Origin of the sequence: Methylobacterium sp. J-078 (assembly GCF_022829285.1) — a bacterium.
Lineage (GTDB): Bacteria > Pseudomonadota > Alphaproteobacteria > Rhizobiales > Beijerinckiaceae > Methylobacterium.
In genome coordinates, this window is record NZ_JAKSYI010000121.1 from 1 (window position 1) to 55,883 (window position 55,883).

At 69.3% G+C, this 55,883-nt stretch carries 54 protein-coding genes (1 of these 54 running past the window's edge); 19 read left to right on the forward strand and 35 right to left on the reverse strand.

Going from position 1 to position 55,883, the window contains the following annotated elements; translation table 11 throughout:
- The 5 genes from MKK58_RS22045 to MKK58_RS22065 all read right to left on the reverse strand — a co-directional run.
- The coding region (locus tag MKK58_RS22045) for a DNA translocase FtsK (RefSeq protein WP_243914846.1) at positions 1-2,085 on the reverse strand (2,085 nt) is incomplete at its 3' end.
- 210 nt (positions 2,086-2,295) lie between these two features.
- Positions 2,296-3,801 (reverse strand): ammonium transporter, encoded by a 1,506-nt coding sequence (locus tag MKK58_RS22050; protein WP_243914849.1) that lies wholly within the window; start codon positions 3,799-3,801, stop codon positions 2,296-2,298.
- 103 nt (positions 3,802-3,904) lie between these two features.
- Positions 3,905-4,243, reverse strand: a complete 339-nt coding sequence (locus MKK58_RS22055; protein ID WP_018044676.1) for a P-II family nitrogen regulator — start codon at positions 4,241-4,243, stop codon at positions 3,905-3,907.
- A gap of 338 nt (positions 4,244-4,581) precedes the next feature.
- Positions 4,582-5,460: an acyl-CoA thioesterase II gene (gene tesB, locus MKK58_RS22060; protein ID WP_243914851.1), complete on the reverse strand. Its 879-nt coding sequence runs from the start codon at positions 5,458-5,460 to the stop codon at positions 4,582-4,584.
- A gap of 195 nt (positions 5,461-5,655) precedes the next feature.
- Positions 5,656-6,255, reverse strand: a complete 600-nt coding sequence (locus MKK58_RS22065; protein ID WP_409565290.1) for a pyridoxamine 5'-phosphate oxidase family protein — start codon at positions 6,253-6,255, stop codon at positions 5,656-5,658.
- A gap of 169 nt (positions 6,256-6,424) precedes the next feature.
- Between MKK58_RS22065 and MKK58_RS22070 the strand changes: the two genes are divergently transcribed.
- On the forward strand, positions 6,425-7,687 hold the full coding sequence (locus MKK58_RS22070) for an FAD-dependent monooxygenase (RefSeq protein WP_243914855.1): 1,263 nt from the start codon (positions 6,425-6,427) through the stop codon (positions 7,685-7,687).
- Positions 7,688-7,773: 86 nt separating this feature from the next.
- Here MKK58_RS22070 and ppa read toward each other — a convergent pair whose 3' ends face one another.
- From ppa to MKK58_RS22085, 3 genes are all read right to left on the reverse strand, one after another.
- Positions 7,774-8,322 (reverse strand): inorganic diphosphatase, encoded by a 549-nt coding sequence (ppa, locus tag MKK58_RS22075; protein ID WP_238282239.1) that lies wholly within the window; start codon positions 8,320-8,322, stop codon positions 7,774-7,776.
- Positions 8,323-8,458: 136 nt separating this feature from the next.
- Positions 8,459-8,806 (reverse strand): hypothetical protein, encoded by a 348-nt coding sequence (locus MKK58_RS22080; protein ID WP_243914857.1) that lies wholly within the window; start codon positions 8,804-8,806, stop codon positions 8,459-8,461.
- Positions 8,807-8,887: 81 nt separating this feature from the next.
- Positions 8,888-9,394, reverse strand: coding sequence for a GNAT family N-acetyltransferase (locus tag MKK58_RS22085; RefSeq protein ID WP_243914859.1), 507 nt, complete (start codon positions 9,392-9,394; stop codon positions 8,888-8,890).
- A gap of 217 nt (positions 9,395-9,611) precedes the next feature.
- Here MKK58_RS22085 and MKK58_RS22090 point away from each other — a divergent pair, with 217 nt between their 5' ends.
- A complete protein-coding gene (locus MKK58_RS22090) occupies positions 9,612-10,337 on the forward strand; it encodes a fused DSP-PTPase phosphatase/NAD kinase-like protein (protein ID WP_243914861.1) in 726 nt (241 codons plus the stop codon).
- A gap of 72 nt (positions 10,338-10,409) precedes the next feature.
- On the opposite strand, the gene MKK58_RS22095 is transcribed toward MKK58_RS22090, so the two are convergent.
- The 5 genes from MKK58_RS22095 to MKK58_RS22115 all read right to left on the reverse strand — a co-directional run bounded on the left by MKK58_RS22095 (position 10,410) and on the right by MKK58_RS22115 (position 14,322).
- Positions 10,410-10,568 carry a hypothetical protein gene (locus MKK58_RS22095; protein WP_238282243.1) on the reverse strand — a complete coding sequence of 53 codons (159 nt, stop codon included), beginning with the start codon at positions 10,566-10,568 and terminating at the stop codon, positions 10,410-10,412.
- A 214-nt stretch (positions 10,569-10,782) separates the two neighbouring features.
- Complete coding sequence (locus MKK58_RS22100) at positions 10,783-10,983, reverse strand: hypothetical protein (protein WP_243914862.1); 201 nt, start codon at positions 10,981-10,983, stop codon at positions 10,783-10,785.
- A gap of 156 nt (positions 10,984-11,139) precedes the next feature.
- Positions 11,140-12,426: an oxalate/formate MFS antiporter gene (gene oxlT / locus MKK58_RS22105; protein WP_243914864.1), complete on the reverse strand. Its 1,287-nt coding sequence runs from the start codon at positions 12,424-12,426 to the stop codon at positions 11,140-11,142.
- A 270-nt stretch (positions 12,427-12,696) separates the two neighbouring features.
- The gene (locus MKK58_RS22110; protein WP_243914872.1) at positions 12,697-13,554 is read right to left on the reverse strand and encodes a prephenate dehydratase; all 858 of its coding nucleotides are present in this window, start codon (positions 13,552-13,554) and stop codon (positions 12,697-12,699) included.
- A gap of 24 nt (positions 13,555-13,578) precedes the next feature.
- Positions 13,579-14,322 (reverse strand): 3-deoxy-manno-octulosonate cytidylyltransferase, encoded by a 744-nt coding sequence (locus MKK58_RS22115; protein ID WP_243914874.1) that lies wholly within the window; start codon positions 14,320-14,322, stop codon positions 13,579-13,581.
- A 334-nt stretch (positions 14,323-14,656) separates the two neighbouring features.
- On the opposite strand from MKK58_RS22115, the gene MKK58_RS22120 reads away from it, so the two are divergent.
- The gene (locus MKK58_RS22120) at positions 14,657-15,550 is read left to right on the forward strand and encodes a c-type cytochrome (RefSeq protein ID WP_243914875.1); all 894 of its coding nucleotides are present in this window, start codon (positions 14,657-14,659) and stop codon (positions 15,548-15,550) included.
- 94 nt (positions 15,551-15,644) lie between these two features.
- Here MKK58_RS22120 and MKK58_RS22125 read toward each other — a convergent pair whose 3' ends face one another.
- Positions 15,645-15,992, reverse strand: coding sequence for a type II toxin-antitoxin system PemK/MazF family toxin (locus MKK58_RS22125; RefSeq protein WP_243914876.1), 348 nt, complete (start codon positions 15,990-15,992; stop codon positions 15,645-15,647).
- Positions 15,977-16,231 (reverse strand): hypothetical protein, encoded by a 255-nt coding sequence (locus tag MKK58_RS22130; RefSeq protein ID WP_243914877.1) that lies wholly within the window; start codon positions 16,229-16,231, stop codon positions 15,977-15,979. Before MKK58_RS22130 ends, MKK58_RS22125 begins: the two co-directional genes overlap by 16 nt.
- Positions 16,232-16,453: 222 nt before the next feature.
- Here MKK58_RS22130 and MKK58_RS22135 point away from each other — a divergent pair, with 222 nt between their 5' ends.
- The 5 genes from MKK58_RS22135 to MKK58_RS22155 are packed head-to-tail and all read left to right on the forward strand — an operon-like array spanning position 16,454 to position 22,742.
- Positions 16,454-18,337 (forward strand): extracellular solute-binding protein, encoded by a 1,884-nt coding sequence (locus MKK58_RS22135; protein ID WP_243915024.1) that lies wholly within the window; start codon positions 16,454-16,456, stop codon positions 18,335-18,337.
- Positions 18,334-20,193 carry an extracellular solute-binding protein gene (locus MKK58_RS22140; protein WP_243914878.1) on the forward strand — a complete coding sequence of 620 codons (1,860 nt, stop codon included), beginning with the start codon at positions 18,334-18,336 and terminating at the stop codon, positions 20,191-20,193. The genes MKK58_RS22135 and MKK58_RS22140 overlap by 4 nt, the downstream gene beginning before the upstream one ends.
- 9 nt (positions 20,194-20,202) lie before the next feature.
- Positions 20,203-21,306, forward strand: coding sequence for a microcin C ABC transporter permease YejB (locus MKK58_RS22145; RefSeq protein ID WP_243914879.1), 1,104 nt, complete (start codon positions 20,203-20,205; stop codon positions 21,304-21,306).
- Positions 21,303-21,806: a GNAT family N-acetyltransferase gene (locus MKK58_RS22150; RefSeq protein WP_243914880.1), complete on the forward strand. Its 504-nt coding sequence runs from the start codon at positions 21,303-21,305 to the stop codon at positions 21,804-21,806. The genes MKK58_RS22145 and MKK58_RS22150 overlap by 4 nt, the downstream gene beginning before the upstream one ends.
- Positions 21,807-21,851: 45 nt before the next feature.
- Positions 21,852-22,742 carry an alpha/beta fold hydrolase gene (locus MKK58_RS22155; RefSeq protein ID WP_243914881.1) on the forward strand — a complete coding sequence of 297 codons (891 nt, stop codon included), beginning with the start codon at positions 21,852-21,854 and terminating at the stop codon, positions 22,740-22,742.
- Positions 22,743-22,745: 3 nt separating this feature from the next.
- On the opposite strand, the gene MKK58_RS22160 is transcribed toward MKK58_RS22155, so the two are convergent.
- Genes MKK58_RS22160 through MKK58_RS22175 form a run of 4 tightly spaced genes read right to left on the reverse strand, consistent with a single transcriptional unit; the run spans position 22,746 to position 29,647 of the window.
- Positions 22,746-24,830 carry a hypothetical protein gene (locus MKK58_RS22160; RefSeq protein WP_243914884.1) on the reverse strand — a complete coding sequence of 695 codons (2,085 nt, stop codon included), beginning with the start codon at positions 24,828-24,830 and terminating at the stop codon, positions 22,746-22,748.
- Positions 24,831-24,858: 28 nt separating this feature from the next.
- On the reverse strand, positions 24,859-27,678 hold the full coding sequence (locus MKK58_RS22165; RefSeq protein WP_243914885.1) for a DUF4159 domain-containing protein: 2,820 nt from the start codon (positions 27,676-27,678) through the stop codon (positions 24,859-24,861).
- Between the two features lie 10 nt (positions 27,679-27,688).
- On the reverse strand, positions 27,689-28,624 hold the full coding sequence (locus MKK58_RS22170; protein ID WP_243914887.1) for a DUF58 domain-containing protein: 936 nt from the start codon (positions 28,622-28,624) through the stop codon (positions 27,689-27,691).
- Positions 28,625-28,642: 18 nt separating this feature from the next.
- Positions 28,643-29,647 (reverse strand): AAA family ATPase, encoded by a 1,005-nt coding sequence (locus tag MKK58_RS22175; protein ID WP_243914888.1) that lies wholly within the window; start codon positions 29,645-29,647, stop codon positions 28,643-28,645.
- A gap of 237 nt (positions 29,648-29,884) precedes the next feature.
- Here MKK58_RS22175 and MKK58_RS22180 point away from each other — a divergent pair, with 237 nt between their 5' ends.
- The 4 genes from MKK58_RS22180 to MKK58_RS22195 are packed head-to-tail and all read left to right on the forward strand — an operon-like array spanning position 29,885 to position 32,628.
- A complete protein-coding gene (locus MKK58_RS22180; RefSeq protein WP_243914889.1) occupies positions 29,885-30,463 on the forward strand; it encodes a DUF1285 domain-containing protein in 579 nt (192 codons plus the stop codon).
- A complete protein-coding gene (locus tag MKK58_RS22185; protein WP_243914891.1) occupies positions 30,460-31,101 on the forward strand; it encodes a CoA pyrophosphatase in 642 nt (213 codons plus the stop codon). The genes MKK58_RS22180 and MKK58_RS22185 overlap by 4 nt, the downstream gene beginning before the upstream one ends.
- Positions 31,102-31,135: 34 nt before the next feature.
- Positions 31,136-31,393, forward strand: a complete 258-nt coding sequence (locus tag MKK58_RS22190) for a DUF6111 family protein (RefSeq protein ID WP_243914892.1) — start codon at positions 31,136-31,138, stop codon at positions 31,391-31,393.
- Positions 31,394-31,446: 53 nt separating this feature from the next.
- Positions 31,447-32,628: a CCA tRNA nucleotidyltransferase gene (locus MKK58_RS22195; protein ID WP_243914893.1), complete on the forward strand. Its 1,182-nt coding sequence runs from the start codon at positions 31,447-31,449 to the stop codon at positions 32,626-32,628.
- A gap of 19 nt (positions 32,629-32,647) precedes the next feature.
- Here the strand turns inward: MKK58_RS22195 and atpC are convergent, their stop codons facing one another.
- From atpC to MKK58_RS22235, 8 genes are all read right to left on the reverse strand, one after another.
- Positions 32,648-33,049 carry an ATP synthase F1 subunit epsilon gene (gene atpC / locus MKK58_RS22200; RefSeq protein WP_243914894.1) on the reverse strand — a complete coding sequence of 134 codons (402 nt, stop codon included), beginning with the start codon at positions 33,047-33,049 and terminating at the stop codon, positions 32,648-32,650.
- Between the two features lie 82 nt (positions 33,050-33,131).
- A complete protein-coding gene (locus tag MKK58_RS22205) occupies positions 33,132-33,380 on the reverse strand; it encodes a hypothetical protein (RefSeq protein ID WP_243914895.1) in 249 nt (82 codons plus the stop codon).
- A 4-nt stretch (positions 33,381-33,384) separates the two neighbouring features.
- A complete protein-coding gene (atpD, locus tag MKK58_RS22210; protein ID WP_243914896.1) occupies positions 33,385-34,845 on the reverse strand; it encodes a F0F1 ATP synthase subunit beta in 1,461 nt (486 codons plus the stop codon).
- A gap of 46 nt (positions 34,846-34,891) precedes the next feature.
- Entirely contained in the window at positions 34,892-35,767 is an 876-nt protein-coding gene (locus tag MKK58_RS22215; RefSeq protein ID WP_243914897.1) for a F0F1 ATP synthase subunit gamma, read from the reverse strand.
- A gap of 115 nt (positions 35,768-35,882) precedes the next feature.
- Positions 35,883-37,412, reverse strand: a complete 1,530-nt coding sequence (gene atpA / locus MKK58_RS22220) for a F0F1 ATP synthase subunit alpha (RefSeq protein WP_243914898.1) — start codon at positions 37,410-37,412, stop codon at positions 35,883-35,885.
- Positions 37,413-37,481: 69 nt separating this feature from the next.
- Positions 37,482-38,054 carry a F0F1 ATP synthase subunit delta gene (locus MKK58_RS22225; protein WP_243914900.1) on the reverse strand — a complete coding sequence of 191 codons (573 nt, stop codon included), beginning with the start codon at positions 38,052-38,054 and terminating at the stop codon, positions 37,482-37,484.
- A 259-nt stretch (positions 38,055-38,313) separates the two neighbouring features.
- A complete protein-coding gene (locus MKK58_RS22230; protein WP_243914902.1) occupies positions 38,314-39,015 on the reverse strand; it encodes a DsbA family protein in 702 nt (233 codons plus the stop codon).
- A gap of 70 nt (positions 39,016-39,085) precedes the next feature.
- Complete coding sequence (locus tag MKK58_RS22235) at positions 39,086-39,712, reverse strand: 2-hydroxychromene-2-carboxylate isomerase (protein ID WP_243914903.1); 627 nt, start codon at positions 39,710-39,712, stop codon at positions 39,086-39,088.
- A gap of 177 nt (positions 39,713-39,889) precedes the next feature.
- Here MKK58_RS22235 and MKK58_RS22240 point away from each other — a divergent pair, with 177 nt between their 5' ends.
- The gene (locus MKK58_RS22240) at positions 39,890-41,131 is read left to right on the forward strand and encodes an argininosuccinate synthase (RefSeq protein WP_243914904.1); all 1,242 of its coding nucleotides are present in this window, start codon (positions 39,890-39,892) and stop codon (positions 41,129-41,131) included.
- 43 nt (positions 41,132-41,174) lie between these two features.
- Here MKK58_RS22240 and MKK58_RS22245 read toward each other — a convergent pair whose 3' ends face one another.
- From MKK58_RS22245 to mtgA, 5 genes are all read right to left on the reverse strand, one after another.
- A complete protein-coding gene (locus tag MKK58_RS22245; RefSeq protein WP_243914905.1) occupies positions 41,175-42,071 on the reverse strand; it encodes an NAD(P)H-hydrate dehydratase in 897 nt (298 codons plus the stop codon).
- Positions 42,068-42,832 carry a histidine phosphatase family protein gene (locus tag MKK58_RS22250; RefSeq protein WP_243914906.1) on the reverse strand — a complete coding sequence of 255 codons (765 nt, stop codon included), beginning with the start codon at positions 42,830-42,832 and terminating at the stop codon, positions 42,068-42,070. The genes MKK58_RS22245 and MKK58_RS22250 overlap by 4 nt, the downstream gene beginning before the upstream one ends.
- Positions 42,833-42,992: 160 nt before the next feature.
- Positions 42,993-44,735, reverse strand: a complete 1,743-nt coding sequence (locus MKK58_RS22255) for an outer membrane beta-barrel protein (protein ID WP_243914907.1) — start codon at positions 44,733-44,735, stop codon at positions 42,993-42,995.
- Between the two features lie 229 nt (positions 44,736-44,964).
- Entirely contained in the window at positions 44,965-45,531 is a 567-nt protein-coding gene (locus MKK58_RS22260; protein WP_243914908.1) for a hypothetical protein, read from the reverse strand.
- A gap of 105 nt (positions 45,532-45,636) precedes the next feature.
- On the reverse strand, positions 45,637-46,335 hold the full coding sequence (mtgA, locus tag MKK58_RS22265) for a monofunctional biosynthetic peptidoglycan transglycosylase (protein ID WP_243914909.1): 699 nt from the start codon (positions 46,333-46,335) through the stop codon (positions 45,637-45,639).
- Positions 46,336-46,452: 117 nt separating this feature from the next.
- Between mtgA and MKK58_RS22270 the strand changes: the two genes are divergently transcribed.
- Together MKK58_RS22270 and leuB are read left to right on the forward strand one after the other, a co-directional pair.
- Positions 46,453-47,415 (forward strand): polyprenyl synthetase family protein, encoded by a 963-nt coding sequence (locus MKK58_RS22270; protein ID WP_243914910.1) that lies wholly within the window; start codon positions 46,453-46,455, stop codon positions 47,413-47,415.
- 53 nt (positions 47,416-47,468) lie between these two features.
- Entirely contained in the window at positions 47,469-48,572 is a 1,104-nt protein-coding gene (gene leuB, locus MKK58_RS22275) for a 3-isopropylmalate dehydrogenase (RefSeq protein WP_243914912.1), read from the forward strand.
- Between the two features lie 73 nt (positions 48,573-48,645).
- Here the strand turns inward: leuB and MKK58_RS22280 are convergent, their stop codons facing one another.
- Positions 48,646-49,053 carry a hypothetical protein gene (locus MKK58_RS22280; protein ID WP_238280820.1) on the reverse strand — a complete coding sequence of 136 codons (408 nt, stop codon included), beginning with the start codon at positions 49,051-49,053 and terminating at the stop codon, positions 48,646-48,648.
- Between the two features lie 103 nt (positions 49,054-49,156).
- A complete protein-coding gene (locus MKK58_RS22285; RefSeq protein WP_243914913.1) occupies positions 49,157-50,041 on the reverse strand; it encodes a hypothetical protein in 885 nt (294 codons plus the stop codon).
- A gap of 262 nt (positions 50,042-50,303) precedes the next feature.
- Between MKK58_RS22285 and MKK58_RS22290 the strand changes: the two genes are divergently transcribed.
- On the forward strand, positions 50,304-51,317 hold the full coding sequence (locus MKK58_RS22290; protein ID WP_243914914.1) for an LLM class flavin-dependent oxidoreductase: 1,014 nt from the start codon (positions 50,304-50,306) through the stop codon (positions 51,315-51,317).
- A 267-nt stretch (positions 51,318-51,584) separates the two neighbouring features.
- Positions 51,585-52,616, forward strand: a complete 1,032-nt coding sequence (locus tag MKK58_RS22295) for an aspartate-semialdehyde dehydrogenase (RefSeq protein ID WP_243914915.1) — start codon at positions 51,585-51,587, stop codon at positions 52,614-52,616.
- A 621-nt stretch (positions 52,617-53,237) separates the two neighbouring features.
- On the opposite strand, the gene MKK58_RS22300 is transcribed toward MKK58_RS22295, so the two are convergent.
- On the reverse strand, positions 53,238-53,891 hold the full coding sequence (locus MKK58_RS22300) for a CatB-related O-acetyltransferase (protein ID WP_243914916.1): 654 nt from the start codon (positions 53,889-53,891) through the stop codon (positions 53,238-53,240).
- A 221-nt stretch (positions 53,892-54,112) separates the two neighbouring features.
- Here MKK58_RS22300 and rimP point away from each other — a divergent pair, with 221 nt between their 5' ends.
- The gene (gene rimP, locus MKK58_RS22305) at positions 54,113-54,916 is read left to right on the forward strand and encodes a ribosome maturation factor RimP (protein WP_243914922.1); all 804 of its coding nucleotides are present in this window, start codon (positions 54,113-54,115) and stop codon (positions 54,914-54,916) included.
- Between the two features lie 77 nt (positions 54,917-54,993).
- A protein-coding gene (gene nusA, locus MKK58_RS22310; protein ID WP_243914938.1) for a transcription termination factor NusA crosses the window boundary here: on the forward strand, positions 54,994-55,883 show its 5' portion. It continues 715 nt past the right edge of the window; the window shows 890 of its 1,605 coding nt (coding positions 1-890); the start codon lies at positions 54,994-54,996; its stop codon lies beyond the right edge, outside the window.

The window sequence follows — 55,883 nt, forward strand, 5'->3', positions numbered from 1 at the left end:
CGCGCGCGCCATCTGCGCCAGCCGCTGGATCGCGCCCTCGATGTCCTTGCCCGCCACCATCATCAGGTCGGCCATCTCGTCGACCACGATCACGATGTAGGGCAGCGCCGAGAGGTCCATCTCCTCCGTCTCGTAGACGGCTTCGCCGGTCTCGCGATCGAAGCCCGTCTGCACGGTCCGGGTCAGGATCTCGCCGCGCCCCCGCGCCTCGGCGAGGCGCGCGTTGAAGCCGTCGATATTGCGCACACCGACCTTGGACATCTTCTTGTAGCGCTCCTCCATCTCGCGCACGGCCCATTTGAGGGCGATGACCGCCTTCTTCGGATCCGTGACGACGGGAGAGAGCAGGTGCGGGATGCCGTCGTAGACGGAGAGTTCCAGCATCTTGGGGTCGACCATGATCAGGCGGCACTCTTCCGGCTTCATCCGGTAGAGGAGCGACAGGATCATGGTGTTGATCGCCACCGACTTGCCCGAGCCGGTGGTGCCGGCCACCAAGAGGTGGGGCATCTTGGCTAGGTCCGCGATGATGGGCTCGCCGCCGATGTTCTTGCCCAGACACAGGGCAAGGCTCTGCTTCGTCTCGGCGAAATCGGCCGAGGCGAGGAGTTCGCGAAGATACACGGTTTCGCGCCGGGTGTTGGGCAGTTCGATGCCGATGGCGTTGCGGCCGGGCACGACCGCGACGCGGGCCGAGACCGCCGACATCGAGCGGGCGATGTCGTCGGCGAGCGAGATCACGCGGCTCGACTTGGTGCCGGGCGCCGGCTCGAGTTCGTAGAGGGTCACGACGGGGCCGGGGCGCACCGCCAGGATGTCGCCGCGCACGCCGAAATCGCCGAGGGTCGCCTCGAGCAGGGTCGCGTTCTGCTCCAGGGCCTCGGACGAGATCTGGCTCGTGGCCGGCAGGCGCGGCGGCTCGGCCAGCAATTCGAGGGCGGGGTGGCGGTAATTCTCCGCCTCCTGATGGACGGGCGGCGGAGCCCGGCGCGGCACGGCTTGAGCGGGCGGCGGCGGAGGCGGCGCGACCCGCGAGCGGGCGGGCGCCACAGCATCATTCGGGACGGGCGCGTAGCCCGCCGAATCGTCGTCCGCATCCTCGTCGTGGAGGACGGGCGCCGGCCGGCGGGACGGGGCGTGCTGGACCGGAGCCGCGGGCTCAAAGACCGGCTCGCGGCGGCCATCGGCCGGAGCCAGTCGCGCCGCGGGCGGATCGGTCGCCCAAGGGGCGTCCTCCGGCGCCGCGAAGGCGCGTTGTGCGGCCAGGGCCGGCGACGCGCCCGAATAGGCGAGCGCGGTGGCGGCGGCAGCGCGCTCGGCCTTCCAGTCGTCGATGCGGGCGGCGAGTGCCGCGCGCCCGCCCATGACCGCCTGGGCCATGGCGCCCAGCGAGACGATGCCGAGGCTCGGCTCGTCGTCCTCGTAGCGTCCGTCCTGGCTGGTATCGGCGCGGGTGCGGGTCGCAGGGCGCGCAGGCGCAATCGGGAGGTCGTAGGCCTCGTCCTCCTCGGCATCGGCCTCGCCGACACGGCAGGCACCCGTGAGGCACAGGATGGCGACGGCCGCGAACAGGAAGCCCGCGAAAGTGAGGAGCGGCGTGGCGACGATGCCCAGCATGGTGCGCGCCGCATGCATGAGCGCGTCGCCCGCGACCCCGCCGAGGCCGGTGGGCAGGGGCCAGCGCGCCGTGGAGGGCAGCGCGCTCGCCACGGCGCTCGCGGCGAAGAAACCGATGATCCACAGGGTGAGGCGCAGGCCGCCGCGCGGCAACGCACGGGTCCGCATGAGCTGGATGCCCCAGAGCGCCGGGGGCAGCACGAAGGCGAGCGAGCCGAGCCCGAGCAGCTGCATGGCGAGGTCCGAGACCACGGCGCCGCCGGTGCCGAGGACGTTGTGGGCCGGATGGTCCGTGGCGTGGTTGAGGCTCGGATCGTCGATCGACCAGGTCGCCAGGGCGACCGTCAGCGCGGTGGCGCCGGCAAACAGCACGAGACCGCCCAACTCCGTCATCCGCTTGGCCAGGAACGGGCGAAAGCTGTCGACAAACGTATCGTAGGGCGATGCGGAACGGCGAAGCGAGCGCATGCGGTACCAGACACAACGGGGAACTGTCCGGTAACGCTAACGTCGGTGAAGTTAACGGCTGGCTAAGGTTGAGACTTCGCTGCCAGCCATGCCCCGGTATCGCTTCGGCTCGGATCGCCGGGCGGCGGAAACGCGAAAGGCCCCGGTCGCGCGGACCGGGGCCTTCATGGCGGATGCGCGAGGGATCGCGCATCCGGGTCGAAGCGAATTTTAGTAGTTGTAGGCGCGCTCGCCGTGATCGGCGATGTCGAGGCCCTCGCGCTCCTCGTCCTGGGTCACGCGCAGACCGATGGTCAGGTCGACGAGCTTGTACAGGATGGCGGAGCCGATGCCGGACCACAGGATGGTGAAGCCGACGGCCTTGAGCTGGCTCATGAGCGCGGCGGAAGTCTCGTAGGCGCCGACGGCGAGTTCGCCGGGCTTCGAGGTGTAGTCGGGCAGGCCGACGCCGCCGAGATCCGGGTTCACGAGGAGACCGGTCGCGACCGCACCGATGATGCCGCCGATGCAGTGGACGCCGAAGACGTCGAGGGAGTCGTCGTAGCCCAGCGCGTTCTTCACCGTGGAGCACATGATGAAGCAGACCGCGCCGGCGACGAGGCCGAGGACGATGGAGCCCATCGGGCCCGCGAAACCGGCGGCCGGGGTGACGGCCACGAGGCCCGCGATGGCGCCCGAGAGCATACCCAGCAGCGAGGGCTTGCCCTTCAGCATCCACTCCACGAACAGCCAGGAGAGGGCCGCGGCGGCGGTGGCGACGAAGGTGTTGAGCATGGCCATGGCGGCGGTGCCGTTGGACTCCAGGTTCGAGCCGGCGTTGAAGCCGAACCAACCCACCCAGAGGAGCGAGGCGCCGATGGCGGTCATGGTCAGGGAGTGCGGGGCGAGCAGGTCACGGCCGTAACCGATGCGCTTGCCGAGCATGAGGCAGCCGACGAAGCCCGCGATGCCCGCGTTGATGTGCACCACGGTGCCGCCGGCGAAGTCGAGGGCGCCCCACTTGAAGAGCAGGCCGGCATCGGCGTTCACCGCGTCGAGGGCCGCCTGGGCGGTCGCCTTCGAGGCGTCGTCCGTGGCGGCGGCGAGCGCCTTGGCGGCGTTGCCGACCGCGTCCGGGCCGCCCCAGTACCAGACCATGTGGGCCATCGGGAAGTAGATCAGCGTGGTCCAGAGGATCATGAACACGACCAGCGCCGAGAACTTCATCCGCTCCGCGAAGGCGCCGACGATGAGGGCCGGGGTGATCATCGCGAACGTCATCTGGAAGCAGATGTAGACGTATTCAGGGATCACGACGCCGTTGGAGAAGGTGGCGACGGTGGAGTTCGGGTCGATGCCCTTCAGGAAGGCCTTCGAGAAGCCACCGACGAAGTCGTTGAGGCCGCCGCCGTTGGTGAAGGCGAGGCTGTAGCCGAAGATCACGAACAGCAGCGCGGAGATGCAGCCGATGGCGAAGACCTGCGTGAGGACCGAGAGCATGTTCTTGGTGCGGACGAGGCCGCCGTAGAACAGGGCGAGGCCGGGCACGACCATCAGCAGCACCAGGGCGCTGGAGATCAGCATCCAGGCGGTGTCGCCCTTGTTCGGGACGGGTGCCGCCGCCGCGGCGGCCGGAGCGGCCTCCGTCGTCGGCGTCTGTGCGAGGGATGGCTCGATGAGCAGGAGCGCCAGCGCGGCGCCTCCCAGCCCGAGCGCCAGGGCATTGCGAAGCTTCATGGAAACGAGACTCCCGATCGGGGTGCAGTGCTGGTTGGAAAGGGGTGCTGAAGCGGGGGCGGGTACCGAGGGACGCCGGACGGGTCCGCCGGGGGGCGCCGCCTTAGAGGGCGTCGACGTCGGTCTCGCCCGTGCGAATGCGAACGGCCTTTTCCAGGGGGACGACGAAGATCTTGCCGTCGCCGATCTGGCCGGTGCGGGCAGCTGCCGCGATGGCGTCGATGACGCTGCTGGTCAGGTCGGAGGCCACCGCCACCTCGATCTTCAGCTTGGGCAGGAAGCTGACCGCGTACTCGGCGCCGCGATAGATCTCGGTGTGGCCCTTCTGCCGGCCGTAGCCCTTGACCTCGGTGACGGTGAGGCCGTGTACGCCGATACCGGTCAGAGCGTCGCGGACCTCCTCCAGCTTGAACGGCTTGATGATGGCCATCACGATTTTCATGGGCGACGCCCCCTTGCTTACGAGTGAACTTGGCTACGAGCGAACTTGGCTCTTTGAAACGAGCGTGCGTGAGGGCCACCGTCCGGTGCGCCAAGCGTCGCGACACGATCGGTCTGCCCAGTGCGCCGAACCGTGACCGACCCGAGCGCTCGCCCCCATATTCAAGGACTATGCCAGAGGAACTTTTTTGCCTCGCACCATTCTGCCCAAGAAGTGGCCGAGGGCTGCCGCACGAGACGGCGAATTTCCGGCCAAGTTTGCGCATTTATGCGACAGAATGATTATGAAGTGGGCATCTGCAACGTTGCCGAAGCGTTTCTGTGCCGGAACGTGACCGGCTAAGCCTCGGCGCGACGCGGGCGGATCATGCCTTCCTGAGCCACGGACGCGACGAGAATCCCGTCGCGCGTGAAGATCTGGCCGCGCGCGAAGCCGCGGGCGCCGTCCGCGCTCGGGCTGTCCTGCGCGTAGAGAAGCCAGTCGTCGGCTCGGAAGGGCCGGTGGAACCAGAAGGCGTGGTCGAGGCTGGCGGACTGGATTTCGGGGTCGAACACGGTTTGCCCGTGCGGGATCAAGGTCGCGTCCAGGAGCGTCATGTCGGACGCGTAGGCGAGCACGGCGCGATGAATCGCCGGGTCGTCGGGCAAGCGGTCGACGGCCCGCATCCAGACGTGGAAGCGCGGCTCGCGCGGTGCGCGGCGCAGGTAGCGCTCGATCTCGACGGGACGCAGTTCGATCGGGCGGCGCCGGCCGAAATAGGACAGGACCGGGGCTGGGATGGCGAGACCGCTGCGCGCCGCCTCGGCGGTGGCGGCCGGCGCCTCCGGCACCTCTTCGGGAGGTGCCACATCCGGCATGGCGGCCTGGTGCGACGCGCCCGTCTCGGCATCGTGGTAGGACACCGACATGGCGAAGATCGCGCGGCCGTGCTGATGGGCCACCACACGGCGGGTGGCGAAGCTGCGCCCGTCGCGGATGCGCTCGACCGCGTAGTCGATGGGCGCCTTGGGGTCGCCCCCCAACAGGAAATACGCGTGCAGCGAGTGCGGCGGCCGGGTCTCCGGTACCGTCCGGGAGGCCGCGACCAGGGCTTGCGCCACCACCTGCCCGCCGAAGACTCGGAACCAGCCCGTCTGCAGGCTTTCGCCCCGGTAGAGATCCGGCGCGATGGGCTCGAGATCGAGGATGTCGAGAAGTTCGGTAACGATGCCTGCCATGCGGCCTTCCTGCGCGATCGCCGCGACCTTCGTCGGAGAGTCCGGTGGTCGGGCGGAGGAATCCTTCACATGTGAACCATCGTGAAGGCAAGGCAGCGCAGTCCGTACCCGACGGGGACCGGAGGTCGGATCATCGTCGACGGCTGCCGGACAGGATGACGGTGATCCCAGACCGAAGACGCCCGGGCGCGGCCGTCAGTACAGGGAATCCTTGATCCGCGCGGGCTGCTCGCGATCGTAGGCCGCCCCGTCGAACGTCCCGTCGCTCAGGTGCTGGTGCATGGTGCCTGCGCTGGGCAGGGCCGTCTCGTCCACATGCCGGGCGGAATCCCAGAGGTTCGCCCGGACAATGGCGCGCGCGCAATGGAAATACACGGAGGTGATCGCCACGATCACGACGGTTCTGGGTTTCCGGCCGTCGACCGCGAAGGACGTGAGCAGGTCGGCGTCGATGGCGATCGACGCCTGGCCGTTGACCCGCAAGGTCTCGCCGCTGCCCGGCACGAGAAACAGGAGCGACACGCGGCCGTCCGCGACGATGTTCCTGAGACTGTCGATGCGGTTGTTCCCGGGCCGGTCCGGGATCGCGAGTGTCGTGCGGTCGATGACCCGGACGAAGCCGGGGCGATCCCCCCGGGGCGAGCAATCCGTACCGCTCGGCCCCACGGAGGACAGCACCACGAAGGGCGAGGCCTCGACGAAGGCGCGATAATCGTCGCTCAGGAACGCGAGTTCCTTTCTGAGGGCGCGGGCGTGGGGTTGCCCGTAGAGTTCTTCGAGCATTTCGACCGTCATCGACATCCGCACACCCGCAATTCCGGCCCGCGACGGTAGGCATTCGACCCGCCGCTTGTAAATCAGCGGTCGGCTCGCGGGACCGCGACGACGCCCGGACGCGTTGCTCCCGGTCTCCGGGGATGGCACTTCGGCGGCGAGGGCACGAGACGGCGGGATAGGTGACGCGATGACCGAAGCGGAGAGGCATTCACACCGGCGCAGCGTGGTCGTGGCCGGGGCCGGCATTCCCGGGCTGACCCTGGCGCTCGCGCTGGCCCAGGCGAACGGCCCTGCCCTCTCGGTGACCGTGTGCGACCCGGGCCTCGCGGCGGGGGCGGCGCGCCATGCCGGGCGGGCCTACGCGGTGGCGGCCGGCGGACGCCGGATGTTCGAGCGCCTCGGCGTCTGGGAGGCGGCCTCGCCGGCGGCCCAGCCGATCCGCGACATGGTGGTGAGCGACAGTCGGCTTGCGGACCCGATCCGGCCGGTCTTCCTCACCTTCGCGCAGGACAGATCGGAGCCGGACGGCGCCCCGTTCGCCCATATGGTGGAGGCCGAGCCCCTGGCGACGGCCCTGCTGGAAGCGGCCGCGGCCGCCGGCGTCGCGTTCGAGGCTCACGGGATCACGGAAGCGACCGCGACGGCGCGGGGCATCCGCATCGTGCGGAACGACGGACAGGCGCGCGACGCCTCCCTCCTCGTCGCCGCCGACGGTGGCCGCTCCCGACTGCGCGAGGCCGCCAAGATCGGCTGGGTCGGCTGGTCGTACCCGCAGATGGGCCTCGTCGCGACGATCGGGCACGAGCGCGACCACGAGGGGCGGGCCTACGAGCACTTCCTGCCGAGCGGACCCTTCGCGATCCTGCCCCTAGTGGATGGCGGCCCCCTCGGCCATCGCTCCTCCATCGTCTGGACGGAGCGGGCGGCCGACGTGCCCGCCCTGACGGGCGGCGGCCCGGAGGAGACGCTGGCCGAGATCGAGCGCCGCTTCGGACTCAATCTGGGGCGGCTCGCCCTGGAGCGCGGCCCGAGCGCGCATCCCCTCGCCTTCGGACTGGCGCGCAGCTTCCGCGCCGAGCGCTTCGCGCTCCTCGGCGATGCCGCGCACGTGATCCATCCCATCGCCGGCCAGGGCCTGAATCTGGGGCTGGCCGGCGCGGCGTCGCTGGCGGAGGCGATCACAGACGCGCTTCGCCTCGGACTCGATCCCGGCAGCCCCGAAATCCTCGCGCGGTACGAGCGCGCCCGCCGCTTCGACACCCTGGCGATGGGGGCGATGACGGACGGCCTCAACCGCCTGTTCTCGAACGATGTGCTGCCGCTGCGTCTCGCCCGCGACCTCGGTCTCGGCCTCGTCGACCGCCTGCCCGCCCTCAAGCGCCTGTTCATCGGCGAGGCGGCGGCGTCGCGCGGGTCCCTACCCCGCCTCCTGAAGGGCGAGGCGCTCTGACGCGAAACGGCGATCCTTCCCCTCGGGAAGGATCGCCGCGAGGCCTTCGTGCCCCCCAAGGGGGCACGCGTGTCCTTGGCGTCGGCTTACTTGCCTTTGCTGGCCTTGTGGGCCTTCTCGCGCTCGATGCCTTCGAGGATCAGCCGATGGGCCTCTTCCTTGCCGCCCCAGCGCTTGATCTTCACCCACTTACCGGGCTCAAGATCCTTGTAGTGCTCGAAGAAGTGCTGGATCTGGTGGATCGTGATGTCGGGCAGGTCGGTGTAGTCCTCGATGCGGTCGTAGCGCATCGTGAGGTGGCGCGACGGGACGGCGATGATCTTCTCGTCCTCGCCGGAATTGTCCTCCATCACCAGGACGCCGATCGGGCGGGCGCTGATGATCGCACCCGGCGCGATGGCCCGCGTGTTGGCCACCAGCACGTCGCACGGGTCGCCGTCACCCGACAGGGTGTGCGGAATGAAGCCGTAATTGCCCGGGTAGTGCATCGCCGTGTAGAGAAAGCGATCGACCACGAGCGCGCCGGCTTCCTTGTCCATCTCGTACTTGATCGGATCGCCGCCGATCGGCACTTCGATGATGACGTTGACGTCCTCAGGCGGATTCTTGCCGATCGAGACCGCGTCGATGATCATGCCTGTGCTCCCGGGTCTACGGGCGTAACAGCCCCGTTGCCGGGTCTCTTAAGGCGCTTCGACCGCAAAGGAAATCATCCCTTCGGCCGGGTGGCGACGTTTGCGTGAAAATGTCGACGTGCCCTCGGGGGCTGTGTCACGGACGCTTCGACGACCCGAAGCGCCGGTGCCACGCGGCGGCCAGCCGCGCCCAGACCCGTTCGAGCCAGCGGGCCGCATGCTCCAGCGGGACCTTGAGGGCGGGTACGTCCTGGCTCAGGAGCGCCAAGCCGACGGGGAGCATCCAGAGGCCGAGCACTGGCAGGATCGCGAAGATGCCCCCGAGGATGAAGAGGATCGCGGCGAGCAGGCGGATCCAGAACCGCGACGGTTCACGCAGCCAGTCCACGGCGCGGCGCAGGCGCTCCGGCAGCTTGCCGGTGAGCGCCGAGACGCGGGCGTCCCAGTCCTGCGGCGTGACCTGCTTCTCCGGCGTGACCTGCATCCGGCTTTCCCCTGCTCCCGCGTGGCTCGGTTACGAGCCTCCACAGGGCAACATGGTGCCGCGCGGCGCGATCCGGGAGGCTCAGCCGAAGCGGAAGCCCACTTTCGGCAGCACCGCCCCGGCCATCCGGTCGACGGAGCGGGCCGTCTCGATGCCTCCGAGGCCGGTATAGAACGACCGGGCCCGGTCGTTCTCCTCCAGCGCCCAGACGCCGGCCTGCACCAGGCCGTGATCGGCCAGATCGTTGCGGATCGCCCGGAACAGGCGCCGTCCGAGGCCGAGGCCCTGGTGGTCCGGGCGGATGTAGAGCTCGTCGATCTCCCCCGGTGCCTGGAGCAGGCGGCCGCGGGCCGGTCCGTAGACCGCGTAGCCCACCACCGCCTCGCCGGTATCCACCACTACGAGGGGGCGATTGCGCTGCGTCGCGCCGAGCCACCATTGCGAACTGCGCTGCCCGATCATCCGCTCCAGGGATACGCCCGGGATGATGCCCCGGTAGGCTTCGCGCCAGGTCTCGTCGAACAGCTCCGCGAGGCGGTCCGCATCGGCGGGGCGGGCGCGGCGGATGCTGATGGTGCTCGTACGCATGACGGATCCCCGCGTTCGAAGAAACGAATGACGGTTCGCATCGGTGTCGGTCACCGTATCGAAGGCGACGATCCGGGCGAAGACAAGGCAGCGTTCGGGAACGCAAGGTCGATGCCGAAGGCTCCCCGCGCGTTTGCCGCCACGTCCCCGCGCTGTTAGAGCCGGCGCAGACACCCGACCCGCCATTCCTCTGCCAGCCCCAGGTTCCGCCCGCCTCGTGTTCAAGCGCTTCCTCACCACCGAGATCCGCGATGCGCGCCGCATGGCCCGGATCGCCCGGTTCGAGCGCCCGATCGCCGGTCCGGTCTCCCGGGCCAAGGCCTGGGCGAACATGCTGCTGGTGGATCACGGGGTGTTCCGCCTCGCCTACCTGAACCGCCACCGGATCGGCCAGGGGAAGCTCTGGCGGTCGGCCCAGCCGACGCCGCATCAGCTCGCCTGGTTCAAGCGCCAGGGCGTGCGCACGGTGATCTCCCTGCGGGGCGGGCGCGAGCACGGCTCCTGGCCTCTCCAGCGCGAGGCCTGCGAGCGCCAGGGCCTGACGCTGGTCGAGTTCGTCCTGCGCTCGCGGGAGGCGCCCTCCCGGGAGACCATCCTGGCCGCGAAGGCGTTCTTCGACAGCGTCGAGTACCCGGCGATGATGCATTGCAAGTCGGGGGCTGACCGGGCCGGCCTCGCCGCGGCACTCTACCTCATCCTGCACGAGAACCTGCCGGTGGCGGAGGCGATGGGCCAACTCTCGGCGCGGTACGGCCATTTCCGCTTCGCCAAGACCGGAATCCTGGACGCGTTCTTCACGCTCTACCGGCGCGAGGGCGAGGCCCGTGGCCTCGATTTCCTGACCTGGGTGGAGACCGAGTACGACCCGGAGGCCTTGAAGCGCAGTTTCCGCGCCGGCTTCTGGTCGGACCTCGTGGTCGACCGGATCATCAAGCGCGAGTAGCGAACGAAGAGAAGCCCGCCACGGCAGGACCGGGCGGGCTTCTCGTCGTTCAGGCCGTGCAGCCCTGAATGGTCAGGCGGCGAGACGGATCGCGGCGGGCGCGTTCTCGTTGCTGGCGATGAACCGGCCGGAGGTCGAGAGCGGTCCGCTCTTCGGGGTCAGCGCGTTGGCGGCCAGGAAGACCAGCGAGACGTTGAGGGCTGCGGCGGCGGCGACGAAGAGTGCGATCATCGGAAGATGTCCCGGTGCGAATGCGATGAGCCGTATATGGCACCGCACCATGATCTCTGGTATACCAAATACGGCGGACCAGTCATGCCGGAGACGCGGAGCTCGCTCCCCTTGTCCGGTTATATGGGCAAACCCTCCCGCTTGGCGCCTGACCGTTGGCCGGTGGACGCATTGCTGTGCATCCGGCCGAAATGGGCATGCTGCGGCGCACGCGTCAGTCTGTGGTCAGCGCTTCGGTGATCTTCACGAGATCGGCGGCGCCGACGATGCCGTCCCCGAAGATCGCACTCAGCGTCAGGACGACGCCGAGGGCACTGAGATAGAGGACGGCGAAGAGATCGCGGTTCTCCCCGCCGGCGAAGACGTAGCCCGCGAATGGGACACTCTGGAGGGCCAGGACCGCGGCGATTTTCATGAACAACCTCGATCGATGTCCGGCCGCCGGGGTGAAGTGTCAGCCCGCCGGGTGTCCAGTCTTCGGCAAGCGCCGTGCCGTTCGGGACGAACGGGCGATGGCCAGCCATCGCCCGTAAATGAGCCGATTCGCGACGCAGGCGCGCGGGGCACCCGGTCAGGCGAGCTGAACCGGACGAACCGCTGCGGGTGCGGCGACCTCGTCCTCGGCGAGGAAGCGCGTGCGCAGGGGCTTGAGAACGAACATCGCCAGGATGGCCGCCACCACGTTCAGGCCGATGATGATGGAGAACACGGCGGACCAGCCGTAGGTCGCCGAGATCACGCTGGCGATCGGCACCAGGAACGAAGCGGTGCCCTTCGCGGTGTAGAGCAGGCCCGCATTCGTGGTGGCGAACTTCGAGCCGAAGGTGTCGCCACAGGTCGCCGGGAACAGGGAGTAGATCTCCCCGAAGACCCCGAAATAGACCGCCGTCGCGAAGACGAAGACCAGCGGATGCGTGCCGTAGGTCAGCAGGGTGATGATCGCCAGGGCGGCGATCGAGAAGGCGATGAACATCGTGTTCTCGCGCCCGAGATTGTCGGAAACGAAGCCGAAGAACGGGCGCCCGAACCCGTCGAAGATGCGGTCGAGGGAGATCGCGAAGGTGAGCGCCGCCATCTGCATTCCGAACAGGCTCACGGGCACGTCCGCAACCTTGAAGTCGTGGGCGATCGGGGCGATCTGCGCCGCCGCCATCAGGCCCCCGGAGGCCACCATCACGAAGATGGCGTACATCAGCCAGAACACGGGGGTGCGCACCACCTCGCGCGGGGTGCGGTCGACCTTGGCCTGGGGCAGGCGCAGGGTCTTGCGCTGCACCGGCACCGCCTGGGAGGGCTTGCGCAGGAAGAACGACAGCAGGACCACTATGGCGCCCTGCCCGATGCCGAAGAACAGGAAGGCGTCCTGGTAGCCGCTGGTGGCGATCATCCGGGCGATCGGGATGACGGTGACGGCCGCGCCCGCCCCGAAACCGGCGGCCGTTGCGCCGGCGGCGAGGCCGCGCCGGTGGGGGAACCACTTCAGCGCGTTGCCCACGCAGGTCCCGTAGACCGAACCGGCTCCAATGCCGCCGACGACTGCCGCCGCGTAGAGCAGGAAAAGCGAATCCGCGTGCGCGTTGATGAACCAGGCCAGCGCGATCATCACGCCGCCGAAGCAGACCACGATGCGCGGGCCGTAGCGGTCGACGAACCAGGCCTCGATCGGGACCAGCCAGGTCTCGGTGGCCACGAAGACCGTGAAGGCGAACTGGATCGCCGCGCGGCCCCAGTGGAACTTGGCGTCGATCGGGTCGACGAAGAGCGTCCACCCGTATTGGAGGTTGGCGATCATCGCCATGCAGAGCACGCCGAAGGCGAGTTGCCACCACTTGGCGGACGGTGGGTCCTGACGTTCCATCCCGGATTCCTTCTTGATCGGAGTTTGCGCACCGACCCGGACAGGATGCACCAAATTTCTTTGTATGCAATATACCAGGGAATGAATTGTGCCCGGAAACGTGCAGAACGCTCGTCACAAGGCGCACGATGATGCGTCATGCATCATCGTGCCAAGCGTCCGTGAATCGCCTGATGTGACTGACGGCGGTTCGCGCGAACGAATCGACAGCCCAGCGCGGCCGTTTTCCCGCTCAGGTCGGATCAGACACGGTGGCGGATCGTCGGGACGCTATTCGGCCGCGACGCGGCTCGCCTCGCGGTAGGGATGCGCCGGATAGATTCCGATGATCCGCACTTCCCGCGAGAAGAACGCGAGTTCGGCCAAGGCGCGCGCGAGGCCCGCATCCTCCGGATGCCCGTCCACCTCGGCGTAGAACTGTGTCGCGGAGAACTGGCCCTCGACCATGTAGCTCTCGAGCTTCGACATGTTCACGCCGTTCGTGGCGAATCCGCCGAGCGCCTTGTAGAGGGCGGCCGGGATGTTGCGCACCCGGAACACGAAGCTCGTGACGATCGCGCCGGATTCGGCAGACGCCGGCTCGGGCTCGGGCGAGAACACCACGAAGCGGGTGGTGTTGTGGCTCTCGTCCTCGACGTCGCGGGCGAGGATATCGAGGCCGTAGACCTCCGCCGCCAGGGCGGGGGCCAGGGCGCCCCGGCTCGGATCGGCGGCCTCCGCCACCTCGCGCGCCGCACCGGCGGTGTCGCCCGCCACCACGGCGCGGACGCCGAGGCGCCGGATGATCTTGCGGCACTGGCCCAGCGCATGGACGTGGCTGTGCACGGTCCGGATCGCCTCGACGGGGGTGCCAGGCAGGGCCATCAGCTGAAAATGGATCGGCAGGAAGTGCTCTGCGACGATGTGGAGGCCCGAGGTCGGGATCAGGTGGTGGATGTCAGCGACCCGGCCCGCGATGGAGTTCTCGATCGGGATCATCGCGCGCGCGGCACGGCCCTCCTTCACGGCCGCGAAGGCGTCCTCGAAGGTCGGGCAGGGCAGCGGCGTCCAGTCCGGATAGGCCTGGGCGCAGATGATATGGGAGTTCGCGCCGGGCTCGCCCTGGTAGGAGATGGTGCGATGGGGCATGGCGGGCAGGACTTTCCGAGGCACTCAGTTCAGGCGGCGCGCGGCCAGGATGGCGCGGGCCCGCTCCAGGTCGGCGGGGGTGTCGACGCCCAGCGGCAGATCGTCGACCACGATGGCGTCGATGCGCATGCCGGCCTCCAGGGCCCGGAGCTGCTCCAGCTTCTCGCGCGTCTCCAGTTCGCCGGGCGGCAGGGCCATGAAGCGCGCCAGCGCCTTCCGGCGATACGCGTAGAGGCCGATGTGATGGTAGAGCGGCCCCTCCCCCCAGGGCGCCTCGGCGCGGGTGAAGTAGAGGGCGCGCAGACGCCGGGTGCCCACCGTGTGGCCGACGAGCTTGACCACGTTGGGGTCGCGCCGCTCGGATTCCTCCGTGATGATGGCACAGAGGGTGGCGATATCGACGGACCGGTCGGCGAGCGGCAGGATCGCGGCGCCGATGATTCCGGGATCGATGGTGGGCAGATCGCCCTGTAGGTTGACCACGACGTCGTGGTTGCCCTGCGGATCGATGATCTCGAGGGCCTCGGCGAGGCGGTCGGAGCCGGACTGGTGGTCGGCCCGCGTCAGCACGGCGAGACCGCCCACGGCCTCGACGGCCTCGACGATGGCGGGCGTGTCGGTGGCGACCACCACGGGGCCGATGCCGGACTCCACCGCGCGCCGCCAGACATGGACGATCATCGGCTCCCCGACGAGGTCGGCCATCGGCTTGTTCGGCAGGCGGGTCGCGGCCATGCGCGCGGGAATGAGGACGAGGGGATCGGACATCGCTCTTTCGGCCCTGTTCCGGCTTGGCCGGGTGCTTAACAGCGGTGATCCCGGTTGTCATGCGCCGGCGCGGCGCGGCAGGTCGCGACGATCCCAAGGCACCCGTCCGGGAACCTGACGCGCCCGCGAACGTCAGGACACCTGAGAGGGGCGGGTGAGGAAACTCGGCGACACTCCGGCAATGCGACTACGCGGACCACCACTCCGCCATTGTCAAGGTCGGGTTCCAGCGGCTAAGCACCCTCGATCGTTTCCAAAGTCCGGGGCACCCAGGCACTGGGCTTCACCCTGAACCCTACCCTCCCTCAGGCCGGCCGCACCGGAGTTGTCGAGAATGGACTCTTTCGAGCTGAACAAGGTCGCGGGTGCCGCCCTGGGGGCGCTGCTGTTCGCCGTAGGGTCCGGCTTCGTCGCAGAGCTGATCTATCATCCCAAGCCGCCGGGCAATGCCGGCTACGCCCTGCCGGAGCCGCAGGCGAAGGCCGCGGGCGGCGCCGCGCCGGAGGCCAAGGCTGAGCCGCTGCCGATCCGCCTCGCCAGCGCGACCGTGGACAAGGGCCAGTCGGCCGCCAAGAAATGCGCCTCCTGCCACAGCTTCGAGAAGGGCGGACCGAACAAGGTCGGCCCGCACCTCTGGGGCGTCGTGGATCGCCAGCGCGCCCACGAATCCGGCTTCGAGTACTCGGCGGCCCTGAAGGAGAAGGGCGGCACCTGGACCTACGACGAACTCGACCACTTCCTGGCTAACCCGAAGGGCTACGTCCCGGGCACCAAGATGGCGTTCGCCGGCATCACCTCGCCCACCGAGCGCGCCGACGTGATCGTCTATCTGCGCAGCCTCGCCGATACCCCGGCCCCCCTGCCGGCCGTGGAGAAGAAAGCGGAGGGCGACAAGCCCGCCGAGGCCCAGCCCGCGGCGGCGAAGAGCGGCGATGCCAAGCCTGCGGAGGCCAAGCCGGCAGACGCCAAGCCCGCGCCCGGCGCGAAGCCGGCGGCCGAAGTGCGGCGCGAAGAGACGCAGAAGCCTGCGGATACTTCGAAGCCGGCCGAGGACCAGAAGCCCGAGGTCGCCAATCCGGCATCGGCCGCCAAGCCCACCGTCGCGGGCGAGGAGGCGAACAAGCCGGCCGACGTGAAGCCCGCCGACGACACCCCGGTTCAGGCGGCCCCCGCCGCTCCGCCCGCCCCGGCCGCAACCGTGCCGGCCGAGAAGCCTGCCCAGCCGTAAGCCGGGCTCGGGCGCGGGCAGAATCTTTGCACGAACGGATGAGGCCGGGCACCGCCCGGCCTTTTCGTTTCCAGGAGATTCTCGAGAGAGGCGTTCAGCGGTCGAGATCGAGGAAAACCCGCACAGCCTCGTCGATGCGACGCATGTAAGCGTCCTCAAGACGGCCGACCGCCTCGCCGATCTTCGACCGCGGCACCGTCACGATCTTGTCGATCTGGATCTGACTGGCCTCCCGGAGACCGTTGGCTGGGCTGGGATCCACATCGATGCGGAGCATCGGTGCCCCGAGCACACGCGCGCTGGTCATCAGGCACAACGTGACGCTGTCCGTATGTTGAAAGTCATCGGCCTGGATGACGACGCACGGGCGTGGCTTGCTCGTGTAGCTTCCCTTTGCCGCGAGAATCACGATCGCCTGACGTTGGATCACGGCCGACGCCACTCGGTGTCCAGATCCTGTACTTCGGCGATGAGGGCCTGCGTCTCCGCCGTATCGGACGCGGCGGCGACCAGCCGGCTCTGCCGCTGCGCCTCCTTCCGCCGACTTTCCCGCACATACGTTTCGACGAGTGTGCGCAACGCCTCGGACGGCGTCGTACTGTCCCGCTTCGCCGCATCAGCGAAGGCATGCTTGAGCCGTTCGTCGATGCGAACCTGAAGCACCGTGCTGTCGCGCCCCACGGCCCACTCCCTACATGACATTCGTGTCGTACATATTGATATAACACCCGACGGGGGCGTTCTAAAGCACCCAGAGGATCTGACCTGTCAGATCCGCGCTACCACCCATGCGCGCACGCGTCCGGTTGGCGTTCGCCGCCGGTCCGTCTTAAAACACCCGCCTGCCGTCGCGGGTGCGACGGCGGAACCGCGCCCCCGGAATCCGGAGACCGCCTGCCCGTGATGCGAATTGCCCTGATCGGACGCCTCGTCGCCGCCCTCGCCTTCCTGGCCTGCGGCCTGCCCGCCCGGGCCGCCTCCGATCCGGATTCCCACGCGCCGAACGGCGCCTGGATGCCCGCGATCACGCTGATGGGAGCGCCGAAATACGGTCCCGACTTCAAGCACTTCGACTATGCGGACCCGAAGGCGCCGAAGGGGGGCCTCGTGCGCCTCGGCGCGCAAGGGGGCTTCGACAACTTCAACTACGTGGTCTCGGGCCTGAAGGGCGACCTCGAGGGCGGGATCGTTCAGATCTACGATACCCTGATGACGGAATCGGCCGACGAGCCGTTCACCTCCTACGGGCTCCTGGCCGAGGGCGTGCGCCTCGCCGATGACCTCTCGGCGGTCTCCTACCGCCTGCGCGAGGGCGCACGCTGGCACGACGGCAAGCCGGTGACACCTGAGGACGTGGTCTGGTCCTTCGAGGTTCTGAAGGCGAACAGCCCGTTCTACGCGGCCTATTACCAGACCGTGACCAAGGCCACCGTCACCGGCCTGCGGGAAGTGACCTTCACGTTCTCGGAAGCCGGCAACCGCGAGTTGCCGCAGGTGCTCGGCCAACTGCGCGTGCTGCCCAAGCACTGGTGGACCGGCACCGACGCGCAGGGGCGCCCCCGCGACGTGACCCAGACCACCCTGGAGATCCCCCTGGGGTCCGGCCCCTACCGGCTGTCGAAGTTCGAGGCCGGGCGCAGCGCCACCTACGAGCGGGTGGCGGATTACTGGGGCAAGGACATGCCGGTAAATGTCGGCCGCAACAATTTCGGCACCATGCGCAACGAGTATTTTCGCGATGCGACGGTGCTGATCGAGGCGCTGAAGGGCGACCTGTTCGACTTCCGGGCCGAGAACGTGGCCCGCAACTGGGCCACGGCCTACGACAGTTTCCCCGCCGTGAAGGAGGGCCGCCTGATCAAGGAGGAGTTCCCCGATCGCGGCAACGGCAACATGCAGGCCTTCGTGCTCAACACCCGCCGGGCGAAGTTCGCCGATCCGCGGGTGCGCCGGGCCTTCAACCTCGCAATGAACTTCGAGGAGATGAACCGGTCGCTGTTCTTCGGCCTCTACAAGCGCATCGACTCCTACTACTTCGGCTCGGAACTCGCCTCCTCCGGTCTGCCCAAGGGCGACGAGTTGGCGATCCTCGAATCCGTGAAGGACAAGGTTCCCCCGTCCGTCTTCACCGCGCCCTACGCCAACCCCGTCAACGGCACGCCGGACGCCGTGCGGGCGAACCTGCGCGAGGCCGTCGGCCTCCTGAAGCAGGCCGGCTACGAGTTGCGCAACGGCCAGATGACCGACGTGAAGAGCGGCGAGCCGCTCACCGTCGAGTTCCTCGAGTTCCAGAGCGTGTTCGAGCGGGTCGTGCTGCCCTACGCGGCGCAGCTCAAGCTCATCGGCATCAACAGCTCCCTGCGGGTGATCGACCAGGCCCAGTACCAGAACCGCCTGCGCGCCTTCGACTTCGACATCACCACGAGTTCGTGGCCGGAATCCCTCTCGCCCGGTAACGAGCAGCGCGAGTACTGGGGCTCGGCCTCCGCCGACAAGGCCGGCTCGCGCAACCTCATCGGCATCAAGGATCCGGCCATCGACGCCCTGGTGGAGAAGGTGATCTTCGCGAAGGACCGCCCCGGCGTGCTGGCGGCAACCCGCGCCCTCGACCGGGTGCTGCTGGCCCACAACTTCGTCGTCCCGCAATGGGGCTCGAACGTCTCGCGCACCCTGCGCTGGAACCGCTTCGGACATCCGGAGGTCCTGCCGAAATACGGCAGTTCGGGCTTCCCCGCGACCTGGTGGTATGACGAGACCCTGGCGGCCAAGACCGGGGCGCCGCGTTGAGCGCCGGCCCGACCCGGCGCGCCGTCGTCGCCGGGGCCGGCGCCCTCGGCGCCACCCTGGCGCTGCCAGCCCCGGCCCGCGCGGCGGCGCGCACAAGCCATGGCCTGTCGAGCTTCGGCGACCTCAAGTACCCGCCCGACTTCCCGAACTTCGACTACGTTAATCCGGACGCGCCCCGGGGGGGCCGCTTCTCCGCGCAACTCGCCTCGACGATGGGCAATCAAGCCTCCGACACCTTCAACACCCTGAACATCTACGTCCTGCGCGGCGACGGTGCCGCCGGCATGAACCTGACCTTCGATTCGCTGATGGTTCGGGCGCTGGACGAGCCCGATGCGCTCTACGGCCTCCTCGCCCGAACGGTGGAGGTCTCCGAGGACGGGCTGACCTATCGCTTCAGCCTGCGGCCGCAGGCCCGCTTCCACGACGGCTCGCGCCTCACCGCCCATGACGTGGCGGCGTCGATGCGCCTCCTCAAGGAGAAGGGCCACCCCGAGATCTCGCAGGTGATCCGAGACCTCTCCGAGGCTGTGGCCGAGGACGACGCCACGGTAACCCTGCGCTTCGCGCCCGGCCGCAGCCGCGATCTGCCCCTCTTCGTCGCCACCCTGCCGGTATTCTCCGCCGCCTACTACGCCAAGCGGGACTTCGAGGCTTCCTCGCTGCAACCGCCCCTGGGCTCCGGGCCCTACCAGGTCGGGCGGCTGGAGGCGGGCCGCTTCATCGAGCTGGAGCGGGTGAAGGATTACTGGGGCGCCGAGTTGCCGGTGAATGTCGGCCAGAATAACTTCAACGCCATCCGGTACGAGTATTTTCGCGACCGGCAGGTGGCATTCGAGGCTTTCAAGGGCGGCGCCTTCACCTTCCGGGAAGAGTTCACTGCCCGGGTCTGGGCCACGGGCTACGACTTCCCCGCCGTGCAGGAGGGCCGCGTCCGCAAGGAGGTGGTGCCCGATGCCCGCCCCTCGGGCACCCAGGGATGGTGGATGAACACCCGCCGCGAGGCTTTTCGCGATCCGCGCGTGCGCGAGGCGATCGGCCTGTGTTTCGACTTCAACTGGTCGAACGCCAACCTGATGTACGGCGCCTACATCCGCACGGCGTCCTATTTCGAGAACTCGGATCTCAAGGCCACCGGCCGCCCCGGGCCGGAGGAACTGGCGCTCCTCGACCCGATGCGCGGCGATCTGCCGGCAGAGGTCTTCGGCGAAGCCTGGAGCCCGCCGAGTTCCGACGGTTCGGGCCAGGACCGTGCCCTCCTCAGCCGCGCGGTGGCCCTGCTCCGCGAAGCGGGCTGCACCCGCGACGGCGGCGTGATCCGTCTCCCCTCCGGCAAGCCCCTGGAAATCGAGTTCCTCGACAACGATCCGGTGTTCCAGCCGGTGACGCAGCCCTTCATCCGCAATCTCGGGCTCATCGGCATCCGCGCCAGCATTCGCCTCGTCGATCCCTCGCAATATCAGGCCAGGGTCAAGGATTTCGACTTCGACCTCACCGCCCGCCGCTTCGCCGGCGGGCTCACGCCCGGCCCGGAACTCCGCGAGGCCTATGGCTCGCGCAGCGCCGGCACGCCCGGCTCGAACAATTTGGGCGGCATCGCGAGCCCCGCCATCGACGCTCTGATCGAGAAGGTGACGGAGGCGACCTCGCGCGCCGACATGCTCCATGCCGCACGCGCCCTGGACCGGACCCTGCGGGCCGGACGCTACTGGGTGCCCATGTGGTACAAGGCCGACCACCGGCTGGCGCTCTGGGACGTCTACGGCCGCCCGGCCCAGGGGCCGACCTACGACCTCGGCGCGCCGAACGTCTGGTGGTACGACGCCGCCAAGGCCCGGCGCATCGGCCGAACCTGAGGGACATCCGTGCTCGGCTACATCCTGCGCCGCATCGCGCTCATGGTCCCCACCATCTTCGGGATCATGCTGATCACCTTCGTCATCGTGCAGTTCGCCCCCGGTGGCCCGGTGGAGCGGGTGCTGGCCCAGCTCCAGGGCCAGAACGAGGGTAGCCTGTCGCGGGTGACCGGCGGGGCCGGCGACCTCGGCGGAGCGGCCCGCAGCTCCGGCGGCGGCGAAACCAGTGCCCGCTATCGTGGCGCGCAGGGCCTCGACCCGGCCTTCATCAAGAAGCTCGAGCAGCAATTCGGCTTCGACAAGCCAGCCCCCGAGCGCTTCGCCAAGATGATCTGGGACTACGTCCGCTTCGACTTCGGCAACAGCTACTTTCGCGATGTGTCGGTGCTGCAGCTGATCCGCGAGCGCCTGCCGGTATCGATATCGCTGGGCCTGTGGATGACCCTGATCTCCTACGCCATCTCGATTCCGCTGGGCATCCGCAAGGCGGTGCATGACGGCTCGCGCTTCGACCTCTGGACCTCGACCGTGGTCATCGTCGGCTACGCGATCCCGAGCTTCCTGTTCGGCATCGCGTTGATCATCCTGTTCGCTGGCGGCTCCTTCGTACAGATCTTCCCGATCCGCGGCCTGACCAGCGAGAACTTCGACTCCCTGAGCCTCTGGGGCAAGGCGGTCGACTACGCCTGGCACATGACGCTGCCGCTCACCGCCCTGGTGCTCGGCGCCTTCGCGACCTCGACCCTGCTGACCAAGAACTCCTTCCTCGACGAGATCCGCAAGCAGTACGTGCTCACCGCGCGGATGAAGGGTCTCTCCGAGCGCCGGGTTCTCTACGGTCACGTCTTCCGCAACGCCATGCTCATCGTCATCGCGGGCTTTCCGGCAGCCTTCATCTCGGCCTTCTTCACCGGCTCGCTCCTCATCGAGACGATCTTCTCCCTCGATGGTCTCGGGCTCCTGTCCTTCACCTCCATCGTCGGTCGCGACTACCCCGTGGTGTTCGCGACCCTGTACATCTTCTCCCTGCTCGGGCTGGCGGTGAACCTGCTCTCCGACCTGATCTACACCTGGATTGACCCGCGCATCGACTTCTCGGCGCGGGCGACGTGACCGCCCTTCCCCTCGTCATCCGGCACGAACACGCGGGCGACGCCGAGGCGATCGAGCGGCTCCATGCCCGTGCCTTCGGCCCCGGGCGCTTCGCCCGGACCGCCTACCGCCTGCGCGAGGGCACGATGCCGGTGGCCGAGCTCTGCTTCACTGCCCTGGTGGCGACCTACCTCGTCGGGTCGGTCCGGGTGGGCCCGGCCGAGGCGGGCGATCCACTCCTGGTGCTCGGCCCCCTCACCGTCGATCCGAGCTTCGAGGGGCGTGGCATCGGTGCCGCCCTGATGACGGCCTGCCTCGACGCGGCGACCGCCGCCGGCCACGGCCTCGTCATCCTCATCGGGGACGCGCCCTACTACCGGCGCTTCGGCTTCGCGCCGATCCCGTCTGGGCGCCTCGTGCCGCCCTCCCCCGTCGATCCGGCTCGCTTCCTGTGGCGCGAACTCAGGCACGGTGCGGCCGCCACCGTCTCGGGGAACGTGACCGCCCTCCGCCGGCGTTGATCCGCTGAGGGCGCCCCCCCCGGCGCCGGCAGGGACCACACCCCGATGGATGATTCGGCGATCCGGCACGACACGATCACGGCCAACGGCGTCGCGCTCCACGTGGCCCGCCTCGGGCGCGGGCGCCCGCTGGTGCTGCTGCATGGCTGGCCGGAATTCTGGCTGACCTGGGATCCGGTGATGCGGCGCCTCGCGGACCGCTTCGAACTGATCGCGCCGGACCTCCGCGGCTTCGGCGCCAGCGCGAAACCCGATCCCCAGCCCTCCGACAAGGCCAGCGCCGACGTGCATGCGGCCGACATCGTCGCCCTGCTCGATGCCCTCGGCATCGCCCGGGCCGGCATCGTCGGACACGATGTCGGGGCCTACGTGATCCAGGCCCTCGGCCGGATTGCACCGGAACGGCTGACCGGGCTGTTCACCTTCGACTGTCCCTATCCGGGCATCGGGCCGCGCCTCGCAGCCCCCGAGATGCTCGCGGAGATCTGGTATCAATCCTACCACGTCAAGCCCTTCGCGGCGGCGCAGGTCGGAGCCTCGCGCGAGGGCTGCCGGCTCTATATCGGCCACTTCCTGCGCCACTGGGCCGGCGGCAACCCGGCCGCCTTCGACGATGTGCTGGAAGCCTTCGTCGATAACTTCCTGGCCCCGGGCAATCTGCAGGGCGGCTTCAACTGGTACGTCAGCGCGCAGGCCGGGCGCTTGGCCATGATCCGGGGCGAGGCGCCCCGCCTCCCGCCGATCCCGGTTCCGACCTGCATCCGTTGGGGCGATTCCGATCCGCTGTTTCCCGTCGCCTGGACCGATCGCCTCGGCGAGACCTTTTCGGACCTCGACCTCGCGCTCCTCGAAGGAGTCGGGCACTTCCCCCATCGGGAGGACCCTGACCGGGCCGCGGCCGAGATCGCGCGGTTCTTCGAACGACTGCCGGGGTGAGTCCTATGCGGCCCGACCGCGCCGTCCTTCCACCAGCCACATCGCCAGCACAGCGGCCGCCAGGGCGGCGAGCGCCCACAGGCCCAGCGCGAGGGGATAGACCTCGACGCCGCGGATATTGGCGCTGTCGCTCGGGCGGAAACCGATCCAGTCGGCGCCGCCGAGGCGGCCGCTCCGGACCGATTGCAGGCGCGGCACGACGATGCCGCCCCCGGCCTCCGCCACCCGGCGGATCGAGCCGCCGGTGCCCTCGGCCAGGGCCTTCAGGCGCTCGGTGTCGCTGAAGACGTCGGCGAGCTCGCGCGGGTTCGGCGGCCCGACGCTGACGAAGGCGACCAGGGTGCCGGAGCGCAGGGTGTGCAGGCCGAGCTCGGTGGCCTCGAAGGTCGTCGAGAACAGGCCCGGCTCGCCCTGCGCCAGAGTCAGAGTGCGTTGGGCGCCGGTCGGGCCCGTGACGGTGACGGGCTCCACGGTGTCGGCCATGGTCTGGCGCTCCACGCGAACCTCGCGGCCATGCCCGGTGGTCTGGGCCCGCAGGGCTTCCTCCTCCAGGGCCGGCTCCTTCATGAGCCAGTGCCCGAGGCGGCGCAGCAGGTCGAGATAAGGCCCGCCCTCCTGGTAACCACGGGCCCACAGCCAGGCATGGTCCGAGGTGAGCAGCGCGACCCGACCCTTCTCCTCACGGGACAGGGCCAGCAGCGGCAGAGCGTTCGGTCCCTGCAGGATCGGCTGGATGCCGGGCCTCACCTGTGTCGAGACGATGCGGAGCCAATCGCCCCAGGCCGGCGGTGAGGCTTCGGAGCCCGGGAGTGCGCGAGTCACCGGGTGGCGGTTACCGATGTTGGTGAGCGAGGCCTTGTAGGGCTGCTCGACCACCCGCCCGTTGGGCTCGCCAGGCAGGATCGCGGCGAGGCGCGTGCGCGACAGGCTCGAGGGCGAGGCGAATTCGGGACCTGCCGCGATCAGCAGGGCGCCGCCCTCGCGGACGTAACGGACGATGTTGTCGAAGTAGGCCGAGGGCAGCACGCTCTGGTTGGCGTAGCGGTCGAAGATGATCAGGTCGAAATCCTTGATCTTCTGGACGAACAGCTCGCGCGTCGGGAAGGCGATCAGGGAGAGTTCGGAGATCGGCGTGCCGTCCTGCTTCTCCGGCGGGCGCAGGATGGTGAAGTGGACGAGGTCGACGTTGGCGTCGGACTTCAGCAGGTTGCGCCAGGTGCGCTCGCCCTGGTGCGGCTCGCCCGAGACGAGGAGCACCCGCAGCTTCTCGCGGATGCCCTCGATGGGCAGGACCGCGCGGTTGTTGATGGTGGTGAGCTCACCCGGCAGGGGCTCGACCTCGATCTCGACCACGTTGGGCCCGCCATGCTCGATCCGCATGGTCAGGGAGAAGGGCTGACCCGTGGGGAAGGTCCGGCGCCCGACCTCTTCGCCATCGCGACGCACGGTGACGGTGGCGCTGCCGGTGCCGCCGCGCTCCATCACCTCGGCCCGGATGGTAAGGTCGCGCCCGACGATGCCGAAGCGCGGCGCCTCGATGAGCTTGATCTGCCGGTCGCGCTCGTCCGGATGCCCCGTGACGAGGACGTGGAGCGGGCCTTTCAGGCCCAGGGCGGCCACCGAGGCGGGGATGTCGTGCACCACGCCGTCCGTGAGCATGACGACGCCCGCCAGCCGCTCGGCCGGCACGTCGGCCAGCGCCTGCGATAGGGCGGTGAACAGCCGGGTGCCCTCGTCGCCGTCCTTGGCGTCGGGCACGTCGATGAAGCGCGGCTCGATGTTGGTCAGGGCCCCGAAGCGACGCTGCAACTCGGCGCGCACCGCATCGGTCATGGCCGGGCGGTCGCCCAGCGCCTGCGAGCCCGAGCGGTCGACCACGATGGCGGCGATGTCTTTCACCGGCTCGCGGTCCTCGCGCACCAGCGACGGGTTGGCGATCGCCAGCAGCACCAGGGCCAGGGCGAGCGCCCGCAGGATCGCGGTGCGGCCCCGGGCCAGAAAGGCCAGCACGGCGAAGACCGTGACGAGCACGCCAAAGCCGATCAGCACCGGCCAGGGCACGAGAGGGGTGAAGCTGAGGCTCAGCATGGGCGCGGTGCCTCCGGTACAGAATTTATCACTGGCCCAGCCGCTCCAGCAGCGCCGGGACGTGGACCTGATCGGCCTTGTAGTTGCCGGTGAGGGTGTAGATCACGAAATTGATGCCGCCGCGAAAGGCCATCTCGCGCTGGCGCTGGTCGCCGCCGACGATGGGGTAAAGCGGCTCGCCGCGCTTGCCCACCGCCCAGGCAGCGGCGAGGTCGTTGCTCGTGATGACGATGGGCGAGACACCGTCGCCGGCCCGGGCGGGACGGCGCTCGGTGCCCTCGCCCGCTGGCGGCAGGGTTTCGACCCAGGTTTGGCCGGTGGCGTAGCGGCCGGGGAAGTTGTCGACGAGGTAGAAGGCCTTAGTCAGCACGTGGTCGGGCGGCACCGGCTCCAGTTCAGGCACCTCCAGCGTCGCCAGCATCTTGCGCAGATAAGCCCCCTCCGGAGTCGGCGGACCACCCGGCCGCGCGGTGAGTGCATCGCGGGTGTCGAAGATCACGGTGCCGCCGTTGCGCATGAAGGCGTCGATGCGCCGGATCGCGGCCTCGCTCGGCTGCGGCCGCCCGGCGACGATGGGCCAGTAGATCAGCGGATAGAAGGCGAGTTCGTCCTTGGCGGGGTCGATGCCGATCGGGTCGCCGGGCTCCAGGGCGGTGCGGCTCGCCAGCATCTGGGTCAGGCCGGAGAGGCCGGCCCGGCTCGCGGTGTCGGCCGCTTCGTCGCCGGTCACGACGTAGGCCAGTCGGGTCGCCAGGGCCGAATCGAACGCGCCGGCGCGGGCCGACGCGGCCGGCTGTGCCTGGACCGGCATCGGCATACCGACCAGGGCGCCGAGGGCAAGGCCGGCGAGGACGATCACCGCCGGGCGCGAGACGAAGCCCCGTCCGCGCCGGAGGAAGCCGCCGAGCCAGAGGCCCGCGAGGGTGTCGAGGATGAGGAGCATCAGGGCCAGGGTGAAGAGGGTGGCGCGCATGTCGAGGGTCTCGGCCCCGGCGAGGGAGCCGAGGCGGGCGCCGGACAAGGCGGCGAAGTCGAGGGGCTTCAACCGGTCCGCCATCCCCAGGGCGTTGACCGCGATGCCCCCATCGGCCGGGCCGTAGAAGCCCGGCGGATGCTCCAGGGTGGCCCGCTCGGCGTGATCGGCCGAGACCGCCGTGGCGCCGGCCGGCGGCGCCCCGAGGGCGCCGAACCCATCGAGGGTGAGGCGCGGCGCGAGCACGGCGGTTGCCCGCGTGCCGGCATCGCCCACCGGCAGGGCCTTGGCGCCGGCCAGATTCACCACACGACGCAGCATGTCGATGAACAGGCCCGACAGGGGCAGGTTCGACCAGGTCGTGTCGGCGGTGACGTGGAAGAGCACGACGAGGCCCTGCCCGCGCTTCTGCGCGGTCACGATGGGCGTCCCGTCCTGGAGCGAGGCCCAGGTCCGGCCCGGCAGGTCACCGTCGGGCTCGGCCAGGATCTGCCGGCGCACACCGATATCGACCGGCGGCGTCAGGCCGGCGAAGGGACTCTCGGGCGCGAAGGGCGCCAGCGTCTTGGGGCTGTCCCACGAGAGCGTGCCGCCCAGCGTGCGGCCGCCGCGTCGCAGGCGCACGGGCACGAGGGGATCGTTGCCGGCGGCGAGGCGCGGTCCGGCGAAGCGCAGCAGGAGACCGCCGTCGTCGACGAACTGCTCGACGCGGGCGAGCGTCGGCCCGTCGAGGGCGCCGACATCGGCGAGAACGAGGACGGATACCTGGTTGTCGAGGAGTTGCCCGATCGAGTCCGCGATTCCCTTGGCGCCCCGGGGCTCCTGCACGTCGGCATAGGGGCCGAGCGCCCGAGACAGATAGTAGGTCGGCGCCAGCAGGGGCTGGGCCTGGTCGCTGGTCCCGCCGAAGACGAGGCCGACGCGGCGGCGCTTGCCGCGCTCGTCGACCAGGGTCACGGCGCCGGCCGAACGCTCGGACGCGACCTCGATGCGACTGATGCTGTTGCGCAGCTCCACCGGCAGGTCGAAGCCGACTTCGGTCTCGGTGGCGTCCGGCGCGAAGGTGAAGCCGTGCTCGGCCAGGGGCAGGCCCTTCTGATCGAGGGCCCGCACGAGGCCGGAGTCGCGACCGTTGGCGGCGGCCCGCAGGACATGCGCGGTGAGCCGGCCGCCGGCCTCGGCGGCCGAGAGTGCGAGCGCCGGGGGCTGGTCGGCCTTCAGGATGGTGAGTACGGCCCCGGTCCGGCCGACGAGGTCGGCGAGGCTCTTGCCGAACGTCTCTTCGCCCGGGCCCGCGACGCCGTCGCTGATCCAGAGGATGGCGGTGCTCGGGCTGCGCTCCAGGAAAGTGGTGAGCGACGGCAGGTGCGCGGCGCGGTCGGCCAGATGCGGACGGGGCACGATGGCGCGCAGGCGCTCCAGCGCTGCGGCCGGCACCCGGGCCTCCAGGACGGCAACCGGCTCGGCGAGCGCGGTCACCGCCACGGGCCGACCGTCGCGGGCCGCCCCCTCGATCGCGTCGGTGGCGACCCGGAGACGGTCGCGCCAGTCGTGGGCGGCGGTGAATCCGTTGTCGAGGACCACGAGGAGCGGCGTGCGCCCGGCGGCGGCGCCCGTACCGGACGGATTCCAGACCGGGCCGGACACAGCCAGTATCAGGCAGGCGGCCGCGAGAATTCGTAGGATCAGCAGCCAGGGCGGCGTCCGGGCCGGCGTCTCGCGCTTGCCGAGGAGGTCGGCCATGATCCGCAGCGGCGGGAAGTCGATGCGGCGCGGTCGCGGCGGGGTCACCCGCAGGAGGAACCACAGGGCCGGCAGGGCGACGAGCGCGGCGAGCGCCAGGGGCGCGGCGAAGGTGAGAGGCAATCCGAGCATGCGGCGATCCTCAGCCGGTCCCGCGCGCCGCGGCGACGAGGGTGAGAAGGCGAAGGGCCGCCTCGCTCGCCGGCCGGTCGGTGCGATGGATCGTCAGGGTCCAGCCCTGGGTCCGGGCGATCTCCGCGAGGCGATCGCGATGGGCGGCGATCCGCACCCGGTAGGCCTCGCCCCAGGCCCCGGCATCGCCGACATTGAGGCTGAGCTTCGATTCGAGATCGTGCAGGACCGCCTGCCCCGAGAACGGAAAGGTCTCCTCGACGGGATCGACGATCATCACAAGGTGACCCCGCGTGCCCCGTCCGGCGAGCCGGTCCACCGACGCCTTCACGGCCTCGGGCGGCGACAGGAAATCGCTGATCAGCACGGCCTCGTCGAACCGGCCCGGCGTGGCGGGCGGCGGGGCGTCGTCGTCCTGCCCCTTGCCGTCGGCCACGAGGGCGTGGGCCATGGTCTCGACGATGCGGCGCGAGGCGGTGGCGCGGGTGAGGCCGAGCAGGCCGGTGCGCTCGCCGCCCTCCACGAGGGCATCGGCCAGCGCGAAACCGAGCACCAGGGCGCGCTCCACCTTGGGCACCTGCGCCAGGTGCGAGGCAAAGCCCATGGAGGCGGAACGGTCGATCCAGAACCAGATGTTGTGGGTGGCTTCCCACTCGCGCTCGCGGACATACAGCCGGTCGTCTCGGGCCGAGCGGCGCCAGTCGATGCGCGCGGCGGCCTCGCCGGCGACGAAGGGCCGGAACTGCCAGAAGCTCTCGCCCGGCCCGGCCCGGCGGCGGCCGTGAATGCCGTGGGCCAGCGTCGAGGACACCCGGCGGGATTCGAGAATCAGCCGCGGCATCCGCTCGGCCAGGGCGAGCGCGCTCTCGGTCTCGCGGCGCCCCGGAGTGCGGCCGCTTCGGTCGAGGACCTGGGTGGCGCCGCCGCCGGGCCGGGGAATCGCCATGACCTAGATTCCCATGCCCTAGAGCTTGCCGGCGAGCTGGGCGATGAGGCCCGGGATGGTCTCGCCGTCGGCGCGTGCCGCGAAGCTCAGCGCCATGCGGTGCTTCAGCACCGGTTCGGCCAGTGCCTTCACGTCTTCGATGGAGGGGGCGACGCGGCCCTCGATCAGGGCGCGGGCACGCACCGCCAGGGTGAGCGCCTGGCTGGCACGGGGACCCGGTCCCCAGAGCAGCTTGCCCTTGAGCGCGGGATCGCCGCCCTCGGGGCGCGCAGCGCGCACGAGGTCGAGGATGGCATCGACCACCGCGTCGCCGACGGGCAGGCGGCGCACGAGGCGCTGGGCCGTGAGCAGCGCCTCGGTGGACATGACCGCCTGCGGCTTGTGCTCGTCGATTCCGGTGGTCTCGATCAGGATGCGGCGCTCGGCGGCCCGGTCGGGATAGCCGACGTCGATCTCCAGGAGGAAGCGGTCGAGCTGCGCCTCGGGCAGCGGATAGGTGCCCTCCTGCTCGATCGGGTTCTGGGTGGCCAGCACGTGGAAGGGACGCGGCAGGTCGTGGCGCTCGCCCGCCACCGAGACGAAGTGCTCCTGCATCGCCTGGAGCAGGGCCGATTGCGTGCGAGGGCTGGCGCGGTTGATCTCGTCGGCCATCAGGAGCTGGGTGAAGACCGGGCCCTTGACGAAGCGGAACGAGCGGTGGCGATCCGCATCCTCGTCGAGGATCTCGGTGCCGAGGATGTCGGACGGCATCAGGTCCGGCGTGAACTGCACCCGGCGGGCATCGAGACCGAGGACGGTGCCCAGCGTCTCCACGAGCTTGGTCTTGGCGAGGCCCGGCAGGCCGACAAGGAGGCCGTGGCCGCCGGCCAGGATCGTCACCAGGGCGAGATCGACCACCTGCTCCTGGCCGAAGATGACCTTGTGAATCGCCTCGCGGGCCTGCCCCACCGAGCCGAGACAGGCTTCCGCCGTGGCGACGATGCCGTCATCGAGGGTGGTGGCTGGCTGGGGGCCCTGAATCATGCGTGTCGGTCCTGGCTTCTCCGCGCCGGCCGTTGAGGGCCGCGCGCAGCGGGAATGCGCCGTCGAGGGGCGGGCCTGGCGTCGGCCGTCTGCTCGGGAGTGTGGCGCCCTTTCCGGCACGCTGGCAAGGTCGGCGCGACGACGCAGGGTTCAGGCCTGCGCAACGGGACGCTCCGGCAGGTCGCCGATCACCGGCAGCACCGTTCCCCCACCGCCCGGATGCGCTATCTTCCAGCCATGACCGAAACTGCCCAGCCCCTCGGAGATCCCACGATCGACCGGCTCAGCGCCGCCCTCGGAGATGTCGCGCGGCGCGGCCCGCCGCCGGTGGAGCGCTGGAACCCGCCCTTCTGTGGGGCGATCGACGTGCGGATCGCCGCCGACGGGACTTGGCATCACGACGGCGCGCCGATCCGCCGCCCGGCCCTGGTCAAGCTGTTCGCCTCGATCCTTCGGCGCGAGCCGGACGGCGGGTACGTCCTGGTCACTCCCGTGGAGAGCGTCGGCATCACGGTGGAGGATGCGCCCTTCGTCGCCGTGGAGATGGCGGTCGAGGGCGCGGGTCCGGAGCGGCGCATCGCCTTCCGCACCAATGTCGACGACCTCGTCCCGGTCGATGCCGACCACGCCCTGCGCTTCGAGCAGGATGCGGGCGGCGGCCTGCGCCCTTACGTTCACGTCCGCCGCGACCTCTGGGCGCTGCTGACCCGGGCGCTGACCTACGATCTCCTCGCGCTGGCCGAGGAGCGGGACGGCTGGCTCGGCGTCGCGGCCGGGAGTGCCTTCCACCGCATCGCGCCAGCCGAGAGCGCATGACGCAGGACGACCCGCTGGCGGACCTCCTCGCCCGGGCCGCCGCGCACCTGTCCGCGGAGCCGCCGGGCGACAGCGCCCCGACCGCGAATCCCCGCGGCGATCACGACCTCGACGGACTCGCGGCGGCGGTGGTGCCGGAGCGCCCGCACCGGCGCGCCGCGGTGCTCGTGCCCGTGCTGCCCCGGGCGGACGGCCTCCACGTCCTGTTCACCGTGCGGGCGGCGCATCTGCGCGACCATTCGGGACAGATCGCGTTTCCGGGCGGCAAGATCGACGCCGACGACGCGAGTCCGGCCCATGCCGCCCTGCGGGAGGCCCGGGAGGAGGTCGGACTTGTCGCAGAGGCGATCCGTGTGCTCGGCTATCTCGATCCCTATCTCTCGGCCACGGGGTTCCTCGTCCTACCCGTCCTCGGCCTCGTCGACCCGAGGGCGGACCTGACCCTGAATCCGGACGAGGTCGCCGCCACCTTCGAGGTGCCCTTGAGCCATCTCCTCGACCCGAACCAGCGCCGCATCGAGAGTGCGGTCTGGCGCGGGCGGCAGCGGCGCTACTACGCCATCACCTACGGCGAGTTCCGGATCTGGGGCGTCACCGCGGGAATCGTGAACAATTTGCGGGAGCGCCTCTTCCCCTGACGCCGCCCCCGTCCCCTCGCCGTTCGAGACATTCATGATCCGCCGCGTCCTCGAAGAACTCCTGATCTTCCTCTCGCCGTTCCTGCTCTTCGCGTTCTACCTGGCAATCCGCGGGCGGCGGCCGGATCAGCGCATGCACTGGGAGGGTCAGGGTTTCCGGCTGACCCTTGCGGGGATCGCCCTGGTGATTCTCTCGCTGGTGGCGACGGGGCTCTTCAGCGAGCGTCATCGCGGTGGCTACGTGCCGCCGCACCTGGAGAATGGACAGGTCGTGCCCGGACGTTTCCAGTGAGCGGGCACGCCCTCGCGGTGTCGGGTCTTGCACACCTTCTCGACAGGCCCGGCGTGCGACGCGTTCTCGCCGCCCTGGACGCGGAGGGCGAAACGACCCGACTCGTCGGCGGCTGCGTGCGCGACGCCCTGCTCGGGCGCACCGGGGACGACATCGACCTGACAACGACGCTGCTGCCGCAGGCGGTGATCACCCGCGCCGAAGCGGCGGGGTTACGCGCCGTCCCGACCGGAATCGACCACGGCACAGTCACTCTGCTCGCGGACGACGCCACCTTCGAGGTGACGACCCTGCGGGAGGATGTGGAAACCGACGGCCGCCACGCCGTTGTTCGGTTCGGCCGCGACTTCGCCCTCGATGCCCAACGCCGCGACTTCACCATCAACGCGCTCTCCCTCGCGCCCGATGGGACCCTCCACGACACGACCGGCGGGGTCGAGGACCTGCGTGCTGGGCGCGTCCGCTTCATCGGCGAGGCCCGGACGCGCATCCGCGAGGACGCCCTGCGTATCCTGCGGTTCTTCCGGTTTCAGGCCCGCTACGGAACGGGATCGCCGGATCCGGAGGGGTTGTCCGCCTGCGTCGCCGCCCGCGACGCCCTGGACGGGCTTTCGCGCGAGCGCATCCGGGCGGAGATCCTCAAGCTGCTGCTGGCTCCGGGGGCGCCGGCCGCCATCGAGACCCTGAGCGAGACCGGGCTGCTGATGCGGCTGATCGGCGGCCTCGGCGACCGCGGCCGCTTCCTCCGCGCCCTCGCGGACGGCCTGGAGACGTCGGCGATCGAGCGGCTGGGGGCGTTGGCGATCTGGTCCGATGCGGATGCGGAGCGGCTGGAGCTCAGGCTACGGCTCTCGAAGGCCGAGCGCGCGGCGCTCGTGGCCTACGGGCGTGCGCTCGGTGCCCTGCACGGACGGGCCGCGATCGACGCCTTGGAGATGCGCCGGCTGGCCGCCGACCATGATGCTCGCGCCCTCGGGATCGCGCGCATCGCGACTCGTACGGAACCATACCCGGTACTGACGCCGGAAGCGGATCTCTATCTCGACGATCTGGTGCGTGGCCGCGTCGCGGCGCCGACGTTTCCCCTCGCGGGCGCCGATCTGGTGGCGCGGGGCGTTCGGGCTGGTCCGGGGATCGGCCGCAGGCTCGCCCGGGCGCGTGCCCTGTGGCTGGCGCTCGGCTGCCCGGAGGATGCGGCCGCCCGCGAGACCCTGCTTGAGCGCGCGACCGGATAGGGTTTTGATGCCGATCGGCTCAGAAGTTGAGCGCGACCTTGGCGTCGCGCAGCTGCACGATCTGGCCGGTGAGCTCGTCCTTCTTGGCGAAATCCTCGGTGGCGTCACGTAAAAGCTCGATCGCCTCGATATCGCGGTCAAGGGATTCCTGGGTGATTTCCTCGAAGGGGTTCGCGCGCTCGGCGATGACCGTCACGGCGGTCGGGCCGATATCGGCGAAGCCGCCGCGGACCAGGACGCGCTTGCCGGTGTGACCGGCCTCGTTGATCACGATGACACCGACCTTGAGGGCGGTGAGCACGGGGGCGTGGCCGGGGAGCACCGTCATCTCGCCCTCGATGCCGGGCAGTTGCACGGCCTCGATCGGACCGGAATACAGCGTCCGCTCGGGGCCGACGAAATCGAACTGGAAGGTGGCCATGAGGTCGAGAATCCCGGCTCGGGGTGTCTGTACGGGGTGACGGCGCGCCAGCCCCGGAAGGCGCGCGCCGTCGTGTTGGTCGTCAGGCCCGACGACGATCGGCGACGAAGCCGATCCCGAGGCCCAGCACCGCGCCGATGACGGCGAAGATGCCGATATGCTGCATCTGGCCCGTGGTCAGGGAGCCGCCGCGCGTTCCGGCCGGCGAATCCCCCTGAACCTCGAGGCTGAACGAGCCCATCTTAATCTCGGCGGCCTCGGGCCGGGTGAGGTACCCGGCGAGGCCACCGACCACGAGACCGACGAGGAGGAGAACGACCTTCGCGTTCAAGACCTCAGGCCGCCGCGGCGATCTTCTTGGCCTTCTCCTTGGCGTCCTCGATCGTGCCGACCATGTAGAACGCCGCCTCCGGCAGGTCGTCGTACTCGCCGTTCACGAGGCCCTTGAAGCCCTTGATCGTGTCGGCCAGCGGGACCTGGATGCCCGGCGAGCCGGTGAAGATCTCGGCCACCGAGAAGGGCTGCGAGAAGAAGCGCTCGATCTTGCGGGCGCGGGCGACGGTGAGCTTGTCCTCTTCCGAGAGCTCGTCCATGCCCAGGATCGCGATGATGTCCTGCAGGGCCTTGTAGCGCTGCAAGGTCTGCTGGACCTTACGGGCGACCTCGTAATGCTCCTCGCCGAGGACGGCGGGGTTGAGCATGCGCGAGGTGGAGTCCAGCGGGTCCACGGCCGGGTAGATGCCCTTCTCGGCGATCGAGCGCGACAGCACGGTCGTGGCGTCGAGGTGGGCGAACGAGGCGGCGGGCGCCGGGTCGGTCAGATCGTCGGCCGGCACGTAGATGGCCTGCACCGAAGTGATCGAGCCCTTGGTGGTGGTGGTGATGCGCTCCTGCAGGGCGCCCATGTCGGTGGCCAGCGTCGGCTGGTAGCCCACCGCCGACGGGATGCGGCCCAGCAGCGCCGACACTTCCGAACCGGCCTGGGTGAAGCGGAAGATGTTGTCCACGAAGAACAGCACGTCCTGACCCTGGTCGCGGAAGTCCTCGGCGATGGTCAGGCCGGTGAGCGCGACGCGCGAGCGGGCGCCGGGGGACTCGTTCATCTGGCCGTAGACCAGGGCGCACTTGGAGCCCTCGGCCGAGCCGTTGTGCTCCTTGGGGTCCATGTTCACCTTGGACTCGATCATCTCGTGGTAGAGATCGTTGCCCTCGCGGGTGCGCTCACCGACGCCGGCGAACACCGAGTAGCCGGAGTGCACCTTGGCGATGTTGTTGATGAGCTCCATGATCAGCACGGTCTTGCCCACGCCGGCGCCGCCGAACAGGCCGATCTTGCCGCCCTTGGCGTAGGGGGCGAGGAGGTCGACCACCTTGATGCCGGTGACGAGGATCTGCGACTCGGTGGACTGCTCGGAATAGGCGGGCGCCGGCTGGTGGATGGCGCGCAGCGTCTCCGACTGGATCGGACCGGCCTCGTCGATCGGCTCGCCGATGACGTTCATGATGCGGCCGAGGGTGTTGAACCCGACTGGGACCTTGATGGCCTCGCCGGTGTCGGTGACTTCCTGGCCGCGAACCAAGCCTTCCGAAGTATCCATGGCGATGCAGCGCACGGTGCTCTCGCCGAGCTGCATGGCGACTTCGAGAACGAGGCGGCTGCCGTTGTTCTTCGTCTCCAGGGCGTTGAGAATCTCGGGCAGGTGGCCGTCGAAGTGTACGTCGACCACGGGGCCGATGACCTGGGTGATCTTGCCGACCTTGTTCGAGCCGGCGCCGGGGAGAGCGGTGTTCGCCATGTTACGGGTCCTTTGGATACGTTGCGGTCAGGGCGTCGGAGAGCGCTTAGAGCGCTTCGGCACCCGAGATGATCTCGATGAGTTCCTTGGTGATCATGGCCTGACGCGTCCGGTTGTAGATCTGCGTCTGCTTCTTGATCATTTCGCCGGCGTTGCGCGTGGCGGAGTCCATGGCACCTGTCCGGGCACCCTGCTCGGAAGCGGCGTTCTCCAGGAGCGCGCGGAAGACCTGAACGGTAAGGTTGCGCGGCAGCAGCGTATCGAGGATGGCCTCCTCGCTCGGCTCGAACTGGAGGGCGGCGTCGGGAGCGGTAGCGCCGGTCTCCGGCAGCTCGGCCGGGATGAGCTTCTGCGCGGTCGGGATCTGCGAGATCACGGAGCGGAAGCGCGAGTAGAACAGGGTCGCGACGTCGAACTCACCGGCATCGAAGCGCGCGATGATGCTGTCGGCGATCTCTGCGGCGAACTCGTAATCGACCGCCATGTTGCCGCGCAGATCCCGGTTCTCGATGATCTCGTCACGGAACTGGCGGCGCAGAAGGTCGTAGCCCTTCTTGCCGACGGTGATGATCTTCACCGTCTTGCCCTCGGCCGCCAGCTTTCGGGCGTGCTCACGGGCGAGGCGCGCGATCGACGAGTTGAAGCCGCCGCATAGGCCGCGATCGGCCGTGCAGACGATGAGCAGGTGGGTCTTCTCGGAGCCGGTGCCGGAGAGGAGCCGGGGGCCCTGCACCCCGCCGACGAGGTTCGCCGCGAGGTTGCCGAGCACCTGTGACATCTTCTCGGCGTAGGGACGCGCGCTCTCGGCGGCCATCTGGGCGCGCCGCAGCTTGGCGGCGGCGACCATCTGCATCGCCTTGGTGATCTTCTGCGTGCCCTTCACCGAGGTGATGCGGTTCCGCAGATCCTTCAAACTCGCCATGGGGTGACTTCCAGATCCATCCGCTGCCGCTCAAGGCGAGGCGCCCGAACGATCCGGGCGCCTGCTCTCACTGAGGTCCGGCCACCCGGGGGCGGCCGGTCGTGCTGTCGAAGCCTTACGCCAGGGACTTGGCGACGCTCTCGACGACGCCCTTCAGCGTCTTGGCGCTATCGTCGGACAGGTCCTTCGAGTCGCGGATCTTGGTCAGCAGGTCGGCGTGCTTGGTGCGCAGGGCCGAGAGCAGGGCGTCCTCGAAGGGGCGGACCTTGTTCAGCGGCAGGGTGTCGAGGTAGCCGTTCACGCCGGCATAGATCACCGCGACCTGCTCTTCCATCTTCAGCGGCGAGAACTGCGGCTGCTTCAGGAGCTCGGTCAGGCGCGAGCCGCGGTTCAGGAGCTTCTGGGTCGACGCGTCGAGATCCGAGCCGAACTGTGCGAAGGCGGCCATCTCGCGGTACTGGGCGAGCTCGCCCTTGATCTTGCCGGCGACCTTCTTCATCGCCTTCGTCTGGGCCGAGGAGCCCACGCGGGAGACCGAGAGGCCGACGTTCACCGCCGGGCGGATGCCCTGGTAGAATAGGTCGGTCTCGAGGAAGATCTGGCCGTCGGTGATCGAGATCACGTTGGTGGGGATGTAGGCCGAGACGTCGTTGGCCTGGGTCTCGATGACCGGCAGCGCGGTCAGCGAACCGTTGCCGGCAGCATCGCCCATCTTGGCGGCGCGCTCGAGCAGGCGCGAGTGCAGGTAGAACACGTCGCCGGGGTAGGCTTCGCGGCCCGGCGGGCGGCGCAGGAGCAGGGACATTTGGCGGTAGGCCACGGCCTGCTTCGAGAGATCGTCGTACACGATCACGGCGTGCATACCGTTATCGCGAAAATACTCGCCCATGGCGCAGCCGGCGAAGGGCGCGATGAACTGCATCGGCGCGGCATCCGAGGCGGTGGCGGCGATGACGATGGAGTATTCGAGGGCGCCGTTGTCTTCCAGCGACTTCACGAACTGGGCGACGGTGGAGCGCTTCTGACCGATGGCGACGTAGACGCAGTAGAGCTTGGCGTTCTCGTCGGTGCCAGCATGGGCCGGCTTCTGGTTCAGGATCGTGTCGAGGGCGATGGCGGTCTTGCCGGTCTGGCGATCGCCGATGATCAGCTCGCGCTGGCCGCGGCCGACGGGGATCAGGGCGTCGATGGCCTTGAGACCAGTGGCCATCGGCTCGTGCACCGACTTGCGCGGGATGATGCCCGGCGCCTTCACGTCGACGCGGCGACGCTCGGTGGTGGCGATGGGGCCCTTGCCGTCGATCGGGTTGCCCAGCGCGTCGACGACGCGGCCGAGGAGCGCCTTGCCGACGGGCACGTCCACAATGGCGCCGGTGCGCTTGACGGTCTGGCCTTCCTTGATGTCGCGATCGGACCCGAAAATCACGATGCCGACGTTGTCCTGCTCGAGGTTGAGGGCCATGCCGCGCACGCCCGATTCGAACTCGACCATCTCACCGGCCTGGACGCTGTCGAGGCCGTAGGCGCGGGCGATGCCGTCACCGACGGACAGAACCTGACCCACCTCGGAGACTTCGGCTTCCTGGCCGAAATTCTTGATCTGATCCTTCAGGATCGCGGAGATCTCGGCGGCGCGGATGTCCATCGTCGGGCCTCTTGTCTTGGATTGAATGAATGGGGTTGGGAACGGGAGTCGGTCGGGCCCTGAGGGCCCTTACCGGGCTTCCCGCATCGCGAGGCGAATACCGTTGAGCTTGGTGCGCAGGGAAGCGTCCACCATGCGGCTGCCGATCTTGACGACGAGGCCGCCGATCAGGCTGGGGTCGATCCGGAGGTCGAGGTCGATCTCGGACTTGGCGACGTCGCGCAGCGAGGCCTTGATCTCCTCGATCACCGCATCGGAGGGACGCTCGGCCACTGTGACCTCGGCCCGAACGATGCCCTTCGACTCGCGCACCAGGGTCCGGAATCCGCGGATCATCTCGGGGAGCGCGAACAGGCGGCGGTTGGCGGCGGCGAGGCGGATGAAGTTGCCGCCCAGGCCGCCGATGCCGGACTTCTCGAGCAGGGCGACGATGGCCGCCTCCTGCTCGGCTCCGGAGAAGACCGGGCTGCGCACGAAGCGGCGCAGGTCCGCGCTTTCCTTGAGCATCGCGTCGAACTGGTCGAGGCTCGCCGCAACACCATCGATGTCGCGCTCGTCGCGCGCCAGTTCGAACAAGGCCGAGGCGTAGCGCGCCGCTACGCCTGCAACCGGGGAACCCGCCTCGGAACCGTTCTGCGCCACGCGCCGCTCTCTCTTCAATCCTGCCTGAGGGCTCCGGCCGTGTCGCACCGTGTTCGGCGCAGGCTTTCGAAACCGTCAGGATTGGGAACGTGCCGGTCTGCGCGGGCCGTGAAAAACCCGCCCTTCCGGCGCGGCGAGGGCCTAGCATGCGTGTCCGGGGGGCGCAAGACGACGGAACTTGCGCCAGAGCGTTGTGCAACGCGAGATCCCGAACCCTGTTCCGATGCGGGCAAACGGTGGCGAAGGTGAGGCCGCGGCCTCAGCAGGCGATCCGGTCGCAGCGGCGGGTGGCGGCGACCATCCGGGCCAGCGCCTTCGGACCCGGATGGCCGAGGAGCCCGGTGTTGCCGAGGACGTAGGAGGGCGTCGCCGACAGGCCGAGATCGGCGGCCATGCGCATCTGCGCCTTGAGGGCGAGACGGACCTCCTCGCTGTCGGCGATGCTCTCGATCTCGGCCGCCGGCACGCCGAGCTTCGCGGCGGCCTGGAGGGCCCCGGGCCCGTCGATCTTGCCGGGCTTGGCGAGCAGGGTCCGATACAGGGTCCAGGCGGCGGCCGAGCCGAGCTTGCGCTGGATCGCCAGGGCGACCTTGGCGGCCTGGGCCGACTGCACCGCGAGGATCGGGTTGTTGATCAGACCGATTCGCAGGGACGGATCGCTCTCGCTGAGCGAGACCATGTCGGCCGCCGCCTTCCGGCAATACGGGCAGTTGTAGTCGAAGAACTCGTACAGGGTGGTTTCGGCCTCCGCCGGGCCGACATAGGTCACGCCGCGCAGGGCCGGGATCTCACCGACGATCTCGCCGGGCAGGCGCATGTTGGCGACGGGCCGGCCCTCGTCGTTGTCGACCTTGAATGCTTGGCCATAGCCCTGCGCCAGGGCGGTGCCGGAGAGGCCCGCGAGGCCTGCGGATGCGAGGAGGAAGCGCCGGCGGTCGAGGCCCGGTATGGCGAAACTCATGGGGCGGCCCTGGATGCGAGGGGGAACAGCCCGGCTTCTAGACCCGCCGCCGCCGCGCCGCCAGCGCCGCTCAGCGCATCGAGCCCGGGCGGTCGCCCGCCGCCCAGGCCAGGGCCTGCTCCAGGCGGTCGTTGCCCCAGAACAGCTCACCGTCGTCGGTCAGGAAGGTCGGCGCACCGAAGATGCCGCGCGAGCGCGCCTCCTCGCCATTGACGCGCAGGCGGCCCTTGTTCGACTCGGCCGCGGCCTGCTTGAGGATGATCGTGCCGTCGAGGCCGAGGCCGTTCAGGAGCGCCACTACGGCGGGCGGCTCGGCGATCGACTGCCCGCGCCCGAAGGCGCTCTCGTAGACGGCCTTCGAGAAGGGCACGAGCCAATCGTAATCCATGCCGTATGTGGCCGCCCGCGTTGCGCTCAAGCTGTTCTGCGGAAAGGGGTTGGGCCGCTTGATCGTCGGCAACCCCAGCCGTGCAGCCTCCCGCTCGACGTCGCGCCACATGTGGCGGCCCTTCGCGGCGTAGAGGTTGAACGGCGACGAGTTCCAGCCCTGCGCGGCGAAGATCGGCCCGACCAGGAAGGGCCGCCAGCGCACTTCGACTCCGGCCGTGGCCGCCAGCGCCTCGATCCGCATCGCCGCGAGGTAGGAATAGGTCGACGCGAACTCATACCAGAATTCGAGGGTCGGCTTACGCGCCATGCGTCGAATCTCCGGTTCTCACGATGGTCCGAGTGTCGCCCGCCGGAGCGACTGCCACAAGGTGCTGCGGTGCCACGGCGACGCTCTGCGAACGCCGCGGGCGGCATGGCGGTTGCACGGTCCGGCGCTCCGCTGATAAGCCGCCGCAATCCCACTGCCAGAACCCGAGCGAGCCCGATGACCGACGCGAACCCGAAGCCCGTCAACAAGGTCGTGCTCGCCTATTCGGGCGGCCTCGACACCTCGATCATCCTGAAATGGCTGCAGACCACCTATGGCTGTGAGGTCATCACCTTCACGGCCGATCTCGGCCAGGGCGAGGAACTGGAGCCGGCGCGCAGAAAAGCCGAACTCCTCGGCATCAAGCCCGAAAACATCTTCATCGAGGACCTGCGCGAGGAATTCGTCCGCGACTACGTTTTCCCCATGTTCCGCGCCAACGCCGTCTACGAGGGCGTGTATCTTCTGGGCACCTCCATCGCCCGGCCGCTGATCGCCAAGAAGCAGATCGAGATCGCCGAGCGGCTCGGAGCGGACGCCGTCTGTCACGGCGCCACCGGCAAGGGCAACGACCAGGTCCGGTTCGAGCTCGGCTACTACGCCCTGAAGCCCGACGTGACCGTCATCGCCCCCTGGCGCGAGTGGGACCTGAAGAGCCGCGAGCAGCTCATCGCCTTCGCGGAAGCCCACCAGATTCCGATCTCGAAGGACAAGCGCGGCGAGAGCCCGTTCTCGGTGGATGCCAACCTCCTGCACGCCTCCTCCGAGGGCAAAGTGCTGGAAGACCCCGCCGACGAGGTGCCGGACTACGTCTACTCGCGCACAATTTCGCCCGAGGAGGCACCCGAGACGCCCACCGTCATCACCATCGGCTTCGAGAAGGGCGACGCGGTCTCGATCGACGGCGAGCGGCTGTCGCCCGCGAGCCTGCTGGCGAAGCTCAACCAGCTCGGCCACGACAACGGCATCGGACGCCTCGACCTCGTCGAGAACCGCTTCGTCGGCATGAAGAGCCGCGGCATGTACGAGACGCCGGGCGGCACCATCCTGCTGCCCGCTCACCGCGCCATCGAGTCGATCACGCTGGACCGGGGTGCCGCGCACCTCAAGGACCAGCTGATGCCGCAATACGCGGAGCTGATCTACAACGGCTTCTGGTTCTCGCCGGAGCGAGAGATGCTCCAGGCGCTGATCGACAAGAGCCAGGAGATGGTCACCGGCGAGGTCCGGCTGAAGCTCTACAAGGGCGGCGTCCACGTCATCGGCCGCACCAGCGCGAACTCGCTCTACGACCAGGACCTCGTCACCTTCGAGGAGGGCGCGGTCGCCTACGACCATCGCGACGCGGCCGGCTTCATCAAGCTCAACGCCCTGCGCCTGCGTACGCTCGCCCAGCGCAAGAAGAAGCTCGGCGCCTGAGCGATAAGGGGTCGGTCGGGTCCCCTCCCCGGAGGGGATCCGGCTAAGGGGTCGGGCGGGCGAAGAATTCCCGTAGGATCCGCGGCACCTCGCCGGAGATCTCCCGAGCCAGGAAGCCCACGGGACCCACCGATTTCGCGAGGCGGGCCCCCGCTTCGCCATGAAGGAAGACACCCCATAGGGCCGCCGTCAGTGGGTCGGCGCCGCGAGCCCGGATACCGGTGACGAGGCCCGCGAGGGCGTCCCCGGAGCCGGAGGTAGCGAGGCCGACGCTGCCGCCTCCGTAGTGCCAGTGCGTACCGTCGGGGGCGACGACCCAGCTCTCCGCCCCCTTCATCACCACGACGGCGCGCAGCATCTCAGCGGCCCGCAGCGCCGCCTTCAGAGGCTCGGCCTCCACCGCCTCGCGCTTCCAGTCGAGGAGTTGCGCCATCTCGCCCGCGTGCGGCGTGAGCACGGGTGGGGATTCGAGGGCGCGCACCGTCTCGGCATGGGCCGCGAGGCCGCAGATCGCACCGGCGTCGAGGACGTAGGCGGTCGCGTTCTGCTCCGCGAGGAGTGCGCGGACCAACGTCGTGGTGACGTCGCAGGTGTTCATGCCGGGCCCGAGCAGCACGGCATCGCAGCGCTCGGCCGCCCGGGCGATGCAGGCCGCCGCCGTCTCGGCTTCGATCTCGCCCGCATCGGTTTCGGGCAGGCCGATCACCATCGCCTCCGGGACGGCCAGGGCCATCGCCACCGCGACGGACCGGACCGAGGCGATCTTGAGCTTGCCCGCGCCCGCCCGCAGGGCCGCGACGCCGGCGAGGAAGACGGCACCCGGGACCTCCGCGCAGCCCCCGAGGACGAGCACGCTGCCGCGATCGTCCTTGCTGCCGGCGTCCGGAGTCGGAAGCGGACGCTCCGCCAAGCATGCCGCGTCGAGTTCGGTCGCGGTCATCGCACGTCTTCCGTCAGCGAGGGTTCGGCGGTGACGGGGGCTCCCGCCCGCTGCACCGGGGCGACGAAATTGTAGCGCGCGAGGTGGAGGTGCCCCGTGGACCCGGCCTCGGCCCGGAACGCGTACTCGGTGACCGAGCAGTTCAGCACGTCGCCCTCGGCATCGATGCCGAGAATCTCGGCTTCGCTGAGGTTCTCGATCAGGTAGCGCAGGCAGAGCACCACCACCTGATGGGCGACGATCAGAACGCGCTTTTCGCCGTGGTGCAGGGAGACCGTATCCATCGCGCTGCGCAGGCGCAGGATGACGTCGCACCAGCTCTCGCCGCAGGTCGGCCGGTAGTAGAATTTGCCCAGGCGTGCGCGCAGTTCGGCCTGTTCCGGGTGGAGCGCCTCGATCCCCGATCGGGTCAGGCGGTCGAGGAGCCCGAGTTCCTTCTCGCGCAGACGCTCATCGACGTAGTCCTCCGGCGCGTCCGCCGCCACGCCGCCGGCTCCCCGGATGCCCGCCACGGTCTGCTGGGCCCGGCGGTAGGGCGAGGTCAGCACCACGTTCGGGCGCTCGGCCTCCGGCATCTCGGAGAACCAGCGCCCCAGTGCCTCGGCCTGCCGGCGGCCGCGCTCGCTCAAGGGAACGTCGACGTCGCGCTCCGCGATATCGATGCGCTCGGATCCGGCCTCGAGGGCCGCGTCGCGGGCGACGTTGCCGGCGCTCTCGCCGTGGCGGACGATCCAGATCCGGCTCGGCCAGCGTTGCAGCATTCGTCAGGCCCCCGAGGATGAATGATCCTTGGTCCCAACGTTCGTCGCGGCGCCTGTGTTCGCACCCTGTGTCCTGCATCCACGCCGCATGCCCAGGGCGAGACCGTGAAAGGGCATGCGGGGCACGCGATTGGGGTGGGCGATGGCCTCGACACCCTCATCAGGGCCGCGACAGCACGGAACCCAAATCGAAACTCTTGTCGGTGAAGGCGTAGGATGCCTGCAGGAAGGCACCGGCCCGATGGGTCTCGAACTTCGTCGGGCTGGCCTGGAGCAGCGGGAATTTCGTGCGCCCGGTGCCGGTCTCCATCGACCAGTATCGACCGCCGACGCCGACGCTGATCTTCTGCGTCAGGTCGTAGGACAGGAGAGCTTGAAGGAAGTACCCGCTGCCGGAACCGGATTGCGGCAACGGATTGATGCTCGCCCGCAGCCAGTGATGATCGAACCCCGAAAGGTCGACGACCAGCAGGTAGGCGGCCTCGGCGGACAGCTTCAGGCGATCGAACCGCATTTCGCCGGTCAGGCCGAGCCGCAGCGCGTGCCAATGCGCGTCCTGAGTGAACACCTTCACGCTCGTCGGAACGGTCTGCGTGCAGAAGCTGCCCCCCACGCGCTGCGCGCACCCGAACGCATCGATGAATTCGGAGACGTACTGGTAACCGGCGAATGCCCCGAGCCTGTAGGTGTCACCGACCAGGATGTTGGCGCCCGCATCCGCCACCGCGTAGCCGATGTCACCGTCGGAGATCGTCGAGGTGGTGCGGGAGTAGGGGCGCGCGACGGGCGGGAAATCCTCGTCGGTCTGCCGGCCGGACGTCACGATGCCCGAGCCTACGAACGCTTTCGCGAACAAGCCTGTCGGGTTGTGGTCGAACCGCAGGAAGCTCTCGCTCGCATGCGCGCCGACGCTGTCATAGGTGAGGCGGGAATTCGTCTGCGCGGCATTGCCGGGTGCGCCGAGCCGATAGCGGAACCGGCCGGTGCTATACACGTAGCGCGCGCCCGTCTCGAAAGCCCAGTCCGAGGCCGGGAGGGGCGTGTAGGCCACCGGCTCCAGCACGCTGCGGACATCGTCGAGGAGACCCAGGCCCGGGATACCGCTGCCGAACCGGTAATTGAGGCCGACCCGGCCGAGAAAGCCCCGCGTGGCGATGGTGCCGCCATAGCGTGCGCCGCCCAGGGTCGCCCGGTCGTAGACCGTGCGCTCACCGAGGTCGTAGTAGAGCCCTTCCGCCTTGACCGAGAGATGCGGGCTGATCGCGTACTCGGCGCCACCACCGGCCGCGTAGCCGAGGCGAAACCCACCGAGCAGCCCTCGCGCCTGAAACGTATCGTTTCCAAAGGCCGTATCGACATCGATGCGGACCTGGCCATAGGCGGCGCCGCCCGTGCCGTAGAGGTAGAGGCGGTCGAACGCGTACCCCACCTTGCCACGCACGGTCCCGAGCCCGTCGAGGCGCTGGCCCAGATGGTAGGTCGCGCCTTCGTTGAAGGCCGTCGGGACGATGGGGAAGAACCCCTCGCTCTCGCCATATCCCCGCAGACGGGTCGCTTGGTAATCGGCGGCGAGGCCGAAAACCGGGCCGGTGCCCGGTGCCAACTGGATATTGTAGCCGATCTCGCTGCCCGCGGAGAGGTCGTCGGCCCGGGGCCGCGGCGAGAGTGCGGGAAACGGTGCGCAGCCCGGCCCGTTGATGACGCTGCGGGGACCGATACAGGTCTGCGTGCCGCTCGCCCCCAAGGAGCCGTAACCGAGGAAGAGGCCGGCGTAGAAGCCGGTCCAGGTGAAGGCCGGCGCGCCGATCTCAGCGACCGCCGGCGGTGGCGTGCGCTGAGCGAGATCCGCTGCGGCGGCGTAGGCGAGGCCGAGCATGGGAACAGCGAGAAGGACGGACCGCACGGGGGACTACTCCGGAAACTGCCGCCCGCACTGTCACGCAGGATTAGCGCCCCGTCTGTGGCCGCGCAGTCACGCACTTCCGGTACGAGTTGAAGGATTCGCGATGCGCTGGGGCATCGACGTTCAGGACAGACCCGATGACGTCATCGTGACGGATTAGAACCTCGTCGGCCGCGCGGCGAGGCCCTGTTCTGAGGGTCGATGCGCGCTGAGAACGCGGGCGTGCGAATCAGGCCGGCCGCCAGCCCGCCGCTGTCCGGGCGAAGTCGCCCGGCCCGAGATCCCCGTAGCGCAGGAAGATCTGCAGCACCGGCTGCATCTCGCGGTGCTCGGCCGGCAGATCGGCTCCCGGGCCATAGGGAGCCTGGGTGTCCACCGCCGGAACGTCGCGGGCGGCGTCCCAGCGAATCGCCAGGGCTTGGACGCGGGCGACCTGCTCGGCCGTCACGTCGAAGGTGACGTGCTCGGGCGTCTCGCCGGTGGTCTCGTCGCGAAAGACGTCGCCGACATCGTCGGAGGCCAGCTTGGCCAGGGTGTTGTGGTAGGCGTAGCGCCCCGGCTTGAGGACGGCATTGGCGGTGAACACCGCGAGGGCGTCGCCGAGCGCGCGGTGCTCCTCGTCCGCGCCGTCGTCGTCGCCGGTGACGTTGAAGATGTCGCCGTCGCGGTCGGTGCTGCCGTAGGGCGCATCCGGATGGACGATGGGTGCGCCGACACCTTCGGAATTCCAGGCCACCACCATCCGGCGGATCAGCGCGATGCGCTCCAGGGTGAGTTCGAAGGTCGGCTGGGTCATCGTCGGTCTTTCGCCCGTAGGGCCGCGCGGGTCCGTGCTGGTCGCCGGGAGTTCGTGGTCGTTGGCAGGTCTGGGGCGGCAGGTAGCCGATCCCTTTCCCCGGGGCTACCGTTTCAGGCAGCCCATGAGACCCAAGACGCCGTTCATCCGTGCCTGGATGCGGGCGGCCTGGGCGCGCACGCCGCGCGACGGCAGGGCGGGATTGCGCAGGATCGGGTTCGGCAGGACGGCCGCGAGCAGCGCCGCCTCGCCCCGCGTGAGCGTGCGGGCCGGCTTGCCGAACCAGCGCTGCGCCGCGGCCTCCGCGCCGAACACGCCATCTCCCCACTCGGCGATGTTGAGGTAGATCTCCATCGTGCGGGGCTTGCCCCAGAGGGTGTCGGCCACGAGCGCCAGGGGGATCTCCAGGGCCTTGCGGATCACCGAGCGGCCCGGCCACAGGAAGACGTTCTTCACCGTCTGCATCGGGATCGTCGAAGCGCCGCGGCTCGGGCCCTCCTCGTCGTCGACAACATCGCGCAGGGCGCCCCAATCCACGCCGTCATGCAGGCAGTAGCGCTGGTCCTCGGAGGCGACGACCGCCTGGATCAGGTAGGGCGAGATCCCGTCGAGGCCGACGACCTGCCGGTCGACGGACTTCAGCGTCAACCATCGCCCGAGCATCAGGGTTGAGGGCGGGGTCAGCGCACTATAGACGAGCGCGAGCGACAACAAGAGGACGAGGCCGATGACGGGGAGGAGCAGGAGGCGATTGACGATCCACCGCACGCCCCGAGTCCGCGTCCGGCCGGATGCACTGCGCATCGGCAGCGGGCGCTCCGAAACCTGTCGCAGCGGCCGCTCCGCGCTGTCTCGCCCGTCCTGAATTCGAACCTCCCTCGCCCGCGACCCGAAGACGTCTGACCGAAGGCCCGACCGAACATGACCTCAACGCAAGGATCCCACGCTTCGGTCAAGGCGGATGCCCCGGTCGACGCGTTTTCCCACAGGCTTGCCACGGTCGCCGACACGGTGGAGGCCTACCTCGCTGAGCGGCTGAGCCCCGAGACCCAGGCCGGCGAGATCACCCGGCCGGTGCGCCTGATGGAGGCGATGCGTCATGCCGTGCTCGGCGGCGGCAAGCGCCTGCGCCCGTTCCTCGCCATTGAGACCGCCCGGATGCTCGGCGGCGCCGAGACCGGCGCCCTCGCGGCCGGCTCGGCCATCGAGTTGGTGCACTGCTATTCCCTCGTCCACGACGACATGCCGGCCATGGACGACGACGACATGCGCCGTGGCAAGCCGACCGTGCACAAGGCCTACGACGAGGCCACCGCGATTCTCGTCGGCGACGCGCTCCAGACCCTGGCCTTCGAGATCCTGGCCGATGCCGCCTGGCAGCCCGACCCGGCGATCCGTGCCGACCTCGTGCTCGGCCTCGCCAAGGCCTCGGGCCTCGGCGGCATGGTGGGCGGCCAGCTCCTCGATCTCGGCGCCGAGGGCCGCTTCGGCCCGGTGTCGCTCGGCGTCGACGACACCTTGCAGATGCAGGCGATGAAGACGGGTGCGATCCTGGCATTCTCGGTCGAGGCCGGCGCGATCGTCGGCGGCGCGACGCCGGACCAGCGCAAGGCGCTCCTGCGCTACGGCCACGCGCTGGGCCAGGCCTTCCAGATCGCCGACGACATCCTCGACCGCGAAGCCTCGTCCGAGGCCATGGGCAAGGCTACCGGCAAGGACAAGGATGCCGGCAAGGCGACTTTGGTCGACCGGCTCGGCCTCGATGGCGCCCGCGCCGAGTGCGACCGCCTCGTCGGCGTCTGCGAGGAGGCGGTGGCGGCCTGGGGCGACAAGGCCGAGACCCTGCGGCAGGCGGCGCGGTTTACGGTGGCGCGCAAGGTCTGACGGCGGATCGAACGCACCCGTCCTTCGAAGAAAACTGATCGCGAGTTGATGTCATGACCTCCTACAAGCTCCTGCTCCTGCCCGGCGACGGCATCGGCCCCGAGGTCATGGCGGAAGTCGAGAAGGTGATCGGCGCCCTGGACGCGCTGGGTCTCGCCCGCTTCGAGATCGAGCGCGATCTCGTCGGCGGCAGCGCCATCGACGCCCACGGGAAGCCCCTCACCGACGAGGCTCTGGCTCGGGCCGATGCCGCCGACGCCATCCTGCTCGGCGCGGTCGGCGGCCCGAAATGGGCGGATGTCGCCTACGAGATCCGGCCGGAGGCGGGCCTCCTGCGCCTGCGCAAGGATCTCGGCCTGTTCGCCAACCTGCGCCCGGCGATCTGCTACCCGGCGCTCGCCGACGCCTCCGCCCTGAAGCGCGAGCTGGTCGAGGGCCTCGACATCATGATCGTGCGCGAGCTCACCGGCGGCGTCTATTTCGGCGAGCCGAAGGAGATCACCACCCTGCCCGACGGCTCGAAGCGCGCCGTCGACACGCAGGTCTACACGACGGCCGAGATCGAGCGGATCGCCCACGTCGCCTTCGACCTCGCGCGCAAGCGCTCGGGCCGGGTCGCCTCGGCCGAGAAGCACAACGTGATGAAGTCCGGCGTGCTCTGGAAGGAGGTCGTCACCAAGGTCCACGCGGATTACAGCGACGTCACCCTGGAGCACGTGCTCGCCGACAACTGCGCCATGCAACTGGTGCGCCGGCCCAAGCAGTACGACGTCCTCGTCACGGACAACCTGTTCGGCGACGTGCTCTCGGACGTGGCCGCGATGCTCACCGGATCGCTCGGCATGCTGCCCTCCGCGTCGCTGGGCGCCGTCGACGCCAAGGGCAGCCGTAAGGCCCTCTACGAGCCCGTCCACGGTTCAGCGCCGGACATCGCTGGCAAGGGCTACGCGAACCCGATCGCGATGATCGGCTCGCTCGCCATGTGCCTGCGCTACTCCTTCGGTCTCGGCGAGGCCGCAGACCTGCTGGAGTCCGCCGTCACCCGCACCCTCGCCTCCGGCGCCCGTACACGGGACATCGCCGCCGAGGGCATTACCCCGATCAGCACGTCCGAGATGGGCGACGCGATCATCCGCGAACTGAAGCACGCCGCTTGAGCGGCGCGCCCTAGACGCAAACGAAAACGGGCCCCACGAGGGGCCCGTCGCATATCCAGCCGTGAGGTCGGACTTAGTAGGGGTTGCCGAAGCGCGAGACGTAAGAGGTCGGGTCAATCGCGTCGACGGCCGAGAAGTCGACGTTGCGGATCGCGCTCGAACGGGCGCCGATGAACGGGCCGTTGGTAATCGGATCGGGCAGGATGCCGCCGCCGAAGCGATCGTTGCGGCCGTAGGGCGGCGAATTCAGGTAGCTCGCCGTGATGAAGTGCGGGTTCGTCGCCGGGTTGCCGACCGAACCATTGTTCGCCTCCACCACGTTGCCGGCGTCGAGCCAGCTGCGCGGACGGATGCGGATCGGCAGGGGCTGGCTCACGCGGTAGCCGGCCGGCGCATAGCGCCCTTGAGCCTCGGCTGCGGTGTTCGCGCCGACGGCTGCGAGAGTGAGAGCGCCCATCAGGGCAATCGAGACAGAGCGCATGACGCACCTTCGTTGAGACTGTGGGACTGTAGCCCGGGTTCCTTAAGAAACTCGGGGCCTCCGTATGGAATGAAGACGTGCCAGAGCGGCCGAGGTTCCCGGATTATGGCCGCGCTTCGCGAGATCGCCGCAGTTTGGCCTCATTTTTTCGTGTAGCGCGGCTCGCGAGCGATCCGGTCTCGCTGCCGATCTCACGGGTGGCGGCGCGGGCGGCCTGCGGTGCGCAGCCGGGATCGCGCCGGGCCTCGAACGCCGCGAAGGCGGCCGCCATCTCGGGCGAAGCTTGACCGTTCAGCGCGACCTTGTCGAGAAGGCAGGTGATGGCGCGCGGCTCCGGCGCCTGCCCGAGGGGGGCGCAGAGCCAGCCGTCGAGGCGGATCGTGCCGGGGTTCAGGCTCACGAAACCGGTGCAGGTGCGCTTGCCGTCGCCGCCGAGGGTCACCTCGAGGGTCTCCATCGGGCCGAACTTCGTCTCGATCGTGCTCCGCTCACCCGTGCGGATCACGGCCAGGGCCTGACCGTCCGCGGCACGCCGGGCCAGGGTGATGAACAGGCTCGGAGCCGGTTCTGGATCGGACAACTCGGTCAGGGTCAGGCGCAGGTAGGCCGCCTCGATCGTGTCGAAGCCGCCCTGAATCACAACATCCTCCCGGCGTCCGCTCGCCGGATTGCGGCGGGCGGCCTCGGCGCGCGGCGGCTCGATCGCCTCGGGATCGTCGAGGTGGAAGCGCGGCGCCGTCTCGGCGAGAGGTCTCGCGGCACGGACGACCTGTGCGGAGGCAGGCACCATGCCGGGACCGCCCTCGGCGCCGACCGCCGGCAGCGTCGCGCGGGGCCGCCCCTCCTGCACCACGAGGCTCAAGGCCGCGATCGCCATACCGGCGCCCGCCACCCGAGCCAGGTTGCGCACCGACAGGAGCGAACGCCGCCGCTTGGCCGGGACCGTGAGGTCCGAACCGGAATCCTCTCCTTCGGAGGGTGTTCGCATCGGGGCTGCTGGCATCGGGACCGTTCGCATCGCGTTCCGGGATTCGCTGGCGACCGGAGGCCGCCCATACGAACCGACACTGCCTGCGCCTGCGCCAAGCGCGGGTTTCCGAAGGGGCGACGAATCGGGGCTTTCCGCCGAAACGGTGAATCATCGGTATCGACCCATGCGGGCGACACATGCCCGCCCCGGCTTGCAGCACGCGCAGCCCATCGCGATCTGATGCAGGGGGCACCACCGCGCGACATCACCCAAGGAATCCATGATCCCCCTTTCCGTCCTCGACCTCGCCTTCGTGCCCGAGGGCGCGACGCCCGCGGATGCCCTGCGCAACAGCCTGGACCTCGCCCGCCACGCGGAAGAGCACGGCTATCGGCGGTTCTGGCTCGCCGAGCACCACAACATGATCGGTGTGGCCAGCGCGGCGACCGCCGTCGTGATCGGTCACGTCGCGGCCGGCACCCGCACGATCCGCGTCGGCGCGGGTGGCATCATGCTGCCGAACCACGCCCCCCTGGTGATCGCCGAACAGTTCGGCACCCTTGAGACCCTGTTCCCCGGCCGAATCGACCTCGGCCTCGGGCGGGCGCCCGGCACGGACGCGCGCACCACCCGGGCTCTGCGGCGCTCGGCCGACGCCGCCGACACCTTCCCGCAGGACGTGCTGGAACTCCAGGCGCTGTTCGGCGACGCGCAACCCGGGCAGGCGGTCCAGGCGGTTCCGGGCACGGGGTTGAGGGTGCCCCTCTGGATCCTCGGCTCGAGCACCTACGGCGCGCAGCTCGCCGCGATGCTGGGGCTCCCTTATGCCTTCGCCTCGCACTTCGCGCCCGAGCAGCTGCTGCCCGCGCTCAGGATCTACCGCGAGCGCTTCCAGCCCTCGGCGCAGTTGAGCCGGCCGCACGCGATGATCGGCGTGAACGTGGTGGCGGCGGAGACCGACGCCGAAGCGCGCCGGCTGTTCACTTCGGCCCAGCAGCAATTCACCAACCTCGTGCGCGGCACACGCGGCCTCCTGCGGCCGCCCATCGACGACATCGAGGATTATTGGGCGCCCCACGAGAAGGCGCAGGCCTCGCGGATGCTGTCCCGCGCCCTCGTCGGCTCGCCCGAGACCGTGCGGCAGGGTCTCGCGGACCTGATCCGCGAGACCGGCGCCGACGAGATCATGGCGGCGGCGGCGATCCACGACCCCGCTGCGCGGCGGCGATCCTACACGATCCTGGCGGAGGCGCGGGACGCCCTCGGCGCCGTCCCGGCCGCCCTGGTGGCCTGATCGGGGTGGCCGACCCTTGACAGCGGCGGGAGCGAGGCGTCTTGCTCCCGCCCTTGGCGACGCATGCTGCGATGCGGCGGTCGCCGGACTGAGCGGACCGGGATCGGGCCGCGAACCTTCGCGGCCGGCGGGCCGCCGGCCACCCCGGGTGGCTCGGCGCACGGCAGGGAGGCTTGAGAACGGCGCCGGGACCGGACGCTGCGCCTCGCCGGACCGGCCGGGCGCCGCCCCGCCCCTCGGCGCCCGCGCAGAGCGGAGTGAAGAACCATGGGTTACAAGGTCGCCGTCGTGGGTGCCACGGGCAATGTGGGCCGCGAGATGCTGGACATCCTGTCCGAGCGCGCTTTTCCGGCGGACGAGGTGGTGGCGATCGCATCGCGCCGCTCGGCCGGTCAGGAGGTGTCCTTCGGCGACAAGATCCTGAAGGTGAAGGCCCTCGATTCCTACGACTTCTCCGACACGGACATCTGCCTGATGTCGGCCGGCGGCGAGACCTCGAAGGAGTGGTCGCCCCGCATCGGCCAGACCGGCTGCGTCGTGATCGATAACTCCTCGGCCTTCCGCTACCACCAGGACGTGCCGCTGATCGTGCCCGAGGTGAACCCGGACGCCATCCACGGCTTCTCCAAGCTCAACATCATCGCTAACCCGAATTGCTCCACGGCGCAGCTCGTGGTCGCGCTGAAGCCGCTCCACGATGCCGCCACGATCAAGCGCGTGGTGGTGGCGACCTACCAGTCCGTCTCCGGCGCCGGCAAGGACGCCATGGACGAGCTCTTCCAGCAGACCCGCTCGGTCTTCACCGCCGGCGAGATCAAGGCCGAGAAGTTCACGAAGCGCATCGCCTTCAACGTCATCCCGCACATCGATGTGTTCATGGAGGATGGCTACACGAAGGAAGAGTGGAAGATGGTCGCCGAGACCAAGAAGATGCTCGACCCCAAGATCAAGCTCACCGCCACCGCCGTGCGCGTGCCGGTCTTCATCGGCCACGCGGAAGCCGTGAACGTCGAGTTCGAGCGCCCGATCACGGCCGAGCAGGCCACCGCGATCCTGCGCTCGGCCCCCGGCCTCATGGTGGTCGATAAGCGCGAGCCCGGCGGCTACATGACCCCGCACGAGGCCGCCGGCGAGGACGCCACCTACGTCTCCCGCATCCGCGAGGACGCCACGGTGGAGAACGGCCTGAACTTCTGGTGCGTCGCCGACAACCTGCGCAAGGGCGCGGCGCTCAACACCGTGCAGATCGCCGAGATGCTGGTGAACCGGAAGCTGTTGAAGCGGCAGCAGGCGGCCTGAAGCGCTTCTTTGGGCAACGGGATGGATGATTTCAGGGTCCGCCCGAAGTGATAGAGCGCAGGCTCACCTCCTGAGAGAAGGAGTGCCGCGGCGACCCCCGGATCCCGAGGTTCGAACGAACCTCGGCTGAGGTCCGGGAGCCTGAACCGATCAACGCCGTCTCGCTCGTGGGGCGGCGTTTCGCGTTCACGCGAGCACGCCTCAGCTGAGACAAAATTCCTTAAATATTGTCTCGGTTTCGTTTATTTGCTTCTGGAACAAAGAATGAACAAAAGCGATTGCGATGTCCGAGAACCAACGTTGGAGCCACTCCCGGAACGCCACCGAAGCCCATGACCTGCGCCTCCTCCTCGCCGTACTGCGCACCAAGATCAAGCTGGTCCGCCTGCGCCGGTCGTTGAGCCGGAAGTACGACCCGATCAGCCCCGCACGCCCGCAGGCCAGAGCGATGGCGGGCGCTGGGTGGCGGACGGCTTCGCCTCCTCGACGAACCGCTGCGGGCGGGAGACTGGGACGCCCTCTTCGCGATTCTGCGCCGTTGGGAAGCGGAGACCATCGTCGGATCGCCGCTGGAGCCCTACTGGTCTTCCGGACAATACCCGTTCTGAAGGCAAAGGCGGCTTACCCGGCCGCCGCGGCCTCCAACGCCGCCACATCCCCACCACTGATCGCCGGCAGGCACCGGGTGATCCACCCGATGTCCCAGTCCCACCAGGCCACGGCCTGGAGCCGGGCGGCGACGTCCAGGGGGACGCGCATCCGCACGAGGGTGGCCGGGTTGCCGGCCACGATGGCGTAAGGGGGCACGTCGCGGGTGACGACGGATTTCGCCGCCACCACGGCGCCGTCGCCGATGGTGACGCCGGGCAGGATCGTCGCGTCGTGGCCGAGCCAGACATCGTGGCCGATCACCGTGTCGCCGCGATTGGGGAAGGCTGTCTCGTCGGGAAAGCGTCCGGCCCAGGCGCCGCCGAAGATCACGAACGGGTAGGTGGACGGTGCGTCAAGGCGGTGGTTGCCGCCGTTCATCATGAAGCGCGTGCCGGCCGCGAGGGCGCAGAAGCGCCCGATTCGGAGGCGGTCGCCCAGGAAGGCGAAGTGGTAGAGGATGTTGTCGAGGAAAGCCTCCGGTCCGGTGGGATCGTCGTAATAGGTGTAGGCGCCGACCTCGACATTCGGCGGCAGCCTCAGGTTGCGGATGAAGGTCACGCGCGGGTGGCCCGGGATCGGGTGCAGGCTGTCGGGGTCGGGGCCGAAGCGGGGATCATGGGGCATGCGGGGCTCCGGAGATCAGGTCTGCCGCCCGGGATAACAGCGCCTCGGCGGACCGAAACGGCTTGAAAATCGCGGTGAACTGGCCTAGTTACAAGAAATCAGTTCTGGTTGCAGTTGAGAGACTGCGGTTCGGGAGTGGGCCCCACCGGGTCCGCTCTTTTTTATTGCCGCATGCCCTCCGCACCGGATCGCCGCCGACAGGGCCGGACGCTAAGCGCAGCATGGCAGACACGATCGACAGTGACCTCTCGGAAAAGCGCCTCATCACCGAGACGGGGGTGGCCGCGCGGGTGGTGCAGGTCATTGAGGGCTCGATCCAGGGCCTCGGCTACCGCGTCGTCCGGGTGAAGGTGTCGAGCGCCAACGGCTGCACGGTGCAGATCATGGCCGAGCGGCCGGACGGCACCATGACGGTGGACGATTGCGAGGCGGTGAGCCGGGCGATCTCCCCGCTCCTCGACCTCGACGACCCGGTGGGCAAGGCCTACTACCTCGAAGTCTCCTCGCCGGGCATCGACCGGCCGCTGGTGCGGGCCGTCGATTTCGCGCGCTGGGCCGGCTACGAGGCCAAGGTGGAACTCGCCGTGCCGATGGACGGCCGCAAGCGCTTCCGCGGCATCATCGGTGCGCCGAACCCGGACGGGCAGACCGTGCCGATCGACCTGCCCGACGTGAAGGAAGGTCTGCCGAGCCGGATCGACCTGCCCCTGCGGGATCTGGGCGACGCCTACCTCGTGCTCACCGACGAACTCGTGCGCGAATCGCTGCGCCGGGGCGGGCCGCCCGTTCTCGATGCGGACGACGATGACGAAGAGGCCGACGATTTGGAGATCGAGGCGGAGGCCGAACCGGCGCCCGCCCCTCTTAAGAAGAAGGTGACCCGGCCCCTGAAGCCGAAGGCCTCGCAGAGGCCGAAGCCCATCAAGGTCGAGACCGAAGAGAGCCTCGCCATCAAGGCCAAGAACAAGGCCAAGCCCGTCCGCACCAAGGCGGTGCGGGTGAAGGAAGACGGCAAGCTCCACTAAGACGCCCGGATCCCCGCCTCCGCCCGGTGGCGCGCGAGGGTCGCGACAGAACACGACGAAGAGAAGGACGAAAACCGATGGCCGTCGTCAGCGCCAACAGGCTCGAACTCCTGCAGATCGCCGAAGCGGTCGCCCGCGAGAAGGTGATCGACCGCTCCATCGTCATCGACGCCATGGAGGAAGCGATCGCCAAGGCCGCGCGCTCCCGCTACGGCGCCGAGACCGACGTGCATGCGGAGATCGACCCGAAGACCGGTGCCTTACGCCTGTCGCGCCACCTCGTGGTGGTGGACGAGGTCGAGAACGACGCCCGTGAGGTTACCCTGGAGCAGGCTCGCCGCTACAATCCCGGGGCGCTCGTCGGCGACGTGATCTCCGACACCCTACCGCCCTTCGATTTCGGCCGCGTCGCCGCCCAGTCGGCCAAGCAGGTCATCGTCCAGAAGGTGCGCGACGCCGAGCGCGACCGCCAGTTCGACGAGTACAAGGACCGCATCGGCGAGGTGGTGAACGGCCTCGTGAAGCGTGTCGAGTATGGCAACGTCATCGTCGATTTGGGGCGTGGCGAGGGCATCGTGCGCCGCGACGAGATGATCCCGCGCGAGACCTTCCGTCCGGGCGACCGCATCCGCTCCTACCTGTTCGACGTGCGCCGGGAAGTGCGCGGGCCGCAGATCTTCCTTTCGCGCTCGCACCCGCAATTCATGGCCAAGTTGTTCGGCCAGGAAGTTCCGGAGATCTACGACGGCATCGTCGAGGTGAAGGCGGTGGCCCGCGATCCCGGTTCCCGCGCCAAGATCGCGGTGATCTCGCGGGACGGCTCGATCGATCCGGTGGGCGCCTGCGTCGGCATGCGCGGCTCCCGCGTCCAGGCGGTGGTCGGCGAGCTTCAGGGCGAGAAGATCGACATCATCCCGTGGTCCGAGGACCAGGCGACCTTCATCGTCAACGCGCTCCAGCCGGCCGA

Coding starts and splice junctions, on each gene's coding strand:
- MKK58_RS22050 (WP_243914849.1), bottom strand. CDS start 3,801: ATGAAGCTTCGCAATGCCCTGGCGCTCGGGCTGGGAGGCGCCGCGCTG.
- MKK58_RS22055 (WP_018044676.1), bottom strand. CDS start 4,243: ATGAAAATCGTGATGGCCATCATCAAGCCGTTCAAGCTGGAGGAGGTC.
- tesB (WP_243914851.1), bottom strand. CDS start 5,460: ATGGCAGGCATCGTTACCGAACTTCTCGACATCCTCGATCTCGAGCCC.
- MKK58_RS22065 (WP_409565290.1), bottom strand. CDS start 6,255: ATGACGGTCGAAATGCTCGAAGAACTCTACGGGCAACCCCACGCCCGC.
- MKK58_RS22070 (WP_243914855.1), top strand. CDS start 6,425: ATGACCGAAGCGGAGAGGCATTCACACCGGCGCAGCGTGGTCGTGGCC.
- ppa (WP_238282239.1), bottom strand. CDS start 8,322: ATGATCATCGACGCGGTCTCGATCGGCAAGAATCCGCCTGAGGACGTC.
- MKK58_RS22080 (WP_243914857.1), bottom strand. CDS start 8,806: ATGCAGGTCACGCCGGAGAAGCAGGTCACGCCGCAGGACTGGGACGCC.
- MKK58_RS22085 (WP_243914859.1), bottom strand. CDS start 9,394: ATGCGTACGAGCACCATCAGCATCCGCCGCGCCCGCCCCGCCGATGCG.
- MKK58_RS22095 (WP_238282243.1), bottom strand. CDS start 10,568: ATGATCGCACTCTTCGTCGCCGCCGCCGCAGCCCTCAACGTCTCGCTG.
- MKK58_RS22100 (WP_243914862.1), bottom strand. CDS start 10,983: ATGAAAATCGCCGCGGTCCTGGCCCTCCAGAGTGTCCCATTCGCGGGC.
- oxlT (WP_243914864.1), bottom strand. CDS start 12,426: ATGGAACGTCAGGACCCACCGTCCGCCAAGTGGTGGCAACTCGCCTTC.
- MKK58_RS22110 (WP_243914872.1), bottom strand. CDS start 13,554: ATGCCCCATCGCACCATCTCCTACCAGGGCGAGCCCGGCGCGAACTCC.
- MKK58_RS22115 (WP_243914874.1), bottom strand. CDS start 14,322: ATGTCCGATCCCCTCGTCCTCATTCCCGCGCGCATGGCCGCGACCCGC.
- MKK58_RS22120 (WP_243914875.1), top strand. CDS start 14,657: ATGGACTCTTTCGAGCTGAACAAGGTCGCGGGTGCCGCCCTGGGGGCG.
- MKK58_RS22135 (WP_243915024.1), top strand. CDS start 16,454: ATGCGAATTGCCCTGATCGGACGCCTCGTCGCCGCCCTCGCCTTCCTG.
- MKK58_RS22155 (WP_243914881.1), top strand. CDS start 21,852: ATGGATGATTCGGCGATCCGGCACGACACGATCACGGCCAACGGCGTC.
- MKK58_RS22160 (WP_243914884.1), bottom strand. CDS start 24,830: ATGCTGAGCCTCAGCTTCACCCCTCTCGTGCCCTGGCCGGTGCTGATC.
- MKK58_RS22165 (WP_243914885.1), bottom strand. CDS start 27,678: ATGCTCGGATTGCCTCTCACCTTCGCCGCGCCCCTGGCGCTCGCCGCG.
- MKK58_RS22170 (WP_243914887.1), bottom strand. CDS start 28,624: ATGGCGATTCCCCGGCCCGGCGGCGGCGCCACCCAGGTCCTCGACCGA.
- MKK58_RS22175 (WP_243914888.1), bottom strand. CDS start 29,647: ATGATTCAGGGCCCCCAGCCAGCCACCACCCTCGATGACGGCATCGTC.
- MKK58_RS22180 (WP_243914889.1), top strand. CDS start 29,885: ATGACCGAAACTGCCCAGCCCCTCGGAGATCCCACGATCGACCGGCTC.
- MKK58_RS22185 (WP_243914891.1), top strand. CDS start 30,460: ATGACGCAGGACGACCCGCTGGCGGACCTCCTCGCCCGGGCCGCCGCG.
- MKK58_RS22190 (WP_243914892.1), top strand. CDS start 31,136: ATGATCCGCCGCGTCCTCGAAGAACTCCTGATCTTCCTCTCGCCGTTC.
- atpC (WP_243914894.1), bottom strand. CDS start 33,049: ATGGCCACCTTCCAGTTCGATTTCGTCGGCCCCGAGCGGACGCTGTAT.
- atpD (WP_243914896.1), bottom strand. CDS start 34,845: ATGGCGAACACCGCTCTCCCCGGCGCCGGCTCGAACAAGGTCGGCAAG.
- MKK58_RS22215 (WP_243914897.1), bottom strand. CDS start 35,767: ATGGCGAGTTTGAAGGATCTGCGGAACCGCATCACCTCGGTGAAGGGC.
- atpA (WP_243914898.1), bottom strand. CDS start 37,412: ATGGACATCCGCGCCGCCGAGATCTCCGCGATCCTGAAGGATCAGATC.
- MKK58_RS22230 (WP_243914902.1), bottom strand. CDS start 39,015: ATGAGTTTCGCCATACCGGGCCTCGACCGCCGGCGCTTCCTCCTCGCA.
- MKK58_RS22235 (WP_243914903.1), bottom strand. CDS start 39,712: ATGGCGCGTAAGCCGACCCTCGAATTCTGGTATGAGTTCGCGTCGACC.
- MKK58_RS22240 (WP_243914904.1), top strand. CDS start 39,890: ATGACCGACGCGAACCCGAAGCCCGTCAACAAGGTCGTGCTCGCCTAT.
- MKK58_RS22245 (WP_243914905.1), bottom strand. CDS start 42,071: ATGACCGCGACCGAACTCGACGCGGCATGCTTGGCGGAGCGTCCGCTT.
- MKK58_RS22250 (WP_243914906.1), bottom strand. CDS start 42,832: ATGCTGCAACGCTGGCCGAGCCGGATCTGGATCGTCCGCCACGGCGAG.
- MKK58_RS22260 (WP_243914908.1), bottom strand. CDS start 45,531: ATGACCCAGCCGACCTTCGAACTCACCCTGGAGCGCATCGCGCTGATC.
- mtgA (WP_243914909.1), bottom strand. CDS start 46,335: ATGCGCAGTGCATCCGGCCGGACGCGGACTCGGGGCGTGCGGTGGATC.
- MKK58_RS22270 (WP_243914910.1), top strand. CDS start 46,453: ATGACCTCAACGCAAGGATCCCACGCTTCGGTCAAGGCGGATGCCCCG.
- leuB (WP_243914912.1), top strand. CDS start 47,469: ATGACCTCCTACAAGCTCCTGCTCCTGCCCGGCGACGGCATCGGCCCC.
- MKK58_RS22280 (WP_238280820.1), bottom strand. CDS start 49,053: ATGCGCTCTGTCTCGATTGCCCTGATGGGCGCTCTCACTCTCGCAGCC.
- MKK58_RS22285 (WP_243914913.1), bottom strand. CDS start 50,041: ATGCGAACACCCTCCGAAGGAGAGGATTCCGGTTCGGACCTCACGGTC.
- MKK58_RS22290 (WP_243914914.1), top strand. CDS start 50,304: ATGATCCCCCTTTCCGTCCTCGACCTCGCCTTCGTGCCCGAGGGCGCG.
- MKK58_RS22295 (WP_243914915.1), top strand. CDS start 51,585: ATGGGTTACAAGGTCGCCGTCGTGGGTGCCACGGGCAATGTGGGCCGC.
- MKK58_RS22300 (WP_243914916.1), bottom strand. CDS start 53,891: ATGCCCCATGATCCCCGCTTCGGCCCCGACCCCGACAGCCTGCACCCG.
- rimP (WP_243914922.1), top strand. CDS start 54,113: ATGGCAGACACGATCGACAGTGACCTCTCGGAAAAGCGCCTCATCACC.